General features: G+C 47.8%; 55 protein-coding genes, 3 pseudogenes and 1 riboswitch. Of the genes and pseudogenes, 50 read left to right on the forward strand and 8 right to left on the reverse strand.

Translation table 11 applies throughout. The annotated features are described in order from the left end of the window. The 4 genes and pseudogenes from ACFO8Q_RS02915 to ACFO8Q_RS02930 all read left to right on the forward strand — a co-directional run. Window positions 1–428, forward strand: a pseudogene (locus ACFO8Q_RS02915) (hypothetical protein); the annotation flags it as partial. A gap of 228 nt (window positions 429–656) precedes the next feature. Further along, window positions 657–1,919 (forward strand): exonuclease SbcCD subunit D, encoded by a 1,263-nt coding sequence (locus tag ACFO8Q_RS02920; RefSeq protein WP_380024192.1) that lies wholly within the window; start codon window positions 657–659, stop codon window positions 1,917–1,919. After that, window positions 1,916–5,521, forward strand: coding sequence for an AAA family ATPase (locus tag ACFO8Q_RS02925; protein ID WP_380024193.1), 3,606 nt, complete (start codon window positions 1,916–1,918; stop codon window positions 5,519–5,521). Before ACFO8Q_RS02920 ends, ACFO8Q_RS02925 begins: the two co-directional genes overlap by 4 nt. A gap of 356 nt (window positions 5,522–5,877) precedes the next feature. Further along, window positions 5,878–6,117 (forward strand): hypothetical protein, encoded by a 240-nt coding sequence (locus ACFO8Q_RS02930; protein ID WP_380024274.1) that lies wholly within the window; start codon window positions 5,878–5,880, stop codon window positions 6,115–6,117. A 497-nt stretch (window positions 6,118–6,614) separates the two neighbouring features. Here the strand turns inward: ACFO8Q_RS02930 and ACFO8Q_RS02935 are convergent. Together ACFO8Q_RS02935 and ACFO8Q_RS02940 are read right to left on the reverse strand one after the other, a co-directional pair. Beyond that, window positions 6,615–7,930 (reverse strand): annotated as a pseudogene (locus ACFO8Q_RS02935) (IS1380 family transposase). A 330-nt stretch (window positions 7,931–8,260) separates the two neighbouring features. Next, window positions 8,261–8,568: pseudogene (locus tag ACFO8Q_RS02940) on the reverse strand (MFS transporter); the annotation flags it as partial. Between the two features lie 371 nt (window positions 8,569–8,939). On the opposite strand from ACFO8Q_RS02940, the gene ACFO8Q_RS02945 reads away from it, so the two are divergent. Then, window positions 8,940–9,299, forward strand: coding sequence for a hypothetical protein (locus tag ACFO8Q_RS02945; protein WP_380024194.1), 360 nt, complete (start codon window positions 8,940–8,942; stop codon window positions 9,297–9,299). A gap of 42 nt (window positions 9,300–9,341) precedes the next feature. Here the strand turns inward: ACFO8Q_RS02945 and ACFO8Q_RS02950 are convergent, their stop codons facing one another. Next, window positions 9,342–10,262 carry a DNA-3-methyladenine glycosylase family protein gene (locus ACFO8Q_RS02950; protein ID WP_380024195.1) on the reverse strand — a complete coding sequence of 307 codons (921 nt, stop codon included), beginning with the start codon at window positions 10,260–10,262 and terminating at the stop codon, window positions 9,342–9,344. Window positions 10,263–10,336: 74 nt separating this feature from the next. On the opposite strand from ACFO8Q_RS02950, the gene ACFO8Q_RS02955 reads away from it, so the two are divergent. After that, entirely contained in the window at window positions 10,337–11,140 is an 804-nt protein-coding gene (locus tag ACFO8Q_RS02955) for a DUF2797 domain-containing protein (RefSeq protein WP_380024196.1), read from the forward strand. Here ACFO8Q_RS02955 and ACFO8Q_RS02960 read toward each other — a convergent pair. Then, window positions 11,123–11,365, reverse strand: coding sequence for a YuzB family protein (locus ACFO8Q_RS02960; RefSeq protein WP_380024197.1), 243 nt, complete (start codon window positions 11,363–11,365; stop codon window positions 11,123–11,125). The two genes, ACFO8Q_RS02955 and ACFO8Q_RS02960, sit on opposite strands and share 18 nt — an antisense overlap. 100 nt (window positions 11,366–11,465) lie before the next feature. On the opposite strand from ACFO8Q_RS02960, the gene ACFO8Q_RS02965 reads away from it, so the two are divergent. The 4 genes from ACFO8Q_RS02965 (at window position 11,466) to ACFO8Q_RS02980 (ending at window position 14,257) form a co-directional block, all read left to right on the forward strand. After that, window positions 11,466–11,864, forward strand: a complete 399-nt coding sequence (locus ACFO8Q_RS02965; RefSeq protein ID WP_380024198.1) for a sirohydrochlorin chelatase — start codon at window positions 11,466–11,468, stop codon at window positions 11,862–11,864. Between the two features lie 377 nt (window positions 11,865–12,241). Continuing rightward, a complete protein-coding gene (locus ACFO8Q_RS02970) occupies window positions 12,242–12,394 on the forward strand; it encodes a hypothetical protein (RefSeq protein WP_380024199.1) in 153 nt (50 codons plus the stop codon). Between the two features lie 269 nt (window positions 12,395–12,663). Further along, a complete protein-coding gene (locus tag ACFO8Q_RS02975) occupies window positions 12,664–12,942 on the forward strand; it encodes a DUF1450 domain-containing protein (protein WP_380024200.1) in 279 nt (92 codons plus the stop codon). Between the two features lie 70 nt (window positions 12,943–13,012). Then, window positions 13,013–14,257, forward strand: coding sequence for a protoporphyrinogen/coproporphyrinogen oxidase (locus ACFO8Q_RS02980; protein WP_380024202.1), 1,245 nt, complete (start codon window positions 13,013–13,015; stop codon window positions 14,255–14,257). On the opposite strand, the gene ACFO8Q_RS02985 is transcribed toward ACFO8Q_RS02980, so the two are convergent. Beyond that, window positions 14,254–14,964, reverse strand: a complete 711-nt coding sequence (locus ACFO8Q_RS02985) for a nickel/cobalt transporter (RefSeq protein WP_380024203.1) — start codon at window positions 14,962–14,964, stop codon at window positions 14,254–14,256. The two genes, ACFO8Q_RS02980 and ACFO8Q_RS02985, sit on opposite strands and share 4 nt — an antisense overlap. Window positions 14,965–15,115: 151 nt before the next feature. Between ACFO8Q_RS02985 and ACFO8Q_RS02990 the strand changes: the two genes are divergently transcribed. From ACFO8Q_RS02990 to ACFO8Q_RS03080, 19 genes are all read left to right on the forward strand, one after another. Next, window positions 15,116–15,847, forward strand: coding sequence for a S1C family serine protease (locus ACFO8Q_RS02990; protein WP_380024204.1), 732 nt, complete (start codon window positions 15,116–15,118; stop codon window positions 15,845–15,847). 196 nt (window positions 15,848–16,043) lie between these two features. Further along, window positions 16,044–17,021, forward strand: coding sequence for a type 1 periplasmic-binding domain-containing protein (locus ACFO8Q_RS02995; protein ID WP_380024205.1), 978 nt, complete (start codon window positions 16,044–16,046; stop codon window positions 17,019–17,021). A gap of 45 nt (window positions 17,022–17,066) precedes the next feature. Next, window positions 17,067–17,837 carry a DUF3388 domain-containing protein gene (locus ACFO8Q_RS03000; protein WP_380024207.1) on the forward strand — a complete coding sequence of 257 codons (771 nt, stop codon included), beginning with the start codon at window positions 17,067–17,069 and terminating at the stop codon, window positions 17,835–17,837. A 38-nt stretch (window positions 17,838–17,875) separates the two neighbouring features. Further along, window positions 17,876–18,697: a helix-turn-helix domain-containing protein gene (locus ACFO8Q_RS03005; RefSeq protein ID WP_380024209.1), complete on the forward strand. Its 822-nt coding sequence runs from the start codon at window positions 17,876–17,878 to the stop codon at window positions 18,695–18,697. Between the two features lie 170 nt (window positions 18,698–18,867). Then, window positions 18,868–19,362, forward strand: a complete 495-nt coding sequence (locus ACFO8Q_RS03010; RefSeq protein WP_380024210.1) for a YajQ family cyclic di-GMP-binding protein — start codon at window positions 18,868–18,870, stop codon at window positions 19,360–19,362. A 131-nt stretch (window positions 19,363–19,493) separates the two neighbouring features. Next, a complete protein-coding gene (gene rimO / locus ACFO8Q_RS03015; protein WP_380024211.1) occupies window positions 19,494–20,825 on the forward strand; it encodes a 30S ribosomal protein S12 methylthiotransferase RimO in 1,332 nt (443 codons plus the stop codon). Window position 20,826: 1 nt separating this feature from the next. Continuing rightward, a complete protein-coding gene (gene pgsA, locus ACFO8Q_RS03020) occupies window positions 20,827–21,408 on the forward strand; it encodes a CDP-diacylglycerol--glycerol-3-phosphate 3-phosphatidyltransferase (protein WP_380024212.1) in 582 nt (193 codons plus the stop codon). Between the two features lie 59 nt (window positions 21,409–21,467). Further along, the gene (locus ACFO8Q_RS03025) at window positions 21,468–22,700 is read left to right on the forward strand and encodes a competence/damage-inducible protein A (RefSeq protein WP_380024213.1); all 1,233 of its coding nucleotides are present in this window, start codon (window positions 21,468–21,470) and stop codon (window positions 22,698–22,700) included. Window positions 22,701–22,712: 12 nt separating this feature from the next. After that, the gene (locus ACFO8Q_RS03030; RefSeq protein ID WP_380024214.1) at window positions 22,713–24,299 is read left to right on the forward strand and encodes a DEAD/DEAH box helicase; all 1,587 of its coding nucleotides are present in this window, start codon (window positions 22,713–22,715) and stop codon (window positions 24,297–24,299) included. Window positions 24,300–24,505: 206 nt separating this feature from the next. Continuing rightward, a complete protein-coding gene (gene recA / locus ACFO8Q_RS03035) occupies window positions 24,506–25,549 on the forward strand; it encodes a recombinase RecA (RefSeq protein ID WP_380024216.1) in 1,044 nt (347 codons plus the stop codon). Next, entirely contained in the window at window positions 25,546–26,184 is a 639-nt protein-coding gene (locus ACFO8Q_RS03040) for a regulatory protein RecX (RefSeq protein WP_380024218.1), read from the forward strand. The genes recA and ACFO8Q_RS03040 overlap by 4 nt, the downstream gene beginning before the upstream one ends. 195 nt (window positions 26,185–26,379) lie before the next feature. Next, entirely contained in the window at window positions 26,380–27,918 is a 1,539-nt protein-coding gene (gene rny / locus ACFO8Q_RS03045) for a ribonuclease Y (RefSeq protein WP_380024220.1), read from the forward strand. A gap of 172 nt (window positions 27,919–28,090) precedes the next feature. After that, window positions 28,091–28,594 carry a hypothetical protein gene (locus tag ACFO8Q_RS03050; RefSeq protein ID WP_380024221.1) on the forward strand — a complete coding sequence of 168 codons (504 nt, stop codon included), beginning with the start codon at window positions 28,091–28,093 and terminating at the stop codon, window positions 28,592–28,594. 37 nt (window positions 28,595–28,631) lie between these two features. Then, the gene (locus ACFO8Q_RS03055) at window positions 28,632–29,402 is read left to right on the forward strand and encodes a TIGR00282 family metallophosphoesterase (RefSeq protein WP_380024222.1); all 771 of its coding nucleotides are present in this window, start codon (window positions 28,632–28,634) and stop codon (window positions 29,400–29,402) included. A gap of 131 nt (window positions 29,403–29,533) precedes the next feature. Further along, complete coding sequence (gene spoVS / locus ACFO8Q_RS03060) at window positions 29,534–29,794, forward strand: stage V sporulation protein SpoVS (RefSeq protein WP_018133374.1); 261 nt, start codon at window positions 29,534–29,536, stop codon at window positions 29,792–29,794. A gap of 85 nt (window positions 29,795–29,879) precedes the next feature. Further along, window positions 29,880–30,830 carry a dipeptidase gene (locus ACFO8Q_RS03065; protein ID WP_380024223.1) on the forward strand — a complete coding sequence of 317 codons (951 nt, stop codon included), beginning with the start codon at window positions 29,880–29,882 and terminating at the stop codon, window positions 30,828–30,830. A 4-nt stretch (window positions 30,831–30,834) separates the two neighbouring features. Next, entirely contained in the window at window positions 30,835–31,662 is an 828-nt protein-coding gene (locus ACFO8Q_RS03070; protein WP_380024224.1) for a PHP domain-containing protein, read from the forward strand. A 58-nt stretch (window positions 31,663–31,720) separates the two neighbouring features. Beyond that, complete coding sequence (locus ACFO8Q_RS03075) at window positions 31,721–31,987, forward strand: hypothetical protein (RefSeq protein ID WP_380024225.1); 267 nt, start codon at window positions 31,721–31,723, stop codon at window positions 31,985–31,987. Between the two features lie 144 nt (window positions 31,988–32,131). Beyond that, entirely contained in the window at window positions 32,132–32,869 is a 738-nt protein-coding gene (locus ACFO8Q_RS03080) for an MBL fold metallo-hydrolase (protein WP_380024226.1), read from the forward strand. A 174-nt stretch (window positions 32,870–33,043) separates the two neighbouring features. On the opposite strand, the gene ACFO8Q_RS03085 is transcribed toward ACFO8Q_RS03080, so the two are convergent. Further along, window positions 33,044–33,238 (reverse strand): hypothetical protein, encoded by a 195-nt coding sequence (locus tag ACFO8Q_RS03085; protein WP_380024227.1) that lies wholly within the window; start codon window positions 33,236–33,238, stop codon window positions 33,044–33,046. 572 nt (window positions 33,239–33,810) lie between these two features. Between ACFO8Q_RS03085 and cotE the strand changes: the two genes are divergently transcribed. From cotE to ACFO8Q_RS03110, 5 genes are all read left to right on the forward strand, one after another. Beyond that, complete coding sequence (cotE, locus tag ACFO8Q_RS03090) at window positions 33,811–34,353, forward strand: outer spore coat protein CotE (protein WP_380024228.1); 543 nt, start codon at window positions 33,811–33,813, stop codon at window positions 34,351–34,353. Window positions 34,354–34,436: 83 nt separating this feature from the next. Then, on the forward strand, window positions 34,437–35,801 hold the full coding sequence (locus ACFO8Q_RS03095; RefSeq protein ID WP_380024229.1) for a YheC/YheD family endospore coat-associated protein: 1,365 nt from the start codon (window positions 34,437–34,439) through the stop codon (window positions 35,799–35,801). Window positions 35,802–35,830: 29 nt separating this feature from the next. Then, window positions 35,831–37,201, forward strand: coding sequence for a YheC/YheD family endospore coat-associated protein (locus tag ACFO8Q_RS03100; RefSeq protein WP_380024230.1), 1,371 nt, complete (start codon window positions 35,831–35,833; stop codon window positions 37,199–37,201). A gap of 24 nt (window positions 37,202–37,225) precedes the next feature. Then, a complete protein-coding gene (locus tag ACFO8Q_RS03105; protein WP_380024231.1) occupies window positions 37,226–38,665 on the forward strand; it encodes a putative amidoligase domain-containing protein in 1,440 nt (479 codons plus the stop codon). Between the two features lie 38 nt (window positions 38,666–38,703). Further along, complete coding sequence (locus ACFO8Q_RS03110; RefSeq protein ID WP_380024232.1) at window positions 38,704–39,795, forward strand: YheC/YheD family endospore coat-associated protein; 1,092 nt, start codon at window positions 38,704–38,706, stop codon at window positions 39,793–39,795. Window positions 39,796–39,877: 82 nt separating this feature from the next. On the opposite strand, the gene ACFO8Q_RS03115 is transcribed toward ACFO8Q_RS03110, so the two are convergent. Together ACFO8Q_RS03115 and ACFO8Q_RS03120 are read right to left on the reverse strand one after the other, a co-directional pair. Next, window positions 39,878–40,642 (reverse strand): NlpC/P60 family protein, encoded by a 765-nt coding sequence (locus ACFO8Q_RS03115; protein WP_380024233.1) that lies wholly within the window; start codon window positions 40,640–40,642, stop codon window positions 39,878–39,880. Between the two features lie 4 nt (window positions 40,643–40,646). Then, a riboswitch (cyclic di-AMP (ydaO/yuaA leader) is annotated at window positions 40,647–40,771 on the reverse strand. Between the two features lie 143 nt (window positions 40,772–40,914). After that, complete coding sequence (locus ACFO8Q_RS03120; RefSeq protein ID WP_380024234.1) at window positions 40,915–41,082, reverse strand: hypothetical protein; 168 nt, start codon at window positions 41,080–41,082, stop codon at window positions 40,915–40,917. A gap of 173 nt (window positions 41,083–41,255) precedes the next feature. Between ACFO8Q_RS03120 and miaB the strand changes: the two genes are divergently transcribed. From miaB to glnA, 16 genes are all read left to right on the forward strand, one after another. Next, entirely contained in the window at window positions 41,256–42,719 is a 1,464-nt protein-coding gene (miaB, locus tag ACFO8Q_RS03125) for a tRNA (N6-isopentenyl adenosine(37)-C2)-methylthiotransferase MiaB (RefSeq protein WP_380024235.1), read from the forward strand. A gap of 94 nt (window positions 42,720–42,813) precedes the next feature. After that, a complete protein-coding gene (mutS, locus tag ACFO8Q_RS03130) occupies window positions 42,814–45,423 on the forward strand; it encodes a DNA mismatch repair protein MutS (protein ID WP_380024236.1) in 2,610 nt (869 codons plus the stop codon). A 5-nt stretch (window positions 45,424–45,428) separates the two neighbouring features. Then, window positions 45,429–47,288 carry a DNA mismatch repair endonuclease MutL gene (gene mutL / locus ACFO8Q_RS03135; protein ID WP_380024237.1) on the forward strand — a complete coding sequence of 620 codons (1,860 nt, stop codon included), beginning with the start codon at window positions 45,429–45,431 and terminating at the stop codon, window positions 47,286–47,288. 1 nt (window position 47,289) lies between these two features. Further along, window positions 47,290–48,084 carry a class I SAM-dependent methyltransferase gene (locus ACFO8Q_RS03140; RefSeq protein ID WP_380024239.1) on the forward strand — a complete coding sequence of 265 codons (795 nt, stop codon included), beginning with the start codon at window positions 47,290–47,292 and terminating at the stop codon, window positions 48,082–48,084. Further along, complete coding sequence (gene miaA / locus ACFO8Q_RS03145) at window positions 48,081–49,070, forward strand: tRNA (adenosine(37)-N6)-dimethylallyltransferase MiaA (protein ID WP_380024240.1); 990 nt, start codon at window positions 48,081–48,083, stop codon at window positions 49,068–49,070. The genes ACFO8Q_RS03140 and miaA overlap by 4 nt, the downstream gene beginning before the upstream one ends. Continuing rightward, window positions 49,067–49,297: an RNA chaperone Hfq gene (gene hfq, locus ACFO8Q_RS03150; RefSeq protein ID WP_380024241.1), complete on the forward strand. Its 231-nt coding sequence runs from the start codon at window positions 49,067–49,069 to the stop codon at window positions 49,295–49,297. Before miaA ends, hfq begins: the two co-directional genes overlap by 4 nt. Window positions 49,298–49,528: 231 nt before the next feature. Further along, window positions 49,529–49,675 (forward strand): small acid-soluble spore protein K, encoded by a 147-nt coding sequence (sspK, locus tag ACFO8Q_RS03155; protein ID WP_380024242.1) that lies wholly within the window; start codon window positions 49,529–49,531, stop codon window positions 49,673–49,675. An 85-nt stretch (window positions 49,676–49,760) separates the two neighbouring features. After that, entirely contained in the window at window positions 49,761–49,976 is a 216-nt protein-coding gene (locus ACFO8Q_RS03160; RefSeq protein ID WP_380024244.1) for a ferredoxin, read from the forward strand. Window positions 49,977–50,293: 317 nt separating this feature from the next. Then, complete coding sequence (codY, locus tag ACFO8Q_RS03165) at window positions 50,294–51,079, forward strand: GTP-sensing pleiotropic transcriptional regulator CodY (protein ID WP_380024245.1); 786 nt, start codon at window positions 50,294–50,296, stop codon at window positions 51,077–51,079. A 129-nt stretch (window positions 51,080–51,208) separates the two neighbouring features. Next, on the forward strand, window positions 51,209–52,198 hold the full coding sequence (gene spoVK / locus ACFO8Q_RS03170) for a stage V sporulation protein K (protein WP_380024246.1): 990 nt from the start codon (window positions 51,209–51,211) through the stop codon (window positions 52,196–52,198). After that, window positions 52,198–52,806 (forward strand): GTPase domain-containing protein, encoded by a 609-nt coding sequence (locus ACFO8Q_RS03175; protein WP_380024248.1) that lies wholly within the window; start codon window positions 52,198–52,200, stop codon window positions 52,804–52,806. The genes spoVK and ACFO8Q_RS03175 overlap by 1 nt, the downstream gene beginning before the upstream one ends. Continuing rightward, window positions 52,787–53,371: a hypothetical protein gene (locus ACFO8Q_RS03180; protein WP_380024249.1), complete on the forward strand. Its 585-nt coding sequence runs from the start codon at window positions 52,787–52,789 to the stop codon at window positions 53,369–53,371. The genes ACFO8Q_RS03175 and ACFO8Q_RS03180 overlap by 20 nt, the downstream gene beginning before the upstream one ends. Continuing rightward, a complete protein-coding gene (locus ACFO8Q_RS03185) occupies window positions 53,368–53,550 on the forward strand; it encodes a hypothetical protein (protein ID WP_380024250.1) in 183 nt (60 codons plus the stop codon). The genes ACFO8Q_RS03180 and ACFO8Q_RS03185 overlap by 4 nt, the downstream gene beginning before the upstream one ends. Window positions 53,551–53,624: 74 nt before the next feature. Then, on the forward strand, window positions 53,625–54,905 hold the full coding sequence (gene hflX, locus ACFO8Q_RS03190) for a GTPase HflX (RefSeq protein WP_380024251.1): 1,281 nt from the start codon (window positions 53,625–53,627) through the stop codon (window positions 54,903–54,905). Between the two features lie 43 nt (window positions 54,906–54,948). After that, window positions 54,949–56,196 carry a methionine gamma-lyase family protein gene (locus ACFO8Q_RS03195; RefSeq protein WP_380024276.1) on the forward strand — a complete coding sequence of 416 codons (1,248 nt, stop codon included), beginning with the start codon at window positions 54,949–54,951 and terminating at the stop codon, window positions 56,194–56,196. Window positions 56,197–56,305: 109 nt separating this feature from the next. Next, window positions 56,306–57,616 carry a type I glutamate--ammonia ligase gene (glnA, locus tag ACFO8Q_RS03200; protein WP_380024252.1) on the forward strand — a complete coding sequence of 437 codons (1,311 nt, stop codon included), beginning with the start codon at window positions 56,306–56,308 and terminating at the stop codon, window positions 57,614–57,616. The last annotated feature ends 55 nt before the right edge of the window (window positions 57,617–57,671 follow it).

Below are 57,671 nucleotides of genomic sequence, written 5' to 3' on the forward strand. Positions count from 1 at the left end.
ATCTCACCAAGCGGATCAAGCGCAAACTCAAAAAGCCCAGAAAGAAAGGCAAGAAAAATGAGAAGCAAGAACCCAAAAACCCGAAGATTACTGAAAAATTGGTCGCTCGTGCCCTGCGTTCCGACAAAATTCACTACTCTCCGAAAGCCCGCGACCTGCTTCAACAACTGTTTCAAACCTTGTTTGTGCTTCCGTCTGCCGCTAAAGGGTTGCTGGGCAACACTTCTTCCTTTCGCGTCATCGGAGATGGTTCCCCCGTTGAAACGGGAGCGCGGGCGTACGGAAAATTCCTTGATGCCATAAGTCTTTTAAACTACGAGTTACACATTTCGATCGACCACCGGTGGCTAGCGGTGATCTGTTATTCTGTTGTTTCGTCAAAAGGTCAGACCTTTGATTTTTGCAAAGTTAGGTGGATGGATCGATAATTAATGGTTCATCCCTTTCTATTATAGGATGCGTCGCTGTGAATTATTGTTCACTTAAGGTGGCGGCTTTAATCCTGGTAAAAGGTCATTGGACCAGACTCAAGAACCTGGTCTTTTTTTCTGAAGATTTAAGAACTTTTGTTCTATGACAGGATCTGTCACACTATATGATAAAGTAAGAAATAGCTAGATGATAATAGTCTATGTCGGGGTAAGGGGGATTCTAAAATGCGCATCTTGCACACGGCTGATTGGCATTTTGGCAAGACAATTGAGGGGCGAGACCGGCTTCCGGAGCAGGAACAGTTTGTGGAAGAGCTCTGTAATATTTGTGAAAAAGAAGAGGTTCAGTTGGTTCTCATGGCTGGGGATGTGTTTCAAACTCCCAATCCGAGCGCTGCTGCGGAAGAGCTGTTTTATTATGCGATCGACCGCTTGTCGGCCAACGGTACCCGAGGAATCGTCATGATTGCCGGAAATCATGACAATCCAGACCGGTTGGCGGCTTCTTACCCGTTGGCAGCCCGAAACGGAATCACTTTGATCGGAAGGCCTCATGACCCGATTTTACCTACCATTAATCCCCATCCCAATCGGGTTAAAGTTCTTCAAGCAGGATCTTCCTGGCTGCAAATCCAGGTTCCGGGTTGTGACGATACGGCTGTTATTGCCGCGCTGCCATATCCTTCTGAGGCTCGTTTGAGACAGCTTTTGACCCAAAGTACAGACGATGTTGAATTAAGAAAAGAATACAATGCCCAGATTGCTTACATATTCGAACAGCTTGCCAGCCACTACCGACCGGATACCATAAACCTGGCTATGAGCCATCTCTATGTGCACGGAGGGGAAATGTCCGACTCGGAACATCAGATTCAAGTGGGGGGAGCCTATTCGGTTGACCCACGAAGTTTCCCTGCAATGGCCCAATATGTGGCGTTGGGGCATCTGCATCGTCCGCAGACGGTTGCGGCCTCTCCTGTTTCCACACGTTATTCCGGTTCGCCGCTGGCTTACAGTTTTTCGGAGTGCAATCATAAAAAATCGGTCATCCTGCTCGACGCAAAGCCAGGTGCACCGGTCGACATCCACGAGATCCCCCTTACATCCGGCAAGCCGATGGTGAAATGGGAAGCCAGAGAGGGACTGTCGCAACTTGCCCAATGGGTGGAAGAATGGCGCGACACCAATGCATGGGTGGATTTAACGATTCACGTGACAACTCCGCTTGCCATGGACGACATCCGGGTCATTCGCAGCATGCACCCAGGGATTGTGAACATCCGGCCGATTTTGCCGGAGATGGAGCACACCTTGTCCACTGCTGAGCTCAAGCACCTGCCGCTTGACCAGATTTTTATCCGTTTCTACGAAAAACAAACGAACGGAGGCACTCCGGACGAGGAACTGGTGCGGTTGTTCCTGGAACTGACGGCTGAGACGGCCGAAGATGAAACGGATGCTGAGGAGAGCGAGGAGATGGCCGGATGAGACCGATTTGCTTGACCATTCAGGGGTTGCACAGCTTTCGCGAAAAACAGACGATCCGCTTTGATGAACTGTCCGGGGCGGGGGTCTTTGGGATTTTTGGACCTACCGGCAGCGGCAAATCGACTATTCTCGACGCGATTACATTGGCGCTCTACGGGACAGTAGGCCGTGCGAAGAACGGTACGCAAGGGATTTTGAACCATGCGGAAAAGAGCCTTGAAGTGAGCTTCCAGTTTCAACTGGGGAGCGGAGCGGACCTTCGGATGTACCGGGTTGACCGCCGCTATGACCGCAACAAGGACATCACGGTAAAAAACGGCTATACCCGGCTTGTGGAATTGGACGTAAGTGGCGAGGTCCTGGCTGTCTTATCGGAAAATAACAGGGATGTCACAAATATGGTAGAGGAGCTGCTGGGACTGAAAGAGGAGGACTTCTCCCGGGCAGTGGTGCTCCCGCAGGGGAAGTTCCAGGAGTTCCTGCATCTGAACGGAAAAGAAAGACGCGTAATGCTGCAGCGCCTGTTTGCCCTGGAGCAATACGGAACGGAACTTACGAATCGCCTGAACCAGCGGTTCAACGAGACTGAGGGGCAGCTTAAAGAAGTGAAAGCCCGGCAAGATGAAATGGGAGACTGTTCGCAAGAAGCGGTGGAACGTGCGGAGCTCCTGCTGCAGGACGCCAGGACACAGGAAAAATCGGCTGTTGCGGAATTTCAGGCTACTCAACGGGCTTTTGAAGGCGCGAAGCAAATCAGGGAGTGGCAGCAGCAACTACAGGGAGTCCTGGAACGGATCGCAGCTCATGAAACACTGTCAGACGAAATTGAGCAGCTCAATAAGCGGATTTTTCTGTCGGAACGGGCAGAAAAAGTACTCCCGTACGTCAAGCGTTTTGAGGAAGCAGAACAAGCAGAACGAAAAAGGCTGGAAGAACTGGAAGGATTAGAGCTTGCCATCGGCTCTCTTCGCTCAGAGACAGAGGTACTTTTGCAGCAATGGGAAACTGCCAAACAGGAGAGGGCAGTTAAATCTCCGGAACTGATCAAACGGAAAACCCACCTGGAAACGGCACGCGGATGGGAAGAGGAGGTTCAGAAACTCCTTACCCGCGTAAACGGCCTCAAGGAGGACGTTAGCCGTCTGCAAGAACAACAGGCACAGAATATTTCTCTAATCGGACGTCTGACCAAGGAACAAGAAGAAGCCCAGTCGGAGCAGGAACGGCAAAAAGAGATCCTGAATCAGAATCAGGTTGCCCCGGAATTCAGAGCTTTGGTTTACGAAGCCGGCACAAAGCGGGACACCCTGACTGCCGCGCAGCAGACTTTGCAGGAAGCACAGAAGGATTATGCTCAGCGGGCCACGGATCTGGAGAGCATTGAGGCAAAACTGGCGAGGGAAAAGGAGCACCTGCAAGAACTCACAGAGAAAGCCCAAGATGAGGTAACTAGGCTCAATGAGTTGTCTGCCGCTCCACCCACAACCGAAGAAACATTGGCCCAACAGGCAGTTGTGTTGACTGAACTCAAGGGGAAGCTGGAACAGTTGCTCAAGTTGGAGCGGGTGAATTCTGACGATACCGCAAAAGCTGCGAAATTGGATGAAGAACTGTCGAGCCTCAAAAGAGAGTTGGAAAACACCTCGAATCAATTAAAAGAGGCACGGGAACAGCAGTCGATCCTTCGAACTCAATACCAAGAGGCTGTGCTGCATAACAAAAAAGCATTGGCGATTCAGCTGGCCTCGGATCTCTGCAAGGGAGAAGCATGTCCAGTGTGCGGTTCCCATGAGCATCCGAATCCTGCCGTTATGTCCAGCTTGACGGAGGGAGTTGCCGAGGAAACGGACTCGTTGCAAGCTTCCCTTCAGAATACGGAAACCCGAGTGCAGGAATTGGCGGAAAAAGAGGCCTCCCTCAAAGCGACACTAAATGCAAAAACGGAGCAGCTTGATGATCTGCATGGGACCATTTCGGGCAGGGCGAGGGAACTGCAGCAAATGGCTTCAGAACTGCAGGAGGCCTTATCAGTTGAATCTGCAGATGCGACACATTTGCAATCCGGATTGGCGCAAGAACAGGCACGGGTCGAAGAGCTGCGAGCCCTTTTTTCCGGCTGGAAAGAGCAAGTCAAATCTCTCGAAGCTGCTGTCAAAGAGCTAAGAGAAGAGATGAATCAGGTGGCCTCCATTGTTGCCGTTTTAGAGCAAAGCGTCAAAACGGGACAAGCCGAGAAGGAGAAGGCAAGCCTCCTGCTAAAGCGAAAAGAGGAACAGGCGGCCCAGGCCGAGCAGGACTTGCAAAAAGTACTCCAAGCATTGGGAGTGGAGTCTGTCGAACAGGCTGCAGCCGAACTGAAGGAAAAAGACGAACAGTCAAAGCAGGCTCAAGATAATCTCAAAGCCCTCGACGAACAGCTCGTTGTCCTTTCAAAGCAACTGGCAGAGGCGACCAAACAGGAAAGTGATCTACGGGCACAGGTGGCCGTGGCTACCGGTGATCTCCGAAACGCAGAAGAGCAATTTTTTCGAAAGCAGGAAGAATTAAATAAGATTACAGGCGGGACTCCTGTTGCGGAACTTTTGGTCCAGACAGCCGCCGAGCTGCGAGCGCTTGAGGAACGAGAGGCTGCTGCACTCAAAGCCCATGAGGAACGAAAGGCCCGGCTGCAGGAAACGGAGCAGCAGTTGGCACAGGCCAAGGCGCTTTATGAGGAAGCCGTAAAATCGCTGGAAACAGCCAATAAGGAACTCCGGATCCGTATGGACGAATTCCACTTCGTTACAGCCGACGAGGTCAAAGATTCCGTTTGGCTGCCGGAAGAACTCTCGCAAGCCAAGAACAGGGTGCAGGAGTATCAAGATACCGGCAAAGTCTTGCAGACGGAAAAGGAAAAACTGCAGAGCCATCTGCAAGGAAAAACACTCACAGAAGAAGAATGGCAGGAGATGCAAAGCCGGTTGGAAGAAGCGGAACAAAACCAGCAGCAGGCTACGGCCATGCGGGGGGCAGCCGAGTCGGAGCACCAGAAGCTTTTTGAAAAGCACACCCGTTGGAAAGAACTTGACAAGCAGCGCCAAGTGTTGGAAAAAGAGGCCGGGTATCTGGCCCAGCTCAAACAGCTGCTGCGGGGAGAAAAATTTGTCGAGTTCCTGGCCCAAGAACAGTTGGAATATGTAGCCCAGCAGGCATCCGATCGCCTCAAGCGCTTGACCCGTAATCGATATGCTCTGGAAGTCACGGAAGACGGCTTCAGCATGCGGGATGACGCTAACGGCGGCGTGAAACGCCCTGTCACATCGCTTTCCGGCGGGGAAACCTTCCTGACTTCATTGGCTTTGGCTCTGTCCTTGTCCTCACAGATCCAGCTTAGAGGGAAGTACCCGCTCGAGTTCTTTTTTCTGGATGAAGGATTTGGAACCCTTGACCAAGAACTGCTCGACGTTGTCATGTCGACATTGGAACAACTCCAAATGGAAAACATGACAATCGGTGTCATTAGCCATGTCCCGGAACTCCAGCAGAGGCTCCACCGACGTCTTGTGGTCCAACCTGCGGAAGCTGTAGGTCGTGGGACTCAGGTTCGGATCGAGCGGAATTGATTTAGGAGAGAGATTATGAGGATTCACCAAAGTTCAACGGTGATCACACGAAGCCACGGAACGGATTGCCATTAACTAGGTAAAGGGCGTACAGGAGTTTATGGCACGATAACGCATAGGTTGATAGACGGAGCTACCCAAAATCCTAGGGAGCTCCTTTCTTATTTTTTTGGAAAGAAATGTTTTAGGCAATACGTAAATTAGTAGGATTTAATTGTTTTTTAAGTTAATATAAAATAGTAAGGTGAGATCCGGGTGTCAGATCGGAGTGATTGTATGGATTTGGTGGAAAGGCTGTTTTTTATTTTACAACGGTAAAACGAAATTCTGGGATTACGGCTCCACGTTTGGCTGAATTGTGCGGCACTTCGGTAAGAAGCATTTACCAGGACATTAAACGATTAGATGATGCGGGAATCCAAATCATGCTGCAGGGCAACAAAGGTTATTACTTGATAGATAACATTGGCCAAGCAGAGTCTCGATTAGGTACTGAGGAGTTCCTTGCAATCTCCTTGTATCCCATTTTATCGGGGCAGTCAAAGGTTAAAAACCACCCATTTCAACAATCATTTCGAACTGCAGTTGCGAATTAATTAGGATTCGTTTTCCCAGGTTCAGCAATTCATAATTCACATGAAACCGTGAAAGTATTTTCTCCATTGGAGTGATCACGTTCTTGCATCTACTAGAAAACTTAAAATTCTCGAAACACAGGCATGTAAGGAACCTTTCTACCATTGATCCTGTATTTGAGGTGAGTTATGCAAAGTATCAGAAGAAAAATGGGTGAAAATGATAATTTAATTCTCTTTTCTGAAGTTGATGGTATGTGTCCTTTATGCGCTAAGAGTCTAATATATATAAACCTGAAATATTCATAGGTGCTTAGAACGATTGGGTAAAATGGAAGATTTTGTGATATTCTACCGTATTTGTGAAACGATCAGTCTGCTCGGTATCAGAGAGTAGCCACCTACTCTCTTTGAGTATGGATATTAATTCATTATTTAGATAAATATGGATATTGAATGACATACGTATCCGTTGGATCAATGAGCATTTTTTTAAAATGTCTATCATTCACAGTCCATCAACCGAAACGGGGTAAACGCTGAATGTTACGAAACGTTTGGATGAATGCATCCCGGTATATGCAGGAGCTGCACAGCTTCCACGTCCAGTATCGACCGGAGCTGACCAGCTTACCCGCAATCTTAACGAGCTTGGAGCGCAGTGTCTCCATCCGATTTGGCTTCATTCGCTCCGGCAAGCAGAGGCGGCGAAACCAATTGTTGAAGTTGTACGCCAACATGGCCAATTGCAGTTTCATGACGTTGGTTTCAAAATCGGTGCTGCTCATCTTGTCGCAGGCGAATCCGTTCTTGGCTTCCTTGATGAAATTCTCCATGTGGCCGCGCTGAAAATAGAAGCGAAAGACATTCTTGGGCGACACCGTCATGTTCGTGACGATAAACGTGAATTGAAAGAAAAGTTCACCCGCAGGACGGTCCATCTTCACAACCACTCGGCGGGCACGACTCCACGAATCTGCTTTGTACAAAAATTCTCGGTAGTGGACTTGTCGCTCATGCAGCTTGTCCGGATTCAGTACTTGATCGGCCATCGCTTGCGCCGCTTTTTGCAAGCGGGCATTGGCTTTAAGGCGAATAGCGTATTTGTGGCCTTTGGTTTCGACGAGATCGAACAGTTCCGGTACGGCAAAGCCGCTGTCGCCACGCAGTACAATGAGGGCACCCGGTGCCCACGTTTCGTAGCGGGCCAGAACAGGGCCAATGAAGCGAACGACTTGACGAGAGGTGTATACGTTACCTGCACGGAGCTCGGCTCTCAAACAATCGCCAGTCAGTCCGTCAAAGCAAAATAGCGGATGGAACCCCTTCTGCTGGTAGTGATGGTTGTAGTTCGCTCCGTGTTGATCGCCATAGGCGGCAAAGCCAGAAGAGTCTAGGTCCAATACGAACTGATCCCGAGGTTCGATCGCGTACACGCGACCTTGCAATAGTTCATTCACTTTTTCCAGTGACTTGGCGGTAGCGATTGTCGCCTTTTCATTGAATCGGGATATCGTCGGTTGCGAAGCCAACCGCTGCTTCCCTAGCATAGCGGTCAAAAGCGGTTCATGGCATAAATCATCGGCATGATCGTCAGTATGATAGCCGGCCACATGCTGATAGATTTTCTGGACTACGACATCGTCGTTGGATGATCCCGATGGTGAACAGGATCGTCGACGACAAGGAATTGCTTCACGGCTTCGGAGAGACCGATTTTATGATCGAATTCTTTGTACAGAAGAAGACCAGCGTCTGAAGTCAAATCGCCACCTTTAAAATTAACTTTCATTCGGGGGTTGAAGTTCAAGCGTAACTCTTGTACACTTGCCATTGAAGAGCCTCCTTGGGAACGTGTTGGGTTTCGTCGCCATTAACACTACCAAAGATTAGGCTCTTTTTCCATATGAATTACGCACTTTTTAAGTGAACGTCCATATCCCCGTTTTTCCTTGATCTAATTGGATTCATGATTTGTTCAAAGTCGTTCCGTGAATATTTCAGGTTTATGTATGTTGTACCGGTTTCCGGAATAATTTTAGCTGGGCTGATTTTAGGAGATGTTCTTACGTATGTGCAACTATTTGGTTCTGTTATTATGATTTTCGGTGTTTGGATCGTAAATCGCCGGATTCTTAGTAAATGAAACGAAAAACACAACATTGTTGTGTCCTGCCAGTTGTGGCATATAATAAATGGCGAGTGTAAAGATTGCGCACCCCACGCCTCCGAATCACATCACGGTATGTCTCCAACCAAATTTGTCTCTTACCACTTCGAATATCAAGTTGAAGACAATGTTCACAAAGAAAAGGGTTCCATAAATTTGAAGCCATTCACTAACAGAGAAACCAATCTTCGTCATATAAGTGGTAAGAAGACCACAAATCCACACAGGGCGACTGAATTAATAACTTTTACAATACCACACAGAGCGACCTTTGGATTGTCGCTCATAATGGTGATTCCTTTAAAATTGAAACACCGTACATGTCTACTCCCGAGGAGGCTTCACACCGTATTATTCGGCTCGCATTGGCTGATGCGGTGGCAACTCTCTTACCAATAAATTGGATGTTCATGGACTTGGATGAGAAAATTCAAAAATCCGAATTTATGTTTACATAACAAATTTTATGTAAAAATAAAGCGAACTCCTATTTTCCACTCATTCCCTAATGGTTTAGCCGGTCGATTCGATTATAATGGAAGTATCGTCAGATTCTTGACGGGCCCCCTAATCAGGTTGGTTTACCACAGGGGGCCTTATTTTATTGTTTCCGATTCCATTCTGTCTTGAAGTATGATAAGGTTAGTGTAGATTTCTCGGCGAGGAGTAAGATATGTATTACGCACTCATTCTTGAAAACAGCCGTAAGGCCAAAGCTGCTCGGCAAATATATGAATATTTGAGAAATAACAACAGGAAAGAAACTCTTCCGGAGCAAAAAATTGAAGAGTATATCCTCCGGGACGGGGTTCGTGTACCGCAGCAAGACAAGCATCGCGTGTTGAACCTGCGGCTGCATGACGAGCATTTGAGTCCGTATTTCAAAACGGACATGAATTTGTTTATTCTGATCATGATCGACGACAGAGTCGATATTCAGGTGTATAAAGCGGAAAATGGCTGGATGTTCCTGTTCGATAACGTTCAGATCCTGCCGAAACCTTTTGGATCGCAGGGCTATGACATGAGATAAACCTCCCGTGGCCGACACTGTCGGGTGTTTCCGGGGAGGTTTTTACTTATTTCCGCTTTCTCTTGCAGCCCCGAGAGCCGCCCACAAGTAATAGGTGGCATAGCTTTCCCAGCCTTTCCAGGCTTGAGCCATCCTGCGAATTTCTTCTTCTGTCGGTTGGTGTTCCAGTCCGTAAAAAAGCTGTACGGCATTTCGCAGTCCGATGTCGAGGGCGGGAAGAATGTCAGGGCGGCCCAGACCGAACAACAGCACACATTCTGCCGTCCATCGGCCAATTCCTCTTAATTCGCTCATCGCTTCTATAGCCTCTTCATTTGACATTTCGGCTATCCTGTCTTCCCTGAATTTTCCCCCTGCCACAAGCCTTGCAAAATCGATCACATATTCAGCTTTTCGCTGCGAGTATTTAAGTCCACGCAGTTCTTCGTATGACAGTGAAGCTACTTTTTCCGGCGGGGGGAATGCGTAAAACGTCTGACCTTTCCATTCAAACGATTGATTGCAAAGAGTGATAAGCGAATGCTTTAAATTTGCGGCAAAGGTTAAATTGACCTGTTGTCCAATGATGGATAAGATCATTGCCTCATAAATTCCGGGTTCCAGCAGCATGTGAATGCCGCGGTGCTGCAGGGTCATCCGGTACAGCACAGGGTCATTTTTTTGCGCCATGTCATAAAAAGGGGACAGCGGCCGATCCAACGAAAATACATGCCTGCATTTGGAAAATGCCTGATTGGCTTGGGCCTCTGTCTTTGCATTATACGCGGTAAGGCGCACTTCCGGTTTCTCGATTGTTCCGGATGAAGTGAGTTTGACCAGAACCGGTTGTCCGTCGATCAGGAACAATCTGCAAATCGAATCGTTCTCTGTCTGATAGAGAACGCGGTTGGAAGATTGGCGCAGGCGGTCAAACAAGTGAGAAAAGTTGAAGGGTGAGGGTGGATTCAGTGTGATTTCGTACATTATAAGGCTCCTTTTTCAATTCTCTTGCCGGTTGATTATGGTAGAATAGAATCACGAAAGAGAGGGGGCTTATCATGTCCTACATAGGTTTTTTATCCGACTTGGAACATGAACCGAATGAACCGGTGCAATATTATCTTCCGCTCGACAGAGAACGTGTCCCTCTCAATCCGTATATCGGACACGAAATAGAGCTGCGTTATCTCGGTGAAAAAGCCTGCTGCACATGCGGACGCAAAGCGAAGAAGCTGTTCAATAACGGGTACTGCTATCCGTGTTTTACAAAGTTGGCCGAGTGCGATTTGTGCATTGTGAAGCCGCACCAATGTCATTATGATCAAGGAACCTGCCGGGATACCGAGTTTGCCGAGTCCAATTGCATGACGGCCCATTACGTATATTTGGCTTTAAGCTCCGGGATCAAGGTGGGGCTTACGCGCAAGAACAGAGGCAAAGCAAGGTGGATTGATCAGGGTGCGATTCAGGCAATTCCGATTGCCGAAGTTCCAACCCGAAAAGCAGCCGGAGAGATGGAATATTTTATTTCCCAGCACATACCTGACAAAACCGATTGGCGGAAAATGCTTGCCGGTAAAGTGGAAGAATGCGATCTGTTGGAAATTCGGGAGCAAATCCGTTCGCTGCTTCCGGAGGAATACCGGGAATATCTGTTGGATGATCAGGAGATTTATCAATTTACGTATCCGATTCTCGAAACGCTTGAGAAAATAAAATCTCTTTCGTTCGATAAACAGGAAGTGATAAAGGGACGGTTGATGGGAATCAAAGGGCAGTATCTGATTCTTGACCATGCGGTTCTGAATATCAAGAAACACACAGGATACAAGATAGAAGTCGTTCTACGCCCACTCGGTTAATTCGGATTCGATTTTGGTGCGGATGCTGCTCATCAGGGAATCAAGATCTTCCGCTACTACGATATCGCCGTTAACCATGACATACGGTTTTTGTGCACACAACTCGCACTCGCTTAAGCAAGAACTGCGCATGACCGAAGTTCCCGCAAACTTTTCTTCCAGAATTTCAAGATTGAGAGAAGCAGCGGGGTTGCTTTCACAAACTTCCACAATTACGATACCCATGTTGAACTCTCCTTTTCACTGCTGCTAACCAGTAGTGTACCAAGAACTGCAACGGAAAACCATATTCGAGAGTACTATCTTTTGGACGGGAGGGAAGGAGATGGAAATGAAGACGGGGGTCGTACTGGTGGCACACGGCAGCCGGGAGCCATCAGCCAACGAAGAATTGGTGAGGATTGCAGAACTTCTGAACCAAGATCCTGATTACCAGATAGTTCAACCGGCGTATCTTGAATTAGCTGAACCGGATATTCCCACCGGAATTGACCTGTGTGTGAAAAAAGGGGCTGACCGCGTCATTGTAGTGCCTTATTTTCTATTGGCCGGCTCTCATGTTCGGGAAGATTTGCCCCGGTTGGTCGCTGATGCATCCGCAAGACATCCCGGAATCCCGATCCGTTTGGTGGAGTCGTTAGGGTATCATCCGGTTCTGACAGACATCGTTCTGGACCGGGTGAATGCGGTCCTGACGTCGGATGAAAAGCAGGAGGAAGAGTGATGAGAATTCAGGTGGACGCAAAAGCAAAAACGTATATTCGCCAACGTTCCCATGCAGTGCATCTCGAACTTCCCACAATCACGAGGGCCTGCTGAGGTAATGCCCAGTTTGCCCCGTCCGTGCGGCTGGGGGAACCCCGTTATAAGCAGCATCTTTACGAAAAACAAGAACATGACGGGATTGAGGTCTATATCCCGCGACAAATTCATCAAGAAGATTTAACGATCGGCTTGAACCGCCTCTTTGGCTTTCCGTATCTCGTGATTCGGGGGTGGCGTCCGATCGGTTTTTAAGCCCTTGATCTCATGGTCAAGGGCTTTTTTGTTCATACTACAGGAGAACCAATCTGTGGAAGGTGATTGTGTATGGGGTGCTGGATGTACGAATCTCGTTTATACGATAGCCGATCGATTGCCCAATATGTTGCGATGTGCGTTCGCGATGATCAACTGCTGTCGGGAGCCCGTGAGCCGAAGGTACATATTTTTCGAACTCGAAAAGGGAAGTACGGTGTCAAGTATCAAGTGTAGGAGGCGTTTGGATGGAATACGTGTGCCCCTTGTGCAACGGATTGACTCAGTTTAAAGGTACATGCTCCCGGTGTGGAACCGCTCTTCAAGACGATGGAATTGTATCGGACTATGCAGGACCTTATTCCCCGTACGAGTTGTCTCCCCGTATGGAACAAACGTCAGATCGATGCGTTCATCTTCTGCATTGTCCAACATGTGGAAAAGAGTCTTATGCAATTATCCAAAATGATGTAATATAGAGGGAGATTGTAGTTCGTACAAAGGGGATGTCGCTGTTGTCTTCTCTATCGTTGAAATTCTGCAAAAAGAATCTGGAACTCCATTCACAAACGGTTTATGACGCTTTGAGAGAACGGTATCCGAATGAAAAAATAGAAATTGTCGATTGCGTTGGTACCGAATTTTGCAGTACATGTGCCGATGTACCGTTTGCCCTTCGCAATAATGCTTTGGTTGGCGGAAGAACGGCCAGGGATTTGTTCTACAAATTGGAACGCGGCATGGTATTTCTGGAAAAACTGCCGGAAAGTAAGAAGGCTGAATAATAAAAGGTTTGCGCACACCGGGACTGTGAGAAACAGTCCTTTTTCATTTGGGGAGGGAAGGAGGATCCGAATGTTGGACGTTGTGGTGATCGGGGCAGGTTTGGCCGGGCTTTCGGCTGCGAGGGAATTACAGAGAAGAGGCGCTAATGTACTCGTACTTGAGAAAGAGAAACGGATCGGCGGACGGGTCTTGACACAAAGAGTACCGGATGAAGACGGGACCCAATTCGAGCAGGGGGCCCAATTTTTTGCCCATCATTTCAAAACGGTTCGAACCTTGGCCCGAAACCTCCAAGTTCCTTTGGTTCCAAGACCTTTTTCACTGCGGATGCGGGTGGGGCAGGAGTGGCGGGAAGCACGGTATGACCGGTGGAACATTCTTTTGAATCTGCCGGGGGTCCCATGGAATGTAAGGCATCAGATTGTGCGGCTTTTAAGGGAAACGAGTAAGAGGGGAATTGAAGACATGGCGCTCGCCGAATATGCCAAACGGTTCCACACATCCATTTACGAATACATGATTGCTCCGTTCCACCAAACAATGTTCTTCAGTAACCCGGACGCAGAATCCACATACCATTTTTTTAACCATTTCGGGATTCCGAATTCACAACGCATTTACCTCCCGGGCGGCGGGATGATTCGATTGGCGGAAGCTTTGGTTCAAGGCCTCAAGGTTCGCATTGGACAAAGGGTGGAGAAGGTCGAATCAAATACGGATTCTGTGGCAATTTCGGTCCGAACGGGTACACAGGTTGAAATTCTGCGATCCCGTTACGTTATTCTGGCAGTTTCGGGCAACCAAGTGTTGTTGCTGACGGAAGCAGGAGAGTATACACGTAAGACAAGCGAATTTCTGCAAAGTGTTAAATACGCAGGGACCGCGGTTCTTTCCTTTCGTGTGAAAAAAGCAGGTGCCCATTTTGGCTTCAGCATTCCCCCTAAATACGGTTCGATCCTGTCCGGCGGCGTGTCCAACTGCAGCAGGATCTGGAACGTGATGCTTACGAACCATGCGTATCAAGAGCTTCGGGAAGAAACGGATGAGCAGATCATGAAAAGGGTGGCTGAGGAAATGAAAAGATGGCTGCCGGAAATGGGGGCCGATTTCTCAGATATGAAAATCCGGAGATGGGCAGCCGCCATCCCCAGATTTCAACCCGGATTCGATCAGTACGGTCCTTTGTCGAAACAAAATGAAAACGGCAGAATTCAACTGGCGGGTGATTATCTCGAACTTGGCTGTACGGAAGGGGCAGTGCGTTCCGGTCTTCAGGCGGCCGCGAAAGTTGCCGCTTTCTTACAAAAAGACTAAATCAGAGCAAGATGCTCCAGGGATCTAAACAAAACGTAAATTCCAAGACCTAGAATTAAAAAGGAAGACAAGAAAGTGAGAGATTGAATCACTCGGCGTTTTTCCAAAAACTCAATCGAGTGTCCAGCCCTTACCACAATCATGCCGATCGTACTCATTGCGAGAGCGCTTCCCACCGAAAACGCAGCTACCAATCCCATTCCTGCAGGGATTTGATCCGCTGCGACAGCCGCAAGGAAGATTGCCATTGCGCTTGGACAGGGAATCAATCCGGTAAAGAAACCAACCGCAAACAACCGGGGCCATGATGTAGGAGTGTCATGAGAATGGTGGTGAGCTCCATGGTGATGATCACAGGTTTCCTCATGCTTGTGACCTATGGTTCCCACTACTACAACTTTCGGTCGCAGTTGGCCGTAAAGGAGTCGTATCCCAAGAAGAGTGATCATTCCGCCTGAAAGTAGTTCAATCCAATGAGAGAGATGAACCGGAACCAGCATCTTTACAGTTGAAGAGGCGGCAAAGGCGAGTAAAACGATCGACAGCGTATGCGCAATCGCTGATATAATGCCTAACAACACAGCCTCTTTCGCTTTCGCACGGGTTGAAATCAAATAAGCTGTCATGACCCCTTTTCCGTGTCCGGGTTCAAGTGAATGGAGCGATCCAAGACCAATTGCTGCAGGGATCGCGTACAGCAAATCCATGTCGAATTCCTCCTTGTAGAGTTGTCTATAATCCTTATGCAGACTTGGCCCAAACATTTCCTCCCAATCTCGCCGGAAACCTCGGAATGGGCTCACCCCGTCCTTTTTGCCGGAATAGGATAGTACATCTCACAAGACTGAGGTGAGGCGGGTGCAAAAAAACAAACAGACCGAAGTGAAGAGATTGGTAAAGAAAAGAGGCGCTCGATCCACCCAACCTGGGTCTTTCAATTCTTTCGTGGATATCGCTGACCGGTTTAAGCGGGCCGTTGTCATGATTGAAGTGCTGCAAGACCGTCGTCAGCGCAGAGTCCCGTTGTTCGGATTTGATTTTGTGCCGGAATCCAGCAACGAAGTTATGAATGTTGGAACGGGTTTTGTCTGCGATAAGCGAGGGTATATCATTACGAATCAACATGTCGTCCAAGGAGCCAGCGAAGTGATTGTCAGTTTTAATGGAGAAAAGAAATCTCATTCCGCAAAGGTGATAAAAACAGACTACAATTTGGATCTGGCACTATTGAAAACCACATTGCCGCCAAACGTTCCGGCTCTCCGTCTTGGCAATTCGCGTGAGGTTCGGCCCGGAGAATGGGTGATGGCGATCGGGAACCCTTTAGGACTCGAACACTCGGTCACAGTGGGAGTTATCTCAGCTGTAAACCGCCCCTTAACAATCGGAGACCGGCGCTACAAACACTTGATACAGACAGACGCCGCGATTAACCGCGGCAACAGCGGAGGGCCTCTATTTAATGCGAATGGGGAAGTAATAGGGGTTAATACAGCCGTCTCGCAAAGTTCACAAGGAATTGGCTTCGCGATTGGAGCAGACGTTGTACGAAGCATGATCCGAAAATGGATTCCGCCCGAAGGAAACTGAGGTGTCTTTCGGGTATTTTCTTTTTATTTGGCGGATTTTGACGAATGTGGCATAATAGAAGAATACATACCCGGATCTGGAGGAAGCGAGTTTGGAAGAAGCATTTATTGTCGTACTGGTCGTATTTTTAACTTTCGGGATCGTAATTGCCCGTTCCAAGCGAAAAAAATAGTGCAATCAGGAGTTGTTCAACAGGATGAAACTCGCGCATACAATCTGCGGCCTCGCAGTTCTTCTCACTGGCTCGTTGCTTTCCGCAGGATGTCATGCTCCTGCCTTGTCAACGATCAAGCCGGATAAGGAAAAGATTGCGGTTGGAATTGTCAGTTCAAAAGAACTGGCAAATTCCAAGGAAGTTCTGGAGTACACCGACAAGGTGTTTCAGCAATCCGCGGTCGTATTTGATATTCGCCCGCTCGAAAACGAAACGAAGGCACAAGAGGCCCTTGCTGCTCTGGCTTCGAATGAAAACATCGACTTGATTATTACCGAGTCGAAATACAGTCAATTTGTGGCCGAACTTGCAAAAACGAAGGATGAGAAAAAATTCGGGATTGTCGGAAATGTACCGAATCCGGATCTGAAATCCGTACGTCTCGTGAATATCAATCGTGAACATCAGGCTTTCGTCGCGGGATTTCTGCTGGCAGGAGCCTCCCAGAAAGTACCGGTCGGAGTCATTGTGCAAACCCCTCGTTCTTCGGAATCACCCGATTGGAAAGGGGTAATGGAAGGAATTCATTACGCTGGCGTCTCCACCCCTCCAACGGTTGTCACCCTCGATGAAGCAATGGCACCTGAAGGAGGTGGGCGGCTTAAATCACTTGCGCCACGGTTTTTTGTGCTTCTTGACCCTGTGTCTCCGGAGCAGTTGACAAGGCTTCAGGAAAGTGGAAAGCTGCTGTTCACCTTGCATGATTTGCCCAAAGTCTCTCCGAGTGTGGTTGCTCGTCCCAGACCGATTTTCACCGAAGGTGTGCAGGAAGAAGTTCAAGCTTTGTTGAATAATTCCTGGCAGGGCAAGCTTTCGGCAGCGGTTATGGGAACCGGGTATTTTGATATTATACGGACAGAAGCATTTCCTACAGAACTGCTCAATCAGTCAAAGCGAGTTGAGGAGGGGTTGCGCAATCGGACCCTCCAACCGGAAACTTATCTGAAACCTCCTAAATAAGAAGAGGAGAGACAAATAGAATGAAACCTCAGAAGGAGGGTGTATATGGAAGAATGGTATCTGGAATATCATATTCATAAAAACCGGCCCGGTTTGTTGGGAGACATTGCTTCTCTGCTGGGGATGTTATCGATTAACATCGTGACCGTTAACGGGGTGGAAGATGAGAACCGTGGATTTTTGATTCGCACGAATGACCGACAAAAAATCGCAGTGCTTCGAACGATGCTGCGTACAATTGAAAACATCAGCATTTCGGCACTGCGTCAACCGACTCTGCTCGATCGTCTCGCGCTGCGTCACGGACGATTCATTCGTCGTGAGTCGGAAAACGATAAAACGTATAAGTTTAACCGGGACGAATTGGGGATTTTGGTTGATTTTCTGGGAGAGCTTCTCAAGAAGGAAGGGAATCAGGTAATCGGGATCCGCGGAATGCCTCGTGTTGGTAAAACAGAATCCATTGTGGCGGCAAGTGTGTATGCCAATAGACGGTGGTCATTCATTTCATCAACTCTGCTTCGACAGACCGTACGACATTCATTGTCGGAAGATGAACTGGTCTCCGATAACATGGTGTATATTCTGGACGGGATCGTATCGACGCTTCGTGCTACGGAGCAGCACCGTTCGCTGGTTCGGCAGATTATGCGCATGGAGGCGCCGAAGGTTATTGAACATCCGGATATTTTTGTGCGTGAAACGGAGTTTGGTTGGGATGCATTTGATCGAATCATTGAGCTCCGCAACACGGACGACGAAGTGATTACCTATGAAACGATCCAAACCGGATTCACCTCTTTTGATATCAGTTAAGTAACGTGAGGCAGGTCAAGCTGAAGGAGGCTATGATCTTGAAAGAACTCGGAAGTATTTTACGGACTGCCCGTGAAAGCAAAGGATTGACCCTTGATGAGATTCAGGAGCGCACCAAAATTCGAAAGCGTTATCTCGAAGCGATTGAAGAAGGGGAGCTTTCGATCCTTCCGGGGCTGGTTTATGCCCGCGGATTTATAAGAAACTATGCGGAACAGGTTGGACTTGATGGACAAGCGTTGCTTCAAGAGCATGGTTTGTCTGAAGATTCGCCCGCCGCAGCACCCGAACGGGCGAAACCGGTTCCTAAAGAAGCGGAAAAAAAAGAGAAGCCGCAACCAAAGATTGCTTCACCGGACCTTGGAGAAGGCAATCGAATATTCCCGCAAGTGGCAATGGCGGTTGCCGTAATCGGTCTTTTGGGAGTGGGGCTATGGTATCTCACAAACCGGGAAGCATCCCCGCAAACACCTGCTCCACAGGCACCGCAGGCACCGCAACAGACAACGCCGCCTGCGCAGCAGCCTGCGGTTCCAACGCCGCCTCCGCAACCGAAACCGGCGGAACCGTTAAAGGCTGAAACGAAGGGAAATGGCAAATCGGTGTATAAGGTGGAAGGCGACAAAATTAAACTGGAACTTCAAACAGCCAATGGCGATTGTTGGTTAGAGATCGTTGTGGATGGTGAAAGGAAATTCTACAAGGTGGCTGCAAAGGGGACTACTCTGACATTCGAAGGAACGAAAGAGGTACTTGTTGTTTCCGGAAATTCACCGGCATTGACCGTTAAGGTAAACGATTTGCCGGTGGAATTGGAACAGGTTAATGGGCCATATCAGTTTCTGTTTCAGAAGAAATAGTTCCCGCGTTCTCGGGTCACGACTTTCACTCCCTGGGCGCGGAGCGTTCTTTTCAGATGGTTGATTCGAATTAGAATCTCGCGGTGTATGCGATTCAGTCGGTTCAAATAGGGACGTTGCAGAGGATACGAAAAGCAGCAAAAATTTCCTGTGCAGGAGGCAAGACTAAGATGGCAAAGGATGCATCGTTTGACATTGTGTCGAAAGTGGATCTCCAAGAAGTGAGAAACGCTGTAAATCAGGCGATAAAAGAATTGGAGTCCCGCTTTGATTTCAAGGGCAGCAAAAGCTCGATTGAACTGAAAGATGAAGAAATTGTATTGATTGGCGATGATGAATACAAGCTGGGGGCCGTGAATGACATTTTGCAGACCAAGCTGATCAAACGCGAAATCTCCCCCAAGTCCCTCCAGTACGGAAAAATCGAACCGGCATCGGGAGGAACCGTGCGCCAGGTTGTAAAGTTGGTGCAGGGGATTGACCAGGACAATGCGAAGAAAATAGTCAAGTTAATCAAGGATTCAAAAATCAAAGTACAAGCCGCAATCCAAGGAGATCAGGTGCGTGTTTCCGGGAAAAACCGGGACGATTTGCAAATGGTGATCCAGCTTCTCAAGAAAGAAGACTTACCGATTGATCTCCAATTTACCAACTACCGATCATAATTTTTGACTTCCCCCATCCTTTCGTATATACTTTGATATTGGTAAAGTATCTGTATTCTCAACGACTTGAGTGGTATCGGTCTGGATTGCTTAAGCAAACCGGGCCTTTGATATTTAGGATGGGGGAAAACATGAGTCAGAAACTAGCGGTTGTAACACTGGGGTGCGAAAAAAATCTGGTAGATTCTGAAGTGATGATGGGTCTTGTCTCGAAAAAAGGGTATGAAGTGGTTGGGAACCCTGAAGAGGCGGACGTAATCATTGTCAATACATGCGGATTTATTGATGCCGCCAAGGCAGAATCGGTCGAGACCATTTTATCAATGGCCCAGCATAAAGAAGACGGATCATGCAAGGCGCTGCTTGTGGCAGGATGTATGGCGCAAAGATACCAAGACGAACTGATTACCGAGATTCCGGAAATTGACGGGATCGTCGGGACAGGTGAATACTATAGAATTGACGAACTGATTGACCGGGCGATTTACGGTGATGAAAAACCGCAATTCCTGGGCAATCCGGTGTATCTGTATGACGAAATGACTCCTCGTCTCATGACTGGTGGGTCTTCCGCTTATGTGAAAATTGCGGAGGGATGCGACCATTCCTGCACGTTCTGCATCATACCGAAGATGCGGGGGAAGTTCCGTTCCCGTCCGATCGAATCAATCGTGGCGGAGGCAGAGTCGCTTGTTAAGCAAGGCGTTAAAGAAATCATGCTGATTGCGCAAGATTCAACCCAATATGGGCTTGACGTATACGGTAAGCGCAATCTGCATGGTTTATTGGAGGCTTTGAATCAGGTAGAAGGATTGGAATGGATTCGCTTGCATTATGCGTATCCGGGATTCTTCACGGATGAAGTAATTGATGCTTTTGCCCGGCTGCCGAAGGTTGCCAAGTACATTGACATGCCTCTTCAGCATTCGGAAGACCATATTTTGAAAGCAATGCGGCGTCCCGGACATCAAGCTCAAATTCGAAAGCTCGTCTCCAAGATCCGCGATCGTGTGCCTGAGATAGCTTTTCGTACTTCGTTTATAGTGGGGTTCCCTGGCGAAACAGAACAGGACTTCGAGAATCTCTGCAATTTCGTGCGTGAAATCGGATTTGACCATATTGGTGTGTTTACGTACTCACCTGAAGAAGGAACACCTTCTGCCGAAATGGACAATCAGGTGCCGCAGGAAGTTAAAGAACGGCGTGCCAGCATCCTTATGGAAGTGGGGCGTGAAGTGGCCGCCGAGAAGAATGCGGAGCGTGTGGGCCGTGAATTAAAGGTGCTGATCGAACGCCAGGACGATGAAAATCCTGCTGTATATATCGGGAGAACCGAATATGACGCGAAGGAAATTGATGGACAGGTGTTTGTAACCGGGAATCGGGAGATCCGAATTGGCGATACAGTGAATGTTCGAATCACCCATTCCTACGATTTTGACTTGGCAGGGGAGTGTGTGTAAGGTGAATTTGGCTAACCGTATTACGATAGCCAGGATTTTTCTGATTCCGGTTGTCTTGCTGTTCTTGCTTGTCCGTTTTGATTTTGGATATTTTAAGATAGGCGGACACACAACTACGGTTAGCGAAATTGTGGCTGCACTCATCTTTATTATCGCTGCGGCTACGGACGGACTTGATGGATATATCGCTCGGAAACGAAAAATGGTCACCAATTTCGGCAAATTTCTCGATCCGTTGGCAGATAAATTATTAGTGACAGCTGCTTTGGTATCGTTGGTTGAAATGGGTCGAATCGGGGCGGTTGAAACGATCATCATTATATTCCGTGAATTCGTGATATCGGGGTTAAGAACGATTGCTGCCTCAGAAGGGATCATCCTTGCGGCAAGCAAACTCGGCAAATTGAAGACCACTTTGCAAATCATCGCGATTTCCGCTTTGATACTCAATAATTTTCCGTTTTCCTATATAGATTTTCCGTTTGCTCAGATCATGGTATTTGCAGCTGTTGTGGTAACGATTTGGTCAGGGGTTGATTACCTCAGGAAGAACAAGCACGTGATTTACAGCGGCCGAATTTAGTGGAAAAGGAAGATAGTGACCTATCTTCCTTTTCTCTCTTGATTGAAGGAGGGGCTTGCATGCGGGGAGAAATTATCGGGGTCGGTACAGAGCTGCTTTTGGGACAAATTGCAAATACCAACGCGCAATACATATCTGACAAATTAGCCCTTGAAGGGGTAAGCATCTTTTACCATCAAGCGGTTGGCGATAACCAGGATCGCATTAAGCAGGTGCTTTCCATTGCTCATTTGCGTTCGGAAATCATTGTATTAACCGGCGGATTGGGCCCGACTGATGATGATCTGACCCGTGAATCTGTGGCCGACTTTTTGAATCGCAAGTTGGAATTGGATGCGAACGCACTGCGCAAGTTGGAGCAATTTTTCGCTGGATACGGCCGTGAGATGCCGTCGAATAACCGGAAGCAAGTGATGCTGATTGAGGGAGGACGTTTTCTGGAAAATCCCCGCGGCACCGCTCCCGGACAATATGTGGAAGCTGACGGACGTCATTACTTCCTGCTGCCTGGCCCCCCTACGGAACTCAGGGCGATGGTCACCGATCAGGTAATTCCAATCATTCGCTCAATCGTTGGACAGCAAATGACGATTCGGTCTCGTGTATTGCGGCTCTTTGGCATCGGGGAATCCGCCATGGAATTGGAAATTTCCGATATCCTCAAGAACCAAGCCAATCCCACAGTGGCTCCTCTGGCTTCGGAAGGAGAAGTAACCCTCCGCATTACCGCCAAAGCCGGCTCCGAGAATGAAGCATACGCTTTGATTGACCCGGTTGAAGCACAATTGCGCCAACGTTTGGGGAAATATATATACGGGATCGACGATGAAATCCTTCCCGTAGCGGTTGGAAAACGTTTGTCCGCACGGGGACAAACTGTCTCATTGGTTGAAAGCTGCACCGGCGGATTGCTTGCGTCCATGATTACTGACATCCCCGGGAGCTCCGGGTACTTCAAGCAAAGCTGGGTGACATATGATAATGAAGCGAAATCCGCACAGTTGGGTGTTCCGAAGGAACTCTTGCTAACCCACGGGGCGGTTTCCGAAGAGTGCGCCCGTTCAATGGCTGAAGGAGCCAGATCTCGCTCCGGCTCAGATTGGGCAATTTCGATTACCGGAATTGCCGGGCCTGGAGGGGCCACCCAAGAAAAGCCTGTAGGTCTTGTATATATTGCGGTAGCCGGCCCGGATGGCACAACCGCAAAGGAGTTTCGCTTTCGTGGAGATCGTCAGCAGATTCGAATCCGTGCGGCCAAAAATGCGCTTTATTCATTAGTGAAACGTTTATAGAAAGGTGATAGAATGGCTACATTTTCAGAACTTGGATTAAGCAAAAAGGTACAACAAGCAATCGATGAAATGGGGTTTGAAGAACCCTCTCCGATACAGGCGCAATGTATTCCTGTCGTTTTGTCCGGACGGGATGTTATCGGGCAAGCTCAGACGGGCACAGGGAAGACAGCGGCTTTTGGGATCCCTTTGGTCGAAATGTCTTCCACAACCTCCAGATTTGTACAATCGTTAATTTTAACTCCGACAAGGGAGTTGGCAATCCAGGTTGCAGGTGAGCTGCGAAAAATCTCCCGTTATAAGCGAGTCCGGACCCTGCCTATTTACGGCGGGCAATCGATTGGACATCAAATTAGGGCACTGCAGCAAGGGGTTCATATCGTGATTGGCACGCCGGGGCGCGTTCTGGACCATATTCGGAGGGGCACCCTCAAACTCGATAAACTGCGGACGATTGTATTGGATGAATCAGATGAAATGCTCGATATGGGATTTATTGATGATATCGAAGCCATCCTGAAGGAAACCCCACAGGAACGTCAGACACTGTTATTCTCTGCAACAATGCCTGATTTGGTGAAAAAACTTGCCAAGCGTTACATGAAAGACCCTGTTAACGTGACAATTAACAGGGGCGACGTTTCGGTTCCGTTGATTGAACAGGTGTATTACAAGGTTCTCGAGCGCAACAAGTTGGAAAGCTTGTGCAGAATTATTGACAGTGAGGAAATTCAACTGGGAATCATATTCTGCCGTACAAAGCGAGGCGTCGATGAATTAACGGAAGCGTTGATTTCCCGCGGTTATATGGCGGATGGTCTGCACGGTGATTTGTCGCAGGCACAGCGGGACCGTGTGATGAAAAAATTCCGCAACGGAGATATCGAGATGCTGATTGCAACTGACGTGGCCGCTCGCGGGATTGATGTGGGCAATGTATCCCATGTGGTTAACTACGATATTCCCCAAGACCCGGAATCCTACGTTCACCGGATTGGACGAACAGGTCGAGCGGGGAAACGCGGCTTGGCAATTACTCTTGTTACTCCGCGGGAATTCAAGCTTTTTAAGTCCATTGAAAAAGAAACGAAAGCAAAGATGGTGGGAAAAGAAGTGCCATCTCTTGCAGATGTAGCCGAACGTCAAGCTGAAATGTGGCGTGACCGGCTTCGTGCCTCCCTGCAAGAAGGAGGGCTGGCCCACTACAGAGCGATTTTGGGCAATTTAGTTGATGAATTTGACCCGGTTGATTTGGCGGCTGCCGCGCTAAAACTAAGCGCCGGTGACCTCGCCAGCGATGAGCCGCAGGATTATGATTTTGGAGACACTGGAGCGGCTCCCGGAAAGGTACGTTTCTTTATCAATATTGGCCGCAGCGCCAACATTGGACCTGCTGATTTGATTAAATTCATCTCGGAAGAAGCGGGGATTCCAGGTCAAGCGATCGGTAAAATCGATATCTTTGACAAGTTCACCTTCCTGGAGGTGGAGCAAGAATCAGCGCCGTTTGTTTTTGAGTCATTGCGGCAGACTCGGATGAACGGTTCTCGCGTGAATTTGGAACCTGCGCGGCCGAGAGAACGAATTTCTCGAAGATAGTCACGTTCCAGCGGATTGCCCGGTCCAGTTGGGCAGTCCGCTTAACCTGTCCTTATTAGCATATACACCGATAATAAATTATATTATTTTACGGAACAAATGTTTGCTTTTTTATTTTAATTGTTGTAATATGGTAGCAGGAACTAAGGGCTGTCAGAACGAAGGTAGTAAAGTGATTTTTTTGTCGAAAAAGGAGAGGTATAAGAGTGAGCGATCGAAAAGCAGCGCTTGATATGGCGTTACGTCAGATTGAGAAGCAATTTGGGAAAGGCTCAATCATGAAGCTGGGCGAAGCATCCGGTGTCATGACTGTTGAGACGATCTCTTCCGGATCATTAGCGATTGATATTGCTTTGGGAGTTGGAGGATTCCCGCGGGGAAGAATTGTTGAGGTATATGGTCCTGAATCGTCCGGTAAGACCACAGTTACATTACATGCAATTGCAGAAGTTCAAAAGCGCGGTGGACAAGCTGCGTTTATTGATGCCGAACATGCATTGGACCCTATTTATGCACAAAAACTAGGCGTCAACATAGATGAATTATTGATCGCTCAACCGGATACCGGGGAACAGGCACTTGAAATTGCGGAGGCATTGGTTCGCTCTGGCGCGGTAGATATTATTGTCATCGACTCCGTTGCTGCTTTGGTGCCAAAGGCTGAAATCGAAGGGGAAATGGGAGACTCTCACGTAGGTTTGCAAGCTCGCCTTATGTCACAGGCTCTTCGCAAGCTTTCAGGGGCGATCTCGAAGTCCAAGACAATTGCAATTTTCATTAACCAGATCCGGGAAAAAGTGGGGGTCATGTTTGGGAACCCGGAAACTACGACCGGTGGACGGGCACTCAAATTCTATTCGACTATCCGTCTTGAAGTGCGTCGTGCCGAAGCTCTGAAACAGGGAAATGACCTGGTCGGAAATCGGACGAAGGTGAAAGTTGTAAAAAACAAAGTGGCTCCGCCGTTTAAATCTGTCGATGTCGATATCATGTTCGGGGAAGGGATTTCACGCGAAGGCACTATTATCGATATGGGAACTGATCTCGACATCATTGCGAAGAGCGGGGCTTGGTATTCATTTGAAGACGAGCGTCTCGGGCAAGGCCGGGAGAACGCAAAACAGTTTTTGAAAGACCACCCTCAAATAGCCGATAAAATTGAACAAAAGATTCGCGAGGTGTATCAAGTCGGGGCACCAGTGGCGGTTCCTACCGGCTTTGAAGATGACGAGGAGTTCATTGATGAATGAAACCTGCCGGTAAAATTACCGCCATTCAGACACAAAAGGCTCATCCGGACCGGGTGAGCCTTTTTATCGACGACCAGTTTGCATTGGGAATTCGTCGTGAACTTGCCTATCAGTTAGGTCTTCGCGTGGGTCTTTCCGTGACAAAAGAGGATATCGGAATGTGGCGTCGCGAGGAAGCACTCATGCATGCGAGTGATATGGCGATTAAATATATTTCTGCTCGTGGACGCAGTCGGCAACAAGTGTTGAACTACTTATGCGGAAAAGACGTTGCTCCCGATATTGCTGAACAGGCTATCAAACATCTTGAATCATTGGGATATTTGAACGACGAACAGTTTGCGGCCGGTTTTGTGCAAAATCGGGTTCAAACCAAACCGCGTGGCAGACGCATGATTCGATGGGAACTCCAGCAGAAAGGGGTTTCGCAGGAAACAATCGAGCAGGCCCTGACTGTCTATGAAGATGAGGTGGAAGCAGCAAGGCGTCTCCTGTCAAAAAAAACATCGTTTCAGAAAACTGATGATGTTGAAACGAACAGGAAAACGGAGTTGAAAATCGGGCGATTCTTGGCACGAAAAGGTTTTTCCAATCCAACCATCCGGACTCTCATAAAAGAATGGAGAGAAACATAGCGTGATGAGGCGGCAAAATCCCTTTTCTTGACATTGATTTGCAGTAAGGCTACAATTAAAATGCGTATGAACAGCTTTAATGGTCTTTGCCAAATGGCATTCTTGATTACCGATTTCATACCTTACCCTTGACAAAGGTGAGGCTGCGTCCGTGCTCAGGGTTTTTATCATATCTGAGCTAGGAGGCTTTGAAGTATGTCACCTCTACCATTTATTTTTGCTGCAGTTGCGCTTGTCTTAGGTATTGCTGCCGGATACTTTTGGCGGCGTAACATCGCAGAAGGGAAAACAGCTGCTGCCGAATTGCGAGCCGCCCATATTGTTGAAGAGGCCACCAGGGAAGCGGAAGCTAAGAAAAAAGAAGCAATACTCGAAGCCAAAGAGGAAGTTCACAAATTACGTGCTGAAGCGGAAAAAGACATTCGTGAACGTCGTAACGAAATCCAGCGTTTGGAGCGTCGTTTGCTTCAAAAAGAAGAAGCTCTCGATCGAAAAACGGATGCTATTGAGAAACGCGCGGAATCGTTAACGAATAAGGAACGGCTCGTCGAGGAGCAACGGGAAAAAGTAGAGCAACTGTATAAGCAGCAAATAGCCGAATTAGAACGAATTTCCGGTCTTTCACAGGAAGATGCGAAAGCAATTTTGCTTGCGAATGTGGAAGCCGAATGCCGGCATGAAGCCGCAATCTTGATGAAGGAAATCGAACAGCAGGCGAAGGATGAAGCGGATAAGAAAGCGAGAGAAATTATTGCTACCGCGATTCAGCGTTGCGCTGCCGATCATGTGGCTGAAACAACTGTTTCGGTTGTTTCTCTGCCGAACGATGAAATGAAGGGTCGAATTATTGGTCGTGAGGGTCGAAATATTCGCGCTCTCGAAACTTTGACAGGAATCGATTTGATAATCGACGATACACCGGAAGCTGTTATATTGTCAGGATTTGATCCGATTCGCCGGGAAGTCGCTCGTGTGGCTCTCGAAAAGCTGGTAGCTGACGGACGCATTCATCCGGCCCGTATTGAGGAAATGGTTGAAAAAGCGCGTCGCGAAATCGATGATCGAATTCGTGAAGAAGGTGAACAGGCAACATTTGAAACAAATGTTAGCGGAATTCACCCCGATTTGGTTAAAATTCTTGGTCGTTTGAAGTATCGGACTAGCTATGGTCAAAACGTGTTAAAACACTCAATTGAAGTAGCTCATCTGGCTGGTCTTATGGCCGCCGAGCTAGGACTTGATGTGAATTTGGCTCGACGTGGTGGTCTCCTGCATGATGTTGGGAAAGCCATCACCCATGAAGTGGAAGGTTCTCACGTGGAAATTGGAGTAGACCTGGCGAAGAAATACAAGGAACATCCTATTGTTATTAATGCAATTGGCGCTCATCACGGTGATATTGAGTTTACTTCACCCATATCAGTGATTGTGGCTGCAGCTGATGCAATATCCGCTGCACGACCGGGGGCACGTCGTGAAACTCTCGATATTTACCTGAAGCGTCTTGAGAAATTGGAAGAAATCGCCGAATCATTTGATGGCGTTGAAAAGTCTTACGCGATCCAAGCGGGTCGTGAAATTCGAATCATTGTTAAACCCGAGCAAATTGACGACGCAGAATCGGTACGCGTCGCTAAGGAGATCTCCAAGAAAATTGAAGCTGAACTGGATTATCCTGGGCAAATTAAAGTTACGGTCATTCGTGAGACCAGAGCCGTAGAATACGCAAAGTAAAGTAGCCGAAAGGCTGCTTTATTTTTTTTGTCCGGTTTTTTGACCTGCCTCAAGAACTCGGCAAATGGAGCTTTTTCTTGATTTTCCCTGAAGGATTTTGATCAACGAAAGCGAAATACTTACGTGTAGAAACAATTTACTTGGAAGTCCAGCAAAGAAAGTAGTGAACAGCATGCAAGTGCGAAAAAGCGAATCACCAGCAACACACCTTCTCATATCAATGCTGATTCGATATCCTGAGGTATCTTCTGTTCGGTATGAACCGGAAAACCATGCTCTGGTTTTTTCGTTCTTTTTGCAAGGACAGGTAGACGTTGCGAAGAAAAATGCATGTTTGAAAGATCTGAATACCTGCTTTGAAGTGTGTACTGAGTTGGACCGAGAGTTTCCGAAAATGGGAAATTTGACTTTTACTTCGCTAGAAGATATTACTATAGTGATGTATCATCAAGAGATTAATCAAATTACAACAGGGGAAATTTCCCTTCTTACCTCCATTTTGCAAAATCATTTCGCGAATGAAGTGGCCCTAGATCCTCTTATGGTTGATGAGGACGACATGGAACTGCAAGAAGAACTGATTGATCGACTTCTCGGACACCGTGATATTTTGTCCGAACAAAAACAGATTGTTGCTTACCGCGATGGCGGTAAGGTTTTCGTTTATAACCGCTAGATAAGACTGGATTTTATAGCCTGTAAGGAGGCACGGCGTGAGAATTTTATTTTTAGGTGATATTGTGGGGCATCCTGGGCGAATGGTCGTAGAAGAAAGATTGCCTGCATTATTGGATCAATACCGCCCGGACCTGGTGATTGCCAATGCGGAAAACATGGCAAACGGCCGGGGACTCACACCGAAGTTAGCTGAAACATTGTTTGATGCAAATATTGATATACTTACGATGGGGAACCATGTGTGGGATCATCGGGAAATCTTTGGGTACATAGACAACGAGAAACGGATTGTCCGTCCCGCTAATTACCCGAAAGGGGCACCGGGATTTGGATATATTTTGGTGAAGGTCGACACTGTAAAGGTGGCGGTCGTGAATCTGATGGGACGAGTCTTTATGGGGGATTATGATTCACCTTTTGCAGTGATCAATCAGATTCTTGAGGAAATCCAATCCGAAACGAAACATATCTTTATTGATTTTCACGCAGAGGCTACATCCGAAAAATTGGCTTTGGCTCACTTCGTTGACGGACGTGTCTCGGCGGTGGTCGGTACCCACACTCACGTACAAACGGCTGATGAGCAGATTCTGCCGGGCGGTACGGCCTATTTGACGGATGTTGGGATGTGCGGGCCGATTGACAGCATCATCGGGATGAAAAAAGACCAGGTACTTCAACGGTTTTTGACACAAATGCCGGTGCGTTTAGAAGTGGAAGCGGGTCCCGCTAAGTTAAATGCGGTCGTCATCGATCTGCTGGACAACGGATTGGCATCTTCAATCCAGAGGATTGCTTTAAAATAATTTAATTTTGTAACGTTAATGCACGAAAATTTTTAGAAAATTTTCAACCACAAGGAAGGAATTTTCTGTTAGGACGCGAATATAGTAAAAGTGTGTCGCAGAAAAATTCTCACTCGTGGAGGTTCTTGACTATGGAAGTATTAAAAGTTTCAGCAAAGTCCAATCCTAACTCTGTGGCCGGCGCACTTGCAGGTGTACTCCGTGAGCGGGGTGCCGCTGAACTTCAAGCTATTGGAGCAGGCGCGCTCAATCAAGCAATTAAAGCTGTCGCGATTGCAAGAGGGTTTGTGGCGCCCAGCGGAGTTGACCTGATTTGTATTCCGGCATTCACCGACATTCAGATTGACGGAGAAGAACGTACAGCCATCAAGCTGATTGTAGAACCTAGATAAACAGCTATAATCCAATACTATTATTTCTGGTAGTTAGCCTGTTTACATTTGTAAACAGGACTTCTTATTTTGGGGAGGCGGCTTCATGATCCGGAAGCATTTTCTGTTGGATGCACACGCAGATATTCTTTACAGAATGGAAACTGAGCAATTGGATTTTACCGATGCCGGGTCTCCGCTTCATTTAAGCTATCCCAAGATGGAACAAGGCGAAATCGACGTGCAAATTTTCGCATTGTTTGTTGATCCTCCGTACACTCCCCATGAACACTTGGCGAAGCTTCTTGCCTATATTGATACATTTCGGTCAGAGGTCTGTGCTGATAACTTGATGCTTCCTGTCTATACATATAAGGACCTTGAAACGAATCTTCGTGCCGGCCGAAAATCCGCAATTCTTTCGGTTGAAGGAGCGGATTTTTTAACCGGTGATCTCCGCCATTTGCGAATCCTGTATTCACTGGGGGTACGGGCGATGGGGCTGACATGGAATCATGCAAACTCCATAGCCTCAGGAGTCGGAGAAGAGATCGATACCGGCCTCACCCCATTCGGTCGGGAAGTTGTTCGGGAAATGAATCGGCTGGGAATGGTCATCGATGTTTCTCACATGGCTCCCAAGGGGGTTGAGGGTGTACTGGAGGCAAGCAGTAAACCGGTTATTGCCTCTCACTCCAACGCGAAATCAATTTATAACCACCGGCGAAATCTCAATGATGATCAAATAAGGCAAATCGCTGCAAAAGGCGGAGTGATTGGGGTTACGTTTGTCCCGTATTTTATCGGTGAAGGTGAAGTGGGGATCTCCCATTTGCTGCAACATATCGATCATATGTTGTCGGTTGGCGGGGAAGATCATGTGGGGCTGGGATCCGATTTTGACGGTATTCCCGAAACGATGGTGGATCTTCGTTCAGGCGCCGATTACCCGAATTTGGTAGAAGCGCTCGACAAGGAATATGGAGCACGAATAACAGCCAAAATATGTGGCGGTAATTTTTTGCGAGTGTTGGAGCGAGTTCTGATAGAGGAGTGAAATTATGCGAGAGTATTATGATCTTCATGCACATACCACAGCTTCTGACGGGACTTTCACACCCGGTGAACTGGTTCAGCATGCCAAAAAAAGGGGGCTTGCTGGAGTGGCGGTAACCGATCATGATTCTACCGACGGGATCGAGGAAGCAATGGATGCGGGAAATAAACTCAACGTGGATGTGGTGCCCGGTGTTGAGATTAATACCGAATATGAAGGAAAAGAAGTTCATGTATTAGGGTATTATTTTGACCGTTCTTCGAAGTCCCTGCAGGATCTGTTTCGAATCCTGCGTGAGCAAAGGGTAACCCGTATGGACCGAATTCTTGAGAAGCTGCATTCTTTAGGAATCAGGATTGAGCGTGACGAAGTGATTTCGGAAGCCGCCGAAGGGTCGATTGGGCGTCCGCATATTGCCCGGGTTTTAATCAAAAAAGGTCTGGCTCAGGACATACGTGAGGCATTCGATAAGTATTTAAGCAGGGGGGCGCCCGCTTATGTGGAGAGATTTAAGCTGGATCCGGGCGACGCCATTCGTCTGATTCGAGAGGCGAACGGAGTCCCGATTCTGGCTCATCCCGGCTTGGTCGGGAAGGATGCGTTAATTGAAGAATTAATCCCTGCAGGGCTTTTGGGAATCGAAGCCTTTCATCCAGATCATTCAGAAGACGCTCGACACCGGTATGCAAAGATGGCCGAGGAGTTGGGAATCATCGCTACGGGGGGCTCCGATTTTCACGGATCCGGGGCCGAACATCGTGGAGATCTGGGAACGGTGAGCGTGGATAAATCGGTCGTTTTAAAAATGAAAGAGCTTTCCGGACTGTTTTAATTGCCTTCGTTCGGGCATATACTGGGGTATAGGCTAACAAGAGAGGTGACTTCTCCTTGTGGATACACATGATGATGTGAGGGTGGAGGAGAAGATACGCGAGTTGGAAAAAAGAATCTCCCAGTTACGAGCCGGTCGCCGAATCCTCATGAATCTGCTGGAACAATCGACGCAGGAGAAAATGCGGCAGATCGTGCGGCTTGAAAAAGAAAACCAAATATTGCGAAAACAGAATCGCAGATACGCTGCTCAGTTGCTGTTACTTAAAACGGGAATTAAAAATGAGAATTTAAATACGGGCGATGTTTCAGATCCCTTCGTTTAGAAGGGCTTTTTTCTTGTCAAATACAAAATCGTAAGGGAAGGGGTGAGTACGGGAGCTTTTCCGTGGAAATTAGATTTTTCGCCGAAATTCGATTTTTTATAGAGTTTTGTATCATATTATGTCGAATTGAAAGAGGGAACGTTTATGAAAATTCGTATTTTAGGTGAATATGCTCCCTATCCTGCACCTGATGGTGCTACAGCCGGTTATCTGGTCGATACCGGGACAGGCCGTTTTTTGATTGATTGCGGGAGCGGCGTATTGTCTGAACTGCTGAAGCACATTTCTCTCCAGGAGCTGCAGGGGGTTATCATTACCCATTATCATGCGGACCATGTGGCCGATCTCGGTGTATTGCAATACGCAATTATGGTGGCTCGTAAGACAGGTTCCCGAGTCGATCCCCTCCCTATCTATGCAAATCAGGAGCCGCCGAATAAGTTTCAGGATGTAACTTACCGCAGTGATGTACAAGCCATCCCTTTGAATGCCGGCAGTGTGATACAGCTTTGCGGAGCACGGCTGACTTTTACGGAAACAGTTCATTCCAGTTCCTGCTTGGCAGTGTCGGTTGAGCAAGATGGAAAAAAATTCGTGTTTTCCGCTGATACGGGACCGAGTCCATTTCTCGAACAGTTTGCACAAAATGCGGATTTGTTTATTTGTGAAGCAAGCTGGTTGCAGAAAGACCAAGGACCCGCTTCGGTAGGGCATTTGACCGCGCTCCAGGCAGGGGAAATGGCGCAAAAGGCAAACGTAAAAAAGCTCTGTTTGACACATATTTATCCGGGCTATGACAGGGAAGAGTTGAGAAGGGAAGCAGCTGAAGTTTTCAAGCGGGAAATAATCGTTGCTGAAAAGGGAATGGTCTTGGAGGTGTAAGCTTTCTTTCGTTTTTTTCGGGATCCCCGGAACATGGCGAGACTTATGCTTCAGCATGTAGCGAGACCTTGCGCGGCCTTGCCGCGGTTCCCGTTTGTTGCTGCAACGCTGCACTTCACTTTTTGGGGTATATTGTTGGCCCGCAGTCGCCTGCGGACCGTCGCAAGGATCCAATCAAGTTTCACGGCCGTCTTTTTCATGCATTTGCCGTTTTAGAGACTTATGAGTAAAGTCCCATTTGCGGTATTGGACCTTTTGCGACTTTTTCTCTCGAGGACGAGGAAGTCCGAGAGGCTTGTACAGCTCGGTGGTAAATTCTTCCCTCGAGAAATCGAGTTTGTTGCGGAAGATATTCTTATGGTTAGGCACACCATTCCCACCTTTCATCTGTACTAAGCAATAGAATACCCGTAGTCACAGACGTCTATTAGAGACGTCTCTTTTTTATGGTGTTTTTTATTTTTTGGGCGGTTCCGCAAGTACCCAATTTTTGAGCCCAGCATAGGATATACGGACAGATGACCCAGGGCATCTGGAGGGTGTGCAGGGACGTCGGCCGATGTTCCGATTGACATACGGGCGGATGCACCTAATGCAAATGTCACGCATAGCATGTAGTACATTTTGCACCCAAGGGGGGCACTAGTCACGCCCGCCGCTGAAGCGGCCGGCCGTGCTGCGGAACGTATTGGGCTATGGTTTATGCGGACTGATGCTGATAACCGATGGCCTGCACGAGAATCAGCCCATCAAAGTGACGAAGACATAAAAGGTTCGTCGGCTAAGGACCGAACATCCGTGTTTGAACGCCGACACTAGCACATCCTTGTGCGTCGTAACGGGAACTGCGACTCCGCGCGCAAGGTTTCGCTAGGGGCTAAAGCATAAGTCTTGCCATGTTGATGGGGGCCCGCAAATAAGTGCAGTAAGGAGGTAGCTGAATGGCACATTTTAACAAGGACGTACGTAGCCGAGAGATCTATACGCAAGCGGTCTGTGGTAAAGGAAGCAAGTACTCGCAGACAACGTACACGATCCGTCCTGCCAACCGGCCATCCACCATCGGCGGATGTTGGGTGATGAACCATTCATGCAATGCGGAAATGGTTGGAGACTTCGTAGAAGTCCACGGACGGTTTGACGTAAACGTGTGGTACTCTTACAACGGCAACACAGACACAGGGGTAGCCAAAGACACTGTTTCGTACATCCAGCAGATTCCGCTTCGTGAGCTGGACCCGTATGCAAGCCGGGATGGTATGCATGTAGCGGTGAAGGTGCTGCAACAACCGAATTGCCTGGATGCAACAATCGTTGACGGCGGCAATGAGATCTTGGTTCGGGTTGAGAAGGAACTGGCAGTTGAGGTCATGGGTAAAACCAAATTGTTTGTTCTGTGCTGTGATCCGCCAAACGACAAAGATGACGAAGAACCGTTGGAAGATGATATCTTCGAAGAAGAAGACGAAGATTTCGAAGATTAGAGGCGACGCTCCAATGCGTCGCCCATTTTTCCCTGGGGCCATAGTGCCCTTTTTTCTTTCTTCTTACAGAAAGGGGAGCCCTTATGCTGGGGAGTGGCATGATTGAAGCATTGAAATGCTCCAGTCGAACGGTTCGCGTTCCCGAAAGCTGGGCAGATCGGTTTGGCTGGTCATCAGGAGATCCTATCCAAATTGCGGCTGGCAAAAAAACGGTGTCGGCATCGATTGATGTTGATGACAAGGAACAAATAGCTTTCTCTTGTGATATTTTATGGGAATTAAAATTGCCCAGAATTCCCGTTACCTGGAAAGTCAAAAAAAAATCAATCCGATTGGGTCCCTTTGTGGCTGTTTATTGCCAGCATACCGGCAGCAGTGAAAAACCGTTCTCAAGCATTACCGCATTGCTGGAAGACATGACAAAACTATCGCGAGGTCTCTGCATCCCATTTTATGTCATCTCAATCGGCGGGTTTCATCAGGATACAAAAACGGTGACTTGTTGGAACTATGAAGAAAAATTCAACCGGTGGAGGGAAGCTGAGTTTCCTTGGCCGGATTTTTGTATAAAAAAAATCATGACGGTTCCCCGCATGCTGAGGTTGATCGCAAGACGGGATATTCAACTGATGAGAATGAGCAAGTGCAGGATGCTTTATCGACCTTTAGGATCGAAGTTAAAGGTGTATCACATCCTCTCGCAGCATGCTTCCATCGTTCCTCATCTGCCTGAGACAAGCAAGATAAGCTCGCTGGACGATGTTCTGATGTTTCTGAAGACATATCCGCTTTTGTATATAAAACCTTCTCGAGGCACGCAAGGACGGAGTGTGTATCGGGTAAGCCGACTGCCGGAACCGGGGATGGTTCAAATTCAGTTTCGACGAGGGGATCAGAAGAGAAAAGCGACCATTCAATTGACTGAAAATAGAACTTGGTTCAGCAAGAAATTTCTATCGGATCGGGAGTTTCTCGTGCAGCAGGGAATTCATTTAACAAAAGACCGTCAGGGAAGGTCAGCCGATTTTCGCTGGTTGATGCAAAAAGACGGACTCGGGCAATGGAACATCACTGCTAGGGTTGCACGGCTCGGCCAAAAGGGCAGCATTACCACCAATGTCTCAACAGGAGCTGATGTTCTGGCAGTTGATGAATTTCTTGAACGGGCCGGATTCTCCCCCAAACAGATTCCATCCGTCATTGATCAAATGGATGCGCTTGCAGTTCAGATTGTCAGGATACTCGAAGATCACGTTGGTCCATTGGGGGAGTTGGGAATCGACTTCGGGTTGGATCGCACAGGACATCCATGGTTGATTGAAGTCAATCCGAATCCGGGCAGAAAAATGCTAAAGATTTTGGATCCCGAAGTACGGGCATTATCACTACGGAGACCACTTGAATATGCTAGGTATACGGCTGGATTCAGTGATATTTCTCCCGGTTAATCCAAACAAGACAGGAGGGGAGATGTGGATTGAAAAAAATAAAGGTGACGATCACATCTGTCTCTTCTGACCACTCCGCGGCACTGTTTCTGCCGAAATCGGTTTGTAAGGAATTAGAGATTGAGGCAGGAGCGCATGTGATTCAATGCGGCGGGTTATCTCAATCTGTTCGGGTTATGTATCCCATGTATGACAAAGCATCCATCTGTTCGTTCTCTCCGGATGTTATACAATCACTGGCCCTTATGGAAGGCAGCAAATTGTATCTTTACAAAAAAGGGGAAAAGCTGCAGATCGGTCCCGTCATCGGAATTTTTGCCAAAGTGAATTACCAAAACGGTGAAATACAGGGAATGCAGGCCCCAATTTTTGAACAACTGCTGTCAATTGCAGAAGAAGAGCATATGTATGCCTATGTAATGGCACCGCAGGACGTATCGTCCGACCTGCTGCGAGGATATGTTCTCCAAAAAACGAACGGCACCAAAAGATGGGAATATCGGGAGGTTCCCTTTCCGGATGTGGTGTATGACCAAATCATTTCACGCAAATTTGAAAGCCGGCCGAATGTAAAATCGTCCAAACAGGAGCTGATCAAAAAATTAGGTGCCGCTTATTTTAACCCCGGCTTCTTTGACAAAGCACAGGTTCACAAATGGTTAGCATCCGAAGAGGAAACAAAGGGATTTCTTCCGGCCACAATCGAACACCAGGATGCGAAACGCACCGCCGCGTTCATCGAGCAGTACAAACAGATTTATTTAAAACCAATCAACGGATCGCTTGGGGTAGGGATCATCCGCTTGATCCGGTTGCATGACGGCTCATTTTTATATCAAGTGAAGGGGAAAAAGGGGATCCATGTGCAGGGGACGCAAAAAAGAGCTCTCGATGTAATCCGCAAATTTGAGCGACGGTTGCGAAAAAGACCTTATGTGGTGCAAGAAGGTTTGCAGTTGAAAACTTATCAGGGTCGACCGTTCGACATCCGGGTTCTGGTGCAAAAAGATCATACGGGGAAATGGAAACGGACCAAAATGTTTTGCAGAATTGCGCAGGCGGGGGATATCACATCGAACTTAAGTACCGGCGGAGACGCTCTGCCAGTGTCCAAAATGCTGCAGGAAATTAATCTTCACAAAGACGAGATCAAAAAAATACAGAAAAATATAAAGAAACTTGTAAACATGGTGCCGGCGGTATTGGAAAAAGCTTCGGGGATACAACTGGGGGAAATCGGGCTCGACATCGGGATTGATGCAAGGGGTTGGGTATGGGTCATCGAAGTGAATTCAAAACCATGGAAAAAACCTTTTACCGAACAAGGGTCGATGGATCTTGTGGTGCAATCATTTCGCCGACCTCTGCTGTACGGAAAATACCTCGCTGGGATTACCTAATTCATCGAAGAAAGGAGTCGGACGATGGGGTATTTGCTTCTGCATACCGGACAACCGACAGCTAAGCGATTATTGAGGCGTATCCCACAACTTGCAGGGGTAGAAAATATCAACGACGTCAAGAGCAACGACCGGGTGATTCGATGGGGAAACGTATCAGGCAGCGACAGGGAAGCGGAATTTGTGCTAAATCCAAGAGCATCAATTGTCAGAACCCGCTCACGCCTCGAAATGCTGTCGATTCTGCATCAAAATGGGATTCGTTGTCCATATTCTGTAGAGTCAGGTAAGGAACGGCTTATATCGTTATCCAGACATTACCGCGTGCCAGTTTTCAATATGCGGGCAATATCCATATACAAGTCAGATGGGAAACTCATCTGGTTAGATCGTCGAATCACCCGAGTGAATGATCAGTTTCGAGAGGTGCCGTTGGATGAAGACAGGGTTGCAACAAGAGTTGCCCGGTTAGCTGTTCGAGCGGTACATGCACTCGGTTTGGATTTTGGCCTTGTCAGTCTTGGAATCTCAACAAAGGGATTTGCCTATGTATTGGATGTATCGCCCGCCCCCATTTTAAAAGACAATCTATTGGATACGTTTTCCAATGCCATACGGAATTGGATTGAGGAAGAGGACCAAATTGATCCTCCCTCCTTTAAGATGGGTACCGATTTGGAGTTTATGCTGCGAAACAGGGAAGGAAAAATGGTAGTTGCCTCGAATTACCTTCCCCGCAACGGAAAAGTAGGTTGTGATGCACTCAGTATTCGAAGAGAAGGAAGAAAATTGCCGCTTGCCGAGATTCGGCCGGCCCCGAGTTCTTCCCCTATTCGACTGGTCAAAAACATCGAGGATACTCTGCTGGAAGCAAAGCGTTTGATTCCGCGCAACGTTCAATGGGTTGCCGGATCCATGCCCTTTCGAAATTTTGGGATCGGGGGTCACATCCATTATTCCAATCTGCCGTTGTCCAGTCAGTTAGTCAAAGCACTGGACAATTATCTTGCTTTACCGGTTATGCTGATTGAGGATCCGGCTACCGCTGTCAGACGCAGACCCAAATACGGCTTTCTAGGTGACATTCGGTTAAAATCGCACGGCGGTTGGGAGTACCGGACACTTGGAAGCTGGATGATATCGCCGGCTATTTCGACCGCAATTTTGTGTTTGGCTCATTTGGCAGCTACCCATTATCGTGAATTAAACCGTACTCCGCTGAGCAATCCGGAACTCCAGAGAGCTTTTTACAATGGCGACAAAAAAACGCTTCGTCCTTACTTTGAGGAAATTTGGCAGGATATCGAAGATACCAGTATGTATGAAACATATGAAGAATATCTCGATATTATATCGACTATGGTACGCAACGGGGAAACATGGAATGAATTAAGTGATATCAAACGTGCATGGGGGATTCAATACAGCAAGTCGCTGCGCACAGGTCGGTCGAGTCGAACATAGTCTGTAGGATGGGGACGCCTATGAAAGGATGAAACTTGATGATTGTTGGGATTCTGACCGCCAAATTGATTGAACGGGGGACTCTTCGCAATATTACCCGAATGGGAAAAAGACTGCGAATCCCTGTCTATGTGCTGCCGATTGATGGAATCGATTTGGATAATCAAATCTGTGTAGGTTATAAGTGGAACGGTACATGGGAAAAAACTATATGCCCGCTCCCCACCGTAATTTATAATCGGATCCTTGCCAGGCGAGTGGAACAAAGTTTTGAAGTGCAGCAATTGCTGCAAGGGTTTGGAAACCTTGGAATACCCGTTTTTAATCCTGGGTATTTTGACAAAGGAGAGCTCTATAAAATTGTTGGAAGCCACCCGGAAACCTGCCATCTGCTTCCCGAAACCGAAGACTTGCAATCCCCCTTGCATTTGAAACAAATGCTTGAAACGTATGGGCAACTGTATGCAAAACCTGTCCAAAGCTATGCGGGGAAAGGGATTTTGCGGATTGAGCATACTCAGAACGGCGTATTGGTAAACTCTCATGTAAATGGAAGACAATCGATTCAAAATGCGAGTATTGGAAGATTATACGAAAAGCTGTCAGTCAGCCGCAGATATAAAAAATACGTTCTTCAAAGGGGCGTATCCTTAGCAAAGGTAGACGGGCACATGTATGATCTTCGTGCCCTGGTCCAGAAAAATCGCAGGGGGGAATGGTCGGTTACAGGAATTGGCGCCCGCGTAGCTCCGCAATTTGGAATCGTAACACATGTCCCGAATGGGGGAGTCATTCGGGGAGCGGAAGAAGCATTGGTCGCTACCTTTAATGAAAAAGGATTTTACATTCTGGAAGATGTGAAGGAATGCGCACTTAAGCTTGCAAAAGTAATTGAAGAAGAGACACCCGGAATTCTGGGAGAAATGTCTATGGACATTGGTGTAGATGAATGGGGAAGACCGTGGTTTTTTGAGGCAAATGCAAAGCCAGGAAGATTTGATGAACCTGACATTCGGAAATTATCAATCCAACGAATTTTAGAATTTTGTTGGTATTTATCACATAAAAAAATCGTTGACGGGGAACCGGCCATAAGTTCCCGTATAATGCTGAAAGACAAGTTACCATAAGTTATTAAAATGTCTACTATATAGGGAAAGAAAAACCTAGGTTTCCGGAAAACCTAGGTTTTTTAGTGAAGGTATACAATTTTTAAGGCTTTTCAACTTTTCTTTGTGGAGGAAGTACATATTTTTCAGGGATTACTGGATCCTTCGCTTCGTGTCCAGGGATCGTCCGGCCTGGAGTCCACGCTCCTTCCGGAAGCACCCGGCGGGCAGTATAGAAGTGTTCTCCCCACCAGTAATCAAAGTTGTTCACAATACCGATAGCTGTCGGGTTCCCGTCACCACGAGTTCCGATTACGACGGGTTCCCCGTTTAACATCCCCATGAAGATCGCCACATGTCCAATATACTTGCCATTTTCATCTTTTTTCCACCATGTGAGGATATCTCCGGGACGAAGCTTGTCCGCTCCTTGAATCTGCCACTTGCCGTTTACTTTTCGAGCATACACGCCGTCGACCCTTTCACCGACAGAGTTGTATTTTCGTGCAACTTCTGTCATTTTAAAGCCAAAGTCACCGTAAACCAACTTCGTGAATTCGGAGCAGTCGACAATACCATTTCTGCGGTAAGAATCAACTCCATGGCCGTACACCATATATCCGTTTTCCATATACCAGATGGCACGTTCAATCACTTGGTCAGCCAAACTGCCGTCAATGCTCTTGTACTTTTCCCGGTATTGGCGAATTTTCACCAGTTCGTCTCTTTGGTAATCATCCATATACTTGTTGTACTTTTCGATTGCTTCACTTGGTGACATGGTGCCATTATGCGCAGCCGAAACAGGGCTTGCAATCGATGCAGCCATACCGAAGGCAAGCAAAGACAATAAAATCTTTGATTTCACTCCTATCCTCTCCCTTTGAAGCCTGCGAGGTTAGCTGACGGGTTCGGTCAAGGGATAGCCCGACCACAACGTGGTTTCACCCCAAAATGGATCCCCCGCGCTCATTGTGAGCTTCGGCTTAATTTGTTTGATACCCTTAAAAGCCTAACACAGTCGTTTTGGGAGAGTCAGCCCTCAAAGTATGGAATTCCACCTATAACTTGGAAATGGCAGTGTTTATTCCCGCACTTAAAAAACCACCCGAAACAGATCGGGCGGAAATAGCGGGTGTCCTATTCGCGTTGGGCTGCTTCCGGTTCGCTGTCCGGATTCTTGTCATCCAGCTGCCAAGCGTCCCGGTTGCCGAAATAGGCATTGGTCAGTTCTTCCGAGATTTCCACATCCTGATTTCGGCCAGTCATCATTCTTCTGATTCCTTCTAAAACATTGCGGCTTCGCATTCTCCATCACCTTCCTCTAGGCATGGTAAAATTTTTCTCCTATTCGTAGTATTTGATTCAGCGCCCGCACCTATGCTATAATCGGTATACCCCCGTAAAGACGGGGTTTTTTTCTGCGGAAATCACCAGTGTTAGTCAACTATAGATACTATTTGGAGGAAGGGAGTGTCACCATGAGCGATTTGCTGCAATTGGAAGACTTCACCCAACAGCAAGGAGATATGCATCGTCCAACGCCGGTTGAACGTGAAAGTGTGGATTATCGGGCTCTCGCCAAAAATGTAGGACAAATTGGAGAAGGCAAAAAATATCACATTAAGACATACGGATGTCAAATGAACGAGCATGATACGGAAATCATGGCGGGTATGCTTGAAGAAATGGGTTACAAATCAACACCGAATCATGAAGAGGCCGATTTTATCCTATTTAATACTTGTGCGGTTCGAGAGAACGCTGAAGATAAAGTATTTGGTGAAATCGGTCGCCTGAAGCCGCTTAAGAACCGCAATCCGGAATTGATCCTCGGGCTGTGCGGATGCATGGCGCAGGAAAAAGTCGTTCAGGAATTGGTGGCAAAAACGTACCCTTGGGTTGATATCGTGTTTGGAACGCATAATCTCCACCAGTTGCCGGAACTTATGGACAGGGCACGAAATTCGCAAGAAACGATTTTTGAAGTGTGGGAGAAAGCGGGAGACGTTGTCGAAAACCTGCCGAAACTCCGCAAAGAAGGAATCCGTGCCTGGGTGAATATTCAGTATGGTTGCAACAAATTCTGCACGTACTGTATCGTTCCCTATACTCGCGGGCGTGAACGCAGCAGACTCTTGGAAGATGTCGTAGCGGAAGTGAAAGAGCTGGCTGCGCAAGGTTATAAAGAAATTACTTTGCTGGGTCAGAACGTGAATGACTACGGGATTGACTTAAAAGCATATGATTTCGCAGATTTGCTCGCTGCTTGCAATGAAGTGGAAGGAATTGAACGGATTCGTTTCACCACTTCAAACCCTTGGAATTTTACAGATAAGCTGATCCAAACGATTGCTCGTTGCGAAAAAGTGGTTGAACACATTCACCTGCCTGTGCAATCGGGTGACAATACGATTTTGCGCCGTATGAATCGCGGCTATACCAGGGAATTTTATCTGGATTTGGTGAAGCGCATTCGGGCAGCGATGCCGAATGTATCTCTGACAACCGATATTATTGTTGGATTCCCCGGGGAAACGGAGGAACAATTCCTTAACACGTTGAGTCTTGTTGAGGAAGTTCGTTTTGACGGTGCTTACACCTTTATTTATTCTCCTCGTGCAGGTACACCGGCAACCCGTTTCAAAGAGCAGGTTCCCGAGGCGGAACAAAAAAATCGACTGCAGCGCCTGATCGATCTTCAGAATGAAATTTCGCGCGAAATTAATGATTTAATGAAGAATCAAATCTTGGAAGTTCTTGTCGAAGGAGAGTCGAAAACCAATTCGGAAGTCCTGCAGGGACGCACACCGACAAACAAAATCGTGTTGTTCCAAGGAGCCAGGGATCTTGTGGGTAAGGTTGTCCAAGTAGTCATTACCGAGCCGCAAACTTGGCTGTTAAAAGGTAAATTGGTTTCCGAAACAAAAGAAGTAGCCGTATAATTTGCATTTGAGTCACAGGAGCACGGAATCCCCGTGCTCTTTTTAATTCTTGATCATGCTATAATAGGCTCAACCATGATTTGTGGAGGTTGACATGGCACGCTATACACCTATGATCGAACAATATCTCTCGATTAAAGAGCAGGCGGAAGATACACTTTTGTTCTTCCGGTTGGGAGATTTCTATGAAATGTTTTTTGAAGATGCCGTTACGGCGGCCAAAGAATTGGAAATCACATTAACCGGGCGCGACGGAGGCGTCGGCGAAAGGATTCCCATGTGCGGGGTTCCTTATCATTCCGCCGAGTCTTATATTCAGAGACTTATCGAAAAAGGATACAAAGTTGCAATATGCGAACAGGTCGAAGACCCCAGTCAGGCAAAAGGGATCGTCAAACGTGAAATTGTTCGGATTGTAACGCCCGGAACGATTATGGACGGCAAAACCGTCCAGGAGAAAAGCAACAATTACATAGCTGGCGTTGTTTCCGTGGCAGAACAATTTGGATTGGCATTCTGCGACGTCACCACGGGCGAGTTTTTTGTGTCGATTGCTTCCGCCCAATCAGTTTGGGACGAATTGCAGCAGTTTCAACCTGCCGAAGTAGTCGTGCCCGCAGCAGAAGGATATGAAACTCTTTCCGGGCAAATTCGCGATCGATTGGGATGCTTGCTGACAAACGGGTTACCGGGTACTCATACTGAGGCGAAAGCTTTGACGCTTCTGCAAGAGCATTTTCAACTGCTGTCCCTCGAATCGATCGGTTTGGGCGGTTTTTCCCAGGCAGTTATGGCTGCTGGGATGCTGTTGGCTTACCTGGAATCGACCCAAAAAAGAAACCTCCAGCATCTGAAAAAACCTCTGCTGCTGACACGGGAATCACATCTGGCAATCGACAATTTTTCCCGCCGCAATCTGGAATTGACGGAAACAATCAGAGAAAAAAGCCGGCAGGGTTCCCTTTTGTGGCTGCTTGACAAGACGGTCACGGCAATGGGCGGCCGATTGCTGAAAAAATGGGTCGAACGCCCTTTGGCGGTTCGGGCGGAAATTGAGCGGCGACTCCAGGCGGTTGAGGAATTGGTGAATGAGCTGCTGCTTCGCGAAGACCTTCGGCAAATGCTGCAGGAAGTGTACGACCTCGAGCGTCTCATGGGGCGAGTCGCTTACGGATCTGCGAACGGGCGGGACTTGCTCGCGATCGCCGCTTCGTTATCTGTTCTCCCGGATCTTCGAGAGCGTTTATCGAATGCCAATAGTCCATTGCTGCAAGAGATCGGACAAGCTATCCGGGAAATGAAAGAAATTGTCCATCTCATTCAGAGAGCGATAACAGATGAGCCGCCGGTCGGCATCCGGGATGGCGGATTAATTCGCGACGGATTCGATGAACATCTCGACAAGCTTAAGCAGGCCAGCCGGGAAGGCAAACAGTGGATCGCCCAATTGGAACAGCAGGAGCGGGAGAAGACCGGAATCAGGTCGTTGAAGGTTGGATTTAACAAGGTATTCGGTTATTACCTGGAAGTCACGAAATCAAACGCTCATCTGGTTCCCGATTCCTATGAACGGAAACAGACACTTGCCAATGGAGAGCGTTTCATTACACCTGAGTTAAAAGAAAAGGAAGCGTTGATTCTCGAAGCGCAGGATAAGATGGTAGATCTGGAATACGAGTTGTTCCTGCAGGTTCGGGATCAAGTGGCGGCTGTTCTCCCCGATATTCAACGGGCAGCTGAAGCAATCGCTCATATTGATGTGCTGCAATCTCTTGCTTCCGTGGCAGTGGAAAGAAGATTCACAAAGCCGGTGATTACCGATTCGGATCGTTTGGTGATTGAAGAAGGGCGTCACCCGGTAGTGGAGGCGGTCCTGAAACGGGAAACTTTTGTTCCCAATGATACGCTGCTTGACTGCGGCGCTAACCAGATTGCTCTCATCACGGGTCCGAATATGGCGGGGAAGAGCACCTACATGCGGCAGGTTGCTTTAATTGTGATCATGGCTCAAATGGGATCGTTTGTACCTGCCAAAAGGGCCGAGATTGGAATCGTGGATCGCGTGTTTACGCGAATCGGAGCTTCTGACGATCTTGCGGGCGGTCAAAGTACGTTTATGGTTGAGATGGTGGAATTGGCAAATATCCTTCATCATGCAACCAAAAACAGCTTAATTATATTGGACGAAATCGGGAGGGGCACCAGCACGTTTGATGGTATCTCCATTGCCCAATCGGTTGTGGAATTCCTCCATCAATCATCCGCAGTGGGTGCGAAAACCTTATTTGCCACTCACTATCATGAATTGACCGAACTTGCCGAACGACTTCCCGGTGTGACCAATTATTCCACACATGTTCAGGAAAAAGGCGATTCCATTGTATTCCTGCGGAAAATCATTCCTCAACCGGCGGACCGAAGTTATGGAATCCAGGTGGCTAAGTTGGCGGGGTTGCCCGATGCAGTGTTGCAGCGGGCAAAGGAAATTTTGCACGTCTTGGAAAATGGGCAGACTGCGGTCAAGGAGGCAGCTGCAGCAAAGTTACCCCGGCAAACAGGTGAGACAACCTCTCCACAGTTGTCTCTTTTTGACCAACCGCATCCGGTTGTCACTGAATTGCAATCCTTGAATCTTTTGAATATGACACCCCTCGAAGCGTTGACCACCTTGCATCGGCTTCAGCAGATGGTCGGGAAGGGATGATGAGAATGGCTAAAATACAGGTGATGAGTGATCTTCTCGCTAATAAGATAGCAGCGGGAGAGGTCGTCGAACGTCCCGCTTCTGTAGTGAAGGAACTGGTTGAGAACGCTTTGGATGCCGGAGCGACTGAAATTGATATCGAACTCCAACAAGGCGGGCTTGAGTTGATCCGCATTTCCGATAACGGATCCGGAATTGAGCCGAATGATGTTCCGACCGCGTTCGAACGGCACGCAACATCAAAGATTCGCGATGATAAAGATTTGTTTCGGATCGCGACTCTTGGTTTTCGCGGCGAAGCGCTCCCTTCAATTTCTGCAGTGTCCCGGGTGGAAATCAAAACGCGGACGGAGGACAGTGCCGCCGGGACTTTTCTCCGCATTGAAGGCGGCAAGGTGTTGGACACTGGGGTAACCGCCGCTAAAAAGGGAACGGAACTGATTGTGAGGGACTTGTTTTTTAACACACCGGCCCGTTTAAAATATTTAAAATCGATTCAAACTGAATTGGGACATACCACCGACTACATAGAACGAATGGCCTTGGCTCGGCCGGATGTGGCATTCCGTTTCTTCCACAATGACAGGATGCTGGTGCAAACTTCGGGGGACGGGAAACTGCTGCACGCCGTGGCAGCCGTTTATGGGCGTGAGATCGTCAAGCAGATGGTTGCGGTTGAGTGGCAAAACTACGATTATCGAATAACGGGACTGACCGGATACCCCGAACTTAACAGAGCGAACCGAAGTCACTGCACATTTTTCGTAAACGGCCGTTATATCCGAAGCTATCAACTGTTTAATGCAGTCCAAGCCGCATACCATACCCGTCTTCCAATAAATCGATACCCGGTCTGTGTGCTGCACTTGGAACTGGATCCGTCACTGGTGGATGTAAATGTGCACCCCACCAAACTCGAAGTACGGTTCTCGGAAGAGAAAGACGTATTTGCCAGTATGCAGGCGGCCATCCAGTCAGCCTTGCAAACCGAGACGTTTATTCCGAAAGCGCTCCCAAGCATTCAAAAACACGTAACTGACAAAGAGCCGGTGGAGAGATCCCGCCAACCTGAATTAAGTCTCAACCATCCTGTCCGGGTTTTTTATGGGGAACGGGAGTCAACTCCGGCCATCCGGGAACCATTGGCGGGCGCCACAAGACCTGCAGCACAAGTCTTGAAGGAGGCAGCTGTTGATCTTTACCGCCCCCAGCCGAAAGAGGAGCTTGCCAAGGATGAGAAGTTCAATTTTCCAGCACCGCAAGAGTCCGAGCCTTTTAACAAGGTTCCGCGGTTCCGACCTATTGCTCAGGCCCTCGGAATGTACGTGATCGCGGAAAATGAGCAGGGTCTGTTTATTATCGATCAACACGCTGCTCACGAAAAAGTGCTCTACGAGAAATTCACCAAACGTTTACGGGAAAAAGAGGTCCATCCATTACCGCTGCTTGTCCCTTTAACGTTGGAATTATCAAGTTCCGAAGCGCAGAAATTAGAAAAACAGCTTGCATTGCTGGCTCAATATCATGTGGAAATCGAGCAGTTTGGCGGCGGATCGTTTCTTGTACGGACTGTCCCGGATATATGGAGCGGCTTGGATATACAACGATTGACTTCTGAATTTATTGATGAATTTTTGGCTGAAGGACACCTTAAAGATCCTCGCGCTTTGATCGAGGACAAATTGATTACAAAAGCGTGCAAATCGGCCATTAAGGCAAACCAATGGTTGTCGATGCCCGAAATGATCGCGCTTTGTGACCAGCTTTCGGAGCTTGAGAATCCTTTTACCTGTCCCCACGGCCGCCCAATCATCATTCACATGACCACTTACGATTTGGAGAAACAATTTAAGCGAGTGATGTAAAATGGACCGTTCCCTGATCGTTACAACCGTACCCAAACCTTCAGATTCCGAGATTTTACATGCTGAAAATCTTGCAAAAGAATTGCAGGCTGACTACGTAAAGAGAACGTCCACAGTTCGTAAAATGCAGGAAACACATGGGGTTCGAAAGGTGTTGGTTGCAGGGGAGCGTCTGACCCTGCACGCAGGTGATCAGAAGCTGTTTTTTCATCCTTCGATGGCGGTAGTTCGTGTCAAACGTATGCTTTTGGGGGATACTGATGTTATAGTGGAAAAAAGTGGGCTTGCACGAGGTGACAGCGTATTGGACTGTACGCTCGGAATGGGAGCGGATGCGATCGTTTTTTCCCATGCAGTCGGTAAAGAAGGCGTGGTCATTGGGATTGAATACAACCCCATTTTGGTGATTCTCGTTCGTGAGGGGTTAAAGACCTGGCGATCAGGTGTACCGGAAGTAGACGAAGCAATGCGCCGTGTGCAAGTGGTGACAGGCAGTCATCTGGGTTATATGAGGAACTTGCCGGACCGATCGATCGATGTTGTGTACTTTGATCCCATGTTTCGAGAAACGGTAAAGGAATCGATTAACTTTGACCCGATCCGGATTCTCTCGGTAACAGATGAACTTTCAGTCGAAGCGATCGGAGAAGCAAAACGGATTGCCCGAAAATCGGTTGTGCTCAAGGAACGAATGTACAGCGGCGAATTTCAACGTTTAGGGTTTCCGCAACCTTATCAGCGCTCCAGTTCTTTTACCTATTCAGTTATTTCAATTCAGGGGGAGGAATCGCCTTGACGCAGGAAAACGGCTTGGTCATCCTGGTCGGACCGACTGCGGTGGGGAAAACCAAGTTGGGCGTCGAGTTGGCTTCGGCTTGCAACGGGGAAATTATATCGGCCGACTCGATGCAGATCTATCGGGGGATGGACATCGGAACAGCGAAAATCACCCCGGAAGAAATGAAGGGGGTTCCTCATTGGGGAATCGACATTGTGGACCCGGATGTGCCCTTTTCCGTATCCAGTTTTCGTGAACTGGCCCATGGATGGCTTTCGGATATTTGGAAACGCGGACGGCTGCCTTTTCTGGTCGGCGGTACGGGCTTGTATGTACGAGCGGTTACGGAGAACTATAATTTCAGTGAATTTGCCGGGGATCCTGAATTTAGACATGCATTGGAGCGGGAAGCTCAACAATATGGCCCTGAATATTTGCATAAACGGTTGCAAATCTTGGATCCCGAAACGGCGAAACGTCTTCATCCAAATGATCTGAGACGGGTCATCCGGGCGCTCGAAGTTTATGAATTTACCGGGATTCCGATGTCACAATCCGTTACGCCATGTGAACGGGTTACCCTGTTCCCGACACTCAAAATCGGCTTAACAATGAACGACCGGGAAGCCCTTTATCAGAGGATTAACCAGCGAGTAGATGTCATGATGAACAATGGGCTTGTCCAGGAAGTACAAACTTTATTGGCCAATGGCATGCACAAGGAATTGATTTCGATGCAGGGAATCGGGTATAAAGAAATTATTGACTATTTGGAAGGGCAGGGTACTATAGAGGAAGCGGTTGAGAAAATCAAATTGGGGTCCAGACGTTATGCAAAACGGCAGTTGTCCTGGTTTCGCCGGGATTCAAGCATCCACTGGTTTGAAGTGGATACAATGTCCTGGGATCAGCTTTATACCGGCTGTTTAAGGCTTGTGAAGGAATTTAGGCATCAACTCGCGAATACAGTTGAAATAAAAGAGGATGGGGGTACTAGAACGTGAACAAACCACAGATCAATATCCAAGACACATTTTTGAATCAGATCCGCAAGGAAAATATCCCGGTCATTATCTATCTTGTTAACGGGTTTCAAATACGTGGGGTGGTAAAAGCATTTGACAACTTCACCGTGATTGTCGAAGCGGAAGGCAAGCAGCAGCTCGTGTACAAGCACGCAATCTCCACATTTACTCCCATGCGAAACGTAAATTTCAACCAGGAAGCCTAATGAGCCGCCCAGTGCACCTGCGCCAGAGTAACCTGCACCAGTCTGTACGGACTGGTGCTTCTTTCGTTTTGCATATCCTCGACGACAATTGCGCAACATATCCAAAGTTCACCCGGCAAAGTACTCGGAATACACTTCACAGCACCACGTCGCTTTGGTGGGTGTCCACTTGTCTCGCCATGTTGGCGGGGCGCCTATTAGTAGGTGTACTTATTAAGGAGGATTACTAGAATGGTGCGCAATAAAGACTCGAATTTTCCCGGCCCCAGAAAAATTGAAGATCCAAAAGCAAAACCGGAACTCGCTCCCCTTCGGCCTGATGGGACAATCGCTCCCCAACCCAGAGACAGAATGAGGAAATCTGGCAAAGAATCGTAGAAAATCGGATCTTTGGGTGGTTGATTGTTTTGTGCAAATGAATTATACTTTCAGGCATAAAGGGTCGAAGGAGTGAAAAGTTGTCATGGCAAAAACTTGGGTAGATAAAGATACCTGCATTGCATGTGGTGCTTGCTATTCCACTTGTCCGGACGTATACGAATCGGACGATGAAGGTTATGCATTCGTGAAACTTGCGGGTGGACTTGAAGGATTTGTGGAAGTACCGGAAGAGTTCCTTCAAGATGCAATGGATGCACGGGATGGTTGCCCAACCGAATCCGTTAAGTGGGAAGACTAATCCCATACCATATGAGACGATTCTTAAACAAAACCCTGTGGCGGAACTGGATCTCCACAGGGTTTTGTTTTTTCCGGCTAGATTTGATCCGTATTCTCATTCTCAATCTCGGCGTAGAAGAAACCGCCTGCAACAAGCAGCGCCACAGTAATCATCAGGAACAAGAACAGTATTGTAAGAAATTGTATTGTACTCATATCTTTTGACACCCTCTCACGTCTTTCACTGTTATCCCAATTATCTAACAATTCATCAAGGTGATTCAAGTGTATAAAAATAACAGAATATTCCCAGCCTTAGAACAGGAGGCGAATTGTATGGAACTTTTAGCGAAGACAAGACAAATTAACAGGCTGCTCCAAAGAACAGGAGGTCATCACGTTGATTTCAACGAGATGGCAAGAGTTTTGCGGGATGTGATCAATGCGAATGTGTTTATTCTAAGTGCAAAAGGGAAGGTACTCGGATACGCAATTGCTCAAGAAATTGAAAATGAACGACTCCAAAACATGATTCATGAAAGACGGTTCCCTGAAAGTTATATTCAGGCAGCGATGAAAATTGAAGACACAGCAACAAACATCGGAATTGAAAACGATCTTACGGCATTTCCAATTGAAATGCGCGGGGATAATATGAAAGGTTTTACCTCGATTGTTCCGATCGTAGGTGGCGGAGACCACTTGGGAGCGTTAGTTGTCGCCCGTTTATTTAAGGAATTTGACGATGGCGATGTCTTGTTGGCGGAATACGGTGCAACCGTGGTCGGTACCGAAATCTTACGGGATCGAATGGAACGGGCGGAAGAAGAATCCAGAAGCCGGATGACCGCCAAACTTGTCCTCGAAACCCTTTCTTTCAGCGAAATTGAGGCAATTGAACATATCTTTGCGGAACTTGAGGGAAGAGAAGGCTTGCTGGTCGCTTCCAAAATCGCCGATAAAGTTGGGATTACGCGTTCCGTGATTGTAAACGCCCTTCGCAAATTGGAGGGAGCGGGAGTTGTCGAATCTCGTTCTTTGGGGATGAAAGGAACCTATATCCGGATTCTGAATGAAAATCTGTTGGCAGAGCTGAAAAAACTGAGAATCCCTATGCATTAACAGTACGCCGTAAACAAAACCCTGCGAGGACTTACTCCTTGCAGGGTTTTGTTTTTTCTTGCTGGGCTTTCACCCATTTCCCTGTTCCTGCGTATGATGAAGCAATCTCTGCAAGCGAGGTGACAGATATTGAATAGGAGCGGTCGGCGCCCTCCCGTGTATCAGGATCTTGATGAAATCCTGGATCAATTCCGATCGGGTCAACTGGCGCTGAATGATGCACTTCGACGCCTCCATACACAAGAAAAGCCGGTCGTCACGCGAGAAATGGGCCGCTCGAATCCTCAGCAAGATTCAGCCAAAGTCAAAGCGACCTTGCAAGAGCTTGAACACATGATCGGATTACGGCAAGTGAAAACTCTTGTAAAAGAAATCTTTGCACTTATCCAAATTCAGCAGCGTCGACAAGCGGTCAAACTGGCGACCGAGCCGGTAGTTCTTCATATGATTTTCAAGGGAAACCCGGGAACGGGAAAAACCACTGTGGCAAGAATTTTAGCCCGACTTCTGAGGGAGATCGGTTTTTTGTCAAAAGGGCATCTGATTGAAGTGGAACGGGCTGATTTGGTGGGAGAGTATATCGGACATACCGCACAAAAAACCCGCGAGCAGGTCAAAAAAGCGCTGGGTGGAGTTTTGTTTATTGATGAAGCCTACAGTTTGGCTCGCGGGGGAGAAAAAGACTTCGGCAAAGAAGCGGTGGATACATTGGTCAAAGCCATGGAAGACCATAAGAACGATTTTATTCTGATTCTTGCCGGATACGGGTATGAAATGGATTTGTTTTTGCGAACCAATCCGGGATTGCCGTCACGGTTTCCCATTACGGTTACGTTCGATGACTATGACGAAACAGAACTGATCCAAATTGCCAAACAAATGCTCCGCAAGAGAGAATACAGACTGTCCCAGGAAGCAGAACAAAAGCTTCGCGGGTACTTGCGTGCCACTCTCAATCTTGACCGTCGCAACTTTGCCAACGCAAGACTGGTCCGTAACATCATCGAACGTGCAGTACGTCTGCAAGCGGTTCGCTTATTGGATTTTAAAGAGGCAACGAGGGATGATTTGATGTTAATCCTTCCTGAGGATCTATCTTTCGAGGAGGGAGTCGCTTGATGAGAAACTGTTTGGTTCTCGGACGGACAAATGTTGGGAAAACGATGTTTTGTGTGAATTTTGCAGAGTTTCTCGGATTGCACAGACTTGAGGTGTTTTATCAATTACCGGATGGTTCCACACGTCAAAAAAAATATGATTTATCATCGGCACGCCATGAGCTTTCAGGATTGGGTCAGCATAAAACCAGGTCTCTTCAGTCGATTCAGCTGGATTTGCCCGGAGGAAAGGGCGCACGCAAGTTTACGCTCACAGATTCTACCGGATTAACGGATGGGGTGCATCCGGATCGGGGATTGCGCGAAGCAATGGCACAAACTCTTGGAGAATTGAAAGCTGCCGATTGCATTCTTCATATGGTCGACTTGGGAGAAGTGGCAAAAGCCGGAAGCTTGCGGTCTCTCGGTGAACTTGATCTTCAAATTGCCGAGTTTGGCGAATTTAAGGACGGATATGCAATGCTTGCCAATAAAATGGATCTTCCTGAGGCAAAAAAGGGCCTTGCACTCCTGCAGGAAGAGATGAGGGGAACTCGAATCATTCCGATCTCCTCGATCTATCGGCAGGGATTTCGTGAGGTGAAAGAATATGTTTGGCGATTGGTATAATTGGTTGATTGAGGTCTTTGGCATTGTTCTCACGGGGATTTCGATAAAGTGTATGGATGATTTGCTGGATGCGGAATATGACCAATGCGTCGGTCGCCAAACGTTGGCCGGGAAGCTCGGAAAAGCTATACTTCCTTATGCTTTGCTTGTTCTTGCAATCGGGATATTTGTGGCAAAGGAGATTGCATTAGTGCTTTTTCTGGCAAGTTACGCAATTGGAATGGGGCATGATTTGAGGGAAAAAATGCCTACAGGTCTTCCGGGGTGGGGGGAAGGGCTGGCAGCGCTGGTATTCGGGATGCTGCTGGCAGGTCCCATTCCAATGATTTGGGGCCTCATGATTATTGGAGCCGTGCAGTTACTTGATGATTTGGTGGATATCTATAAAGATACGCAGAGCGGGCAGCGGAATTCCGCCGTTCGTTTAGGAGTTGTCGAAACGACTCTTCTCGCTGTGATCTGCTTCCTGTTCGCGGTTCTGTTAGATGCAAAAGATTCCGTATTAGTCCTGCTTGCAACACCGCTCGTTCATATGATCCTTGAATTGATGGGAGGAGACAAATGATTCCGATTACATGGGCCATTGCAGCCGTTCTTGTGGTCCTTCTGGCAGGCTATGCGGTAGGAAGAAGGCAGGGAATTAAGTGGGGGCGGAAGCTTGGGCAAGCGGAATCCTGTATCTATTTACGTCACCAAAGTTTGCAGGAAGGGGTTTGTAAAATTTGCGATCGAACCTATGACTAGAGGAGCGCTCTTCTGAGTGCTCTTCTTCTGTCAGTATGCTACAATAAACCGAGAAAACGGGAGGTTACTTATGAATGCCTGATACAGAAATTTCCAAAGAGCGAGCCCTCTTAGTGGGGTTGCACATCGGCAAACAATCTTCAGTCGTTTGGCAGATGGCGTTTGATGAACTTGCGGGCCTGGTGGAAACAGCGGGAGCTGAGGTAGTGTCAACAATCAAACAGTCTCGTGATGTCCCGGAACCTGCTACATATATCGGGAAAGGAAAACTGCAAGAACTGACCGCGCTGGTAAGGGAACTCGAAGCAAACCTAGTTGTGTTTGATTCCGAACTCTCGCCGGCCCAGGTTCGCAATCTGGAGCAGATTCTACCCTGTAAAGTGCTTGATCGGACCCAGGTAATTTTGGACATATTTGCTGGCAGGGCCCAAACAAAGGAAGGGAAACTGCAGGTCGAACTGGCTCAATTGAGCTATTTATTGCCCCGTTTGACCGGAAAAGGAATTGAATTGTCAAGACTTGGCGGAGGAATTGGTACAAGAGGTCCCGGGGAGACCAAGCTGGAAGCCGATCGCCGGAGAATTCGTGACCGCATCTCGGATCTGAAAAGGGAACTCCGGGAGGTTCGCCGGCATCGGGAGGTTCAACGCCAACAACGCAAAAAGCGGGACATCCCTGTGATTGCATTGGTTGGGTACACCAATGCCGGAAAAAGCAGTCTGCTGCGTGCGATCGTGGAACGGGTGGGAAGCGGATCCAAAGATGTCGCAGAGGGAAAGAACCGGTTGTTTGATACACTCGATCCCACCGCAAGAAGAACCATGCTTCCGGACGGCCGAACAGCCATTTTTACGGATACGGTTGGGTTTATTCAACAACTGCCGCATCAATTGGTTGATGCATTTCGGGCAACGCTTGAAGAAACGGTGGAATCCGATCTGCTGCTTCATGTGGTGGACGCCAGTCATCCCGCTTATGATGTTCAGATGCAGACCGTATATGATGTATTGGACGAACTGGGAGTCAAGAATAAACCGATTATTACGGTTTTCAACAAAATCGACATCGTCTCGAACAAACTGCTGGCTGACGATCCGCAAGCCAATCATACGGTTCGGCTGTCAGCAAAGACGGGAGAGGGAATACCCGGCTTGATTCGATTGATCTCCGAATGGTCCAATCGATCTGCTGTCACTATGCAGGTTCTAATGCCCTACAACGAAGGGCCATTTGTTGCAAGGCTCCATGCTGAATGCAAGATCTACCATCAGGAATTTCTTGAAGAGGGCATCCTGTTGAAGCTCGACGCAAAACCGGAGTTTGTAGATCGACTGACCAGATATAAAGTGACTTAAGAGCAAGATGCAAAAAGGAGAGCTTGTTGTGATTGAAAGACTTATGAACGATAGCGAATTCGCCAGTTTAGCTGTTGAAATCAAGCATCAGATTGAGCCGGTCATCAAACGGATCGAAGAGAATGTTTTGCGCAATCAAGCGAAAGTGCTTGCTGCATTTCAGGAGGCAAAGGTAAGTGATTATCATTTTTCCTCTTCGACGGGATATGGGTACAATGATCGGGGACGAGAGATCATAGAACAAGTATACGCCACTACCTTCCGGGCTGAGGCAGCTCTAGTGCGCCCGCACATTGTCTCCGGCACACATGCGATTTGTTTAGGGCTGTTCGGAGTGTTACGACCGGAGGACGAGCTCTTGTACATCACGGGTGCTCCGTACGACACGTTAGAGGAAGTGATTGGAGTACGAGGGAATGCCGGGGATGGTTCGCTAAGAGATTTTGGTGTAACGTTTCATTCTGTTCCTTTGCGCAACAATAAGATCGACTGGGATGAGATTCGCAGACGCATTCATTCCAAAACCAAAATGGTAGGGATCCAGAGATCGTCAGGTTATGCCTGGAGACCCTCATTTACGGTTGCGGAGATAAGGCAAATGGTGCGATTTGTCAAAGAGATCAAACCGGATGTAATCGTAATGGTGGACAATTGCTACGGTGAATTTACGGAAACGGAAGAACCGACTGAAGCGGGAGCCGATCTCGTGGTGGGATCTTTAATTAAAAACCCGGGTGGGGGTCTGGCCCCTACAGGAGGTTATCTGGTCGGCCGCAGTGAGATCATTCACAGAGCTGCATGTCGGTTGACCGCGCCCGGAATTGGAGCCGAACAAGGCGCGATGCTGGGAACGAACCGCGGTATTCTGCAGGGATTTTTCTTGGCTCCCCATGTGGTCGGGGAAGCTCTGAAAGGTGCCGTTTATGCCTCAGCGATGTTTGAACGGGTTGGACTTGAAACTTCACCCCGATGGGAGGAGAGCCGAACCGATATCATTCAAGCTGTCCGGCTTGGTTCTAAAGAACGTTTGATTGCATTTTGTCAGGCAATCCAGTCGGCAGCGCCTGTCGATTCCCATGTAAAACCAGAGCCTTGGGACATGCCCGGTTATGAGGATCCCGTAATCATGGCTGCCGGTGCATTCGTGCAGGGGGCCTCGATTGAACTGTCTGCCGATGGCCCAATCAGAGACCCTTACATTGGATTTATGCAAGGTGGAATTACCTACGAGCATGTACAGCTCGCCATATTGTCAGCTTTGGAGACGATGAAAGAGAGAAAACTTCTTTAAAAATTTTCTTGTTAACATTTCTAACATTCGTTGACAACTTAATTTCCCCGAAATATAATACTAATAGCTAATGAACATATTATTTGAGACTACGGGGAGGAACCGGGCAATGGATCAATCTACTATCAAACAGCTTGTGAAAGAAAACGGAGTAGAATTTATCATACTTCAATTTGTTGACGTTTTGGGTAACTTCAAACATCTTGAGCTTCCAATCACCCAATTGGACAAGGTGTTGGACGGAGATATTATGTTCGACGGCTCTTCCATTCTGGGGTTTGCATCGATCGAAAATTCCGACATGTACTTGAAGCCTGATCTTTCTACTTTCATGGTATTGCCTTGGAGCGATGGGAAAGAAGCTCGAGTCATTTGCGATATTTATACAGGCGATCAGAAGCCTTTTGAAGGAGATCCTCGCAGCTGCTTGAAGAGAGTTCTCGCAAAGGCGGAATCTCTCGGATTTAGCGGTCTGAATGTAGGTCCGGAGCCGGAGTTCTTCCTGTTCCCGCTTAATGAAAAGGGCGAACCTGTTTTTGAACCGCATGACAGCATTGGTTATTTTGATGCAGGTGCTCAGGACAGAGGGCAAAAAGTTCGTCAAGACATCACTCGTACCCTGCATGCTATGGGCTTTGAAGTTGAAGCCCTCCACCATGAAGTGGCAGTTGGACAACATGAAGTTGACTTTAAATACGGTGACGCTCTGTTAACTGCGGACCGCATTGTAACATTCAAGTGGGTAGTTAAAGAAGTTGCACGCAAATACGGTTTCTACGCAAGCTTTATGCCAAAACCGGTAGCACGCATTAACGGTTCCGGTATGCACGTCCATCAATCCTTGTTTACTTCTCAAGGCAATGCATTCTATGATGCAAACGATGAAATCGGCCTCTCTGAAGCTGCTCGTCAGTATCTGGCTGGTGTTCTGGCTCATGCCAAAGCGTTTGCTGCAGTTACCAACCCGACTGTTAACTCTTATAAGCGCCTGGTGCCTGGCTATGAAGCACCTTGCTACATCGCTTGGTCTTGCTCGAATCGTTCTGCGTTGATTCGTATTCCTGCTGCACGTAAAGCTGCAACCCGTATCGAAGTTCGCTGCCCGGATCCGATGGCAAACCCATACTTGGCGCTGGCTCTCATGCTCGCTTCCGGATTGGATGGAATTGAAAAGAAACTTCCTCTGGTTGCAGAAGTGAAGGAAAACATCTATCATATGTCCGAGGCTGTTCGTGCCGAATACGGTATTGAAGCTTTGCCGGCAGATTTGAACGAAGCTCTGAACAACCTGGCACAGGACGATGTACTAAAGAGCGCTCTTGGCAACCACCTCTATGAAGCTTATGTTTCTCTTAAAAAAGCCGAGTGGGATGAGTATCGCCTCGAAGTGCATCCTTGGGAGCTCAAACAGTATAACTAATCGTTCAACTGATAGAATAGAATGCCTAAATTCCCTGACTGATTATGTCAGGGAA

This window comes from Effusibacillus consociatus (genome assembly GCF_042652925.1).
In the GTDB taxonomy this organism is placed as follows: Bacteria; Bacillota; Bacilli; order Tumebacillales; family Effusibacillaceae; genus Effusibacillus; species Effusibacillus consociatus.

Bases quoted from the DNA above. Each gene is read 5' to 3' on its own strand.
- codY (WP_380024245.1), top strand. From the start codon at position 50,294: ATGGAACTTTTAGCGAAGACAAGACAAATTAACAGGCTGCTCCAAAGA.
- ACFO8Q_RS03120 (WP_380024234.1), bottom strand. From the start codon at position 41,082: ATGCGAAGCCGCAATGTTTTAGAAGGAATCAGAAGAATGATGACTGGC.
- ACFO8Q_RS03110 (WP_380024232.1), top strand. From the start codon at position 38,704: ATGATTGTTGGGATTCTGACCGCCAAATTGATTGAACGGGGGACTCTT.
- ACFO8Q_RS03010 (WP_380024210.1), top strand. From the start codon at position 18,868: ATGGCAAAGGATGCATCGTTTGACATTGTGTCGAAAGTGGATCTCCAA.
- ACFO8Q_RS03175 (WP_380024248.1), top strand. From the start codon at position 52,198: ATGAGAAACTGTTTGGTTCTCGGACGGACAAATGTTGGGAAAACGATG.
- hflX (WP_380024251.1), top strand. From the start codon at position 53,625: ATGCCTGATACAGAAATTTCCAAAGAGCGAGCCCTCTTAGTGGGGTTG.
- ACFO8Q_RS02955 (WP_380024196.1), top strand. From the start codon at position 10,337: ATGTCCTACATAGGTTTTTTATCCGACTTGGAACATGAACCGAATGAA.
- ACFO8Q_RS02965 (WP_380024198.1), top strand. From the start codon at position 11,466: ATGGAAATGAAGACGGGGGTCGTACTGGTGGCACACGGCAGCCGGGAG.
- rny (WP_380024220.1), top strand. From the start codon at position 26,380: ATGTCACCTCTACCATTTATTTTTGCTGCAGTTGCGCTTGTCTTAGGT.
- ACFO8Q_RS02925 (WP_380024193.1), top strand. From the start codon at position 1,916: ATGAGACCGATTTGCTTGACCATTCAGGGGTTGCACAGCTTTCGCGAA.
- ACFO8Q_RS03095 (WP_380024229.1), top strand. From the start codon at position 34,437: ATGCTGGGGAGTGGCATGATTGAAGCATTGAAATGCTCCAGTCGAACG.
- ACFO8Q_RS02975 (WP_380024200.1), top strand. From the start codon at position 12,664: ATGTCGCTGTTGTCTTCTCTATCGTTGAAATTCTGCAAAAAGAATCTG.
- spoVS (WP_018133374.1), top strand. From the start codon at position 29,534: ATGGAAGTATTAAAAGTTTCAGCAAAGTCCAATCCTAACTCTGTGGCC.
- glnA (WP_380024252.1), top strand. From the start codon at position 56,306: ATGGATCAATCTACTATCAAACAGCTTGTGAAAGAAAACGGAGTAGAA.
- rimO (WP_380024211.1), top strand. From the start codon at position 19,494: ATGAGTCAGAAACTAGCGGTTGTAACACTGGGGTGCGAAAAAAATCTG.
- ACFO8Q_RS03160 (WP_380024244.1), top strand. From the start codon at position 49,761: ATGGCAAAAACTTGGGTAGATAAAGATACCTGCATTGCATGTGGTGCT.
- ACFO8Q_RS03000 (WP_380024207.1), top strand. From the start codon at position 17,067: ATGGAAGAATGGTATCTGGAATATCATATTCATAAAAACCGGCCCGGT.
- ACFO8Q_RS03050 (WP_380024221.1), top strand. From the start codon at position 28,091: ATGCAAGTGCGAAAAAGCGAATCACCAGCAACACACCTTCTCATATCA.
- ACFO8Q_RS03105 (WP_380024231.1), top strand. From the start codon at position 37,226: ATGGGGTATTTGCTTCTGCATACCGGACAACCGACAGCTAAGCGATTA.
- ACFO8Q_RS03025 (WP_380024213.1), top strand. From the start codon at position 21,468: ATGCGGGGAGAAATTATCGGGGTCGGTACAGAGCTGCTTTTGGGACAA.
- miaB (WP_380024235.1), top strand. From the start codon at position 41,256: ATGAGCGATTTGCTGCAATTGGAAGACTTCACCCAACAGCAAGGAGAT.
- ACFO8Q_RS03180 (WP_380024249.1), top strand. From the start codon at position 52,787: ATGTTTGGCGATTGGTATAATTGGTTGATTGAGGTCTTTGGCATTGTT.
- ACFO8Q_RS02945 (WP_380024194.1), top strand. From the start codon at position 8,940: ATGTATTACGCACTCATTCTTGAAAACAGCCGTAAGGCCAAAGCTGCT.
- mutS (WP_380024236.1), top strand. From the start codon at position 42,814: ATGGCACGCTATACACCTATGATCGAACAATATCTCTCGATTAAAGAG.
- ACFO8Q_RS03040 (WP_380024218.1), top strand. From the start codon at position 25,546: ATGAAACCTGCCGGTAAAATTACCGCCATTCAGACACAAAAGGCTCAT.
- ACFO8Q_RS03185 (WP_380024250.1), top strand. From the start codon at position 53,368: ATGATTCCGATTACATGGGCCATTGCAGCCGTTCTTGTGGTCCTTCTG.
- cotE (WP_380024228.1), top strand. From the start codon at position 33,811: ATGGCACATTTTAACAAGGACGTACGTAGCCGAGAGATCTATACGCAA.
- ACFO8Q_RS03070 (WP_380024224.1), top strand. From the start codon at position 30,835: ATGCGAGAGTATTATGATCTTCATGCACATACCACAGCTTCTGACGGG.
- ACFO8Q_RS03080 (WP_380024226.1), top strand. From the start codon at position 32,132: ATGAAAATTCGTATTTTAGGTGAATATGCTCCCTATCCTGCACCTGAT.
- ACFO8Q_RS02950 (WP_380024195.1), bottom strand. From the start codon at position 10,262: ATGTACGAAATCACACTGAATCCACCCTCACCCTTCAACTTTTCTCAC.
- ACFO8Q_RS02995 (WP_380024205.1), top strand. From the start codon at position 16,044: ATGAAACTCGCGCATACAATCTGCGGCCTCGCAGTTCTTCTCACTGGC.
- ACFO8Q_RS02960 (WP_380024197.1), bottom strand. From the start codon at position 11,365: ATGGGTATCGTAATTGTGGAAGTTTGTGAAAGCAACCCCGCTGCTTCT.
- ACFO8Q_RS02970 (WP_380024199.1), top strand. From the start codon at position 12,242: ATGTACGAATCTCGTTTATACGATAGCCGATCGATTGCCCAATATGTT.
- sspK (WP_380024242.1), top strand. From the start codon at position 49,529: ATGGTGCGCAATAAAGACTCGAATTTTCCCGGCCCCAGAAAAATTGAA.
- ACFO8Q_RS03065 (WP_380024223.1), top strand. From the start codon at position 29,880: ATGATCCGGAAGCATTTTCTGTTGGATGCACACGCAGATATTCTTTAC.
- mutL (WP_380024237.1), top strand. From the start codon at position 45,429: ATGGCTAAAATACAGGTGATGAGTGATCTTCTCGCTAATAAGATAGCA.
- ACFO8Q_RS02980 (WP_380024202.1), top strand. From the start codon at position 13,013: ATGTTGGACGTTGTGGTGATCGGGGCAGGTTTGGCCGGGCTTTCGGCT.
- ACFO8Q_RS02985 (WP_380024203.1), bottom strand. From the start codon at position 14,964: ATGGATTTGCTGTACGCGATCCCTGCAGCAATTGGTCTTGGATCGCTC.
- ACFO8Q_RS03195 (WP_380024276.1), top strand. From the start codon at position 54,949: ATGAACGATAGCGAATTCGCCAGTTTAGCTGTTGAAATCAAGCATCAG.
- ACFO8Q_RS03140 (WP_380024239.1), top strand. From the start codon at position 47,290: ATGGACCGTTCCCTGATCGTTACAACCGTACCCAAACCTTCAGATTCC.
- ACFO8Q_RS02920 (WP_380024192.1), top strand. From the start codon at position 657: ATGCGCATCTTGCACACGGCTGATTGGCATTTTGGCAAGACAATTGAG.
- ACFO8Q_RS03030 (WP_380024214.1), top strand. From the start codon at position 22,713: ATGGCTACATTTTCAGAACTTGGATTAAGCAAAAAGGTACAACAAGCA.